The sequence below is a fragment of the Kitasatospora sp. NPDC003701 genome (assembly GCF_053587085.1).
The window spans coordinates 115,344-171,370 of record NZ_JBSFNM010000014.1; the positions used below are offsets into that span (position 1 = coordinate 115,344).

The window sequence follows — 56,027 nt, forward strand, 5'->3', positions numbered from 1 at the left end:
CCAACGCGGACGCGGTGATCCCGACCATCGACGGTGGGACGTGCACGGCGAGCGGCAGCGTCGAGTGCAACGGCACGGCCTCCAGCCGGCACGCCGTGGCCATCGGGCACCTGGCGATCTACAGCTGCAGCGGCAGCTGGGCCGGCTCGACCAAGGGTGACGACCCGTCCAACGCCGGGAGCCCGCCGCTGGCGTTCGGCGCGGACGCCAACGGCAGCGGCAACGGCAAGGCGCAGTCGCCCCGTTGCGACGCCTCGCCGGTCTCCGGCGGCGCCCCCACGACGATGTCGGGGGTGGTGAGCTGGCTCGCGACGAGCGGGCACCGGATCGCGGTCGCCGACCCGGCCTCCGCACCGTTCGGTGCGGCGGCCAAGCAGGCACTGATCCAGAACGGGTTCACCTGGGTCGCCAGCGGCGTGGGCCAGAACGTGTTCACCGGGAACGCCTGCGACAGCGCGGGCACGGCCTGCAAGGTGCGCCTGGAGTCCGGGATCAGCCAGGTCCGCGGCGCGGTGACGGCCAACGCCGGCGGGAACACCCAGCTGGGTCTCGTCGCGAAGTCGAACATCATGCACGTGAGCTGGACGTCGAGTTCGCTGAACGGCACCACGGGCAACGACCCCAACACGTGGACCGACGTCGATTCGAGCGCGTACTCCGGCTACGGGGAGATCGAGCAGTACGGCGTCGCCCTGACCGGTGGCAACGCCGGCGCGGCGGCCGCCTGGGACGACCTGTTCAACAACAAGTGGGACGTCAACAGCACCATCCAGTCGACCCTCGCCGCCTACGGCTACTAGGCACTCCGGAGCACTGGGCAACGGGCCGTCGGCCGGGCACGCACACCGCCCGCCGACGGTCCGGACCGCCGATCCCCCTCGGCGGTCCCCCGCCGGCCGGCGGACGTCCTGCCGGTCGGCGGCCACCCCGCCGAAGGTCCTCACCAACTCTTGTTCAGCAGGCCCTGAGGAGGGGCCTCACCCATGGGCAGATCATCACGTCGGCACCTCGTGCCGGACGACCACCCGGTCGCGCTCACGCGCGGTCGGTCCCGCCGGGCTCCGGCGATCGTCCTCGCGGTGGCGACCGTCGTACTGGCCGGCAGCCCGGCCTCGGCAGCCGGCGCCGACACCACCGGCTTCGCCACCGCGGTGAACCTCGACGACAACGGCCGCGGCAGCTCCGCCGTCGCGATCGGCGACCTCAACAACGACGGGACGCCCGACCTCGTGACGGCGATCCGCGCCGAGGGCCTGGGCGTGTTCCTCGGCTCGGGCGGCGGCGGCTTCGGCGCCGTGACCAAGTACGCGGCGCCGCGCACCGTGTCGAGCGTCTTCCTCGGCTCGGCGGTGATCCGCGACGTCAACGGCGACGGGCATCAGGACGTCATCAGCCAGGACGCGCGGGGCAACGTCGCCCTGGTCTGGCTCGGCGACGGCTCCGGCGCCCTCGGCACCGGAGCGAAGGTGCAGCTCAATCCGACGCCCGGGTGCGACACCACGGGCGACAACCCGTGCGTCGCGCGCTTCCCGACCGGCGTCGCCGTGGGCGACTTCGACGGGGACGGCACGCCGGACCTCGCGACCTCCGACGCGAACACCAACAACGCCTCGGTGGTGCTCGGCAACGGTGACGGCACCTTCGGCGCGGCGACGCAGTTCGCCCTGGGCGGCGCCACCAACCCGCAGGGCATCGCGGCCGCCGACCTCAACGGCGACGGCCACCCGGATCTCGTCACCGCCAACGCGTCGACCGGCACGCTCTCCGTGCTCCTGGGCGACGGAACCGGGGGCTTCGGCACCGCGTCGAGCGTACCGGCCGGTGTGACGCTGCCGTCCAGGCCCGAGCTCGCCGACGTCAACGAGGACGGCAGGCCGGACGCGATCGTCGTGGCGCCCGGCTCGCCGGGGCGCGTCGCCGTCCTGCTCGGCGACGGCACGGGCGGATTCGGCACGGCGAACGTCCTGTCCGCGGGGACGAACCTCAGCTCCGCCTCGGTGGCCGACCTCAACGGCGACGGCCACGCCGACCTGGTCGTCTCCAGCGCCGATTCGAACGAGGTCGTGGTGCTGGAGGGCGACGGCACCGGTGCGTTCGGCAGCCCGCTCGCCTTCGGGCTGGCCGGCGGTCGCAACCCGCAGGCCACCGCGGTGGCCGACCTCGACGGCGACGGGCGCCCCGACGTCGCCACGGCCAACAGCAACAGCTCGGCGACGTTCGTCAACGACGCGTCGGTGCTGTTCAACACGACGAACCGGCCGCCGACGGCCGCGAACGAGTCGTACGGCCAGGTCGGCGCGGACACCCCGCTCGTCATCGGCGCTCCCGGTGTCCTCGGCAACGACACGGACCCCGACGGCAACCCGCTGACGGCGTCGGTCGTCACCGGGCCGGCGCACGGCACCCTCACGCTCAACCCGGACGGCTCGTTCAGCTACCAGCCCGCCGGCGCCTACGTCGGCAGCGACAGCTTCACGTACCAGGCGAGCGACGGCACGGACGACTCGAACGTCGCGACCGTGACGATCGGCGTCTCGGCCGGCTGTCACGGTCTCGCCGCCACGATCGTCGGCGACGGGGTCGTGAACGGCACGAGCGGCGCCGACGTGATCGTGACCGGCAACGGGAACGACAGTGTCAGCGGGAACGGCGGCAACGACACGATCTGCACGTTCGGCGGCAATGACGCCGTGTCGGCCGGCAGCGGGGCCGACTACGTCGACGGCGGTGACGGCAACGACGCCGTCAGCGGCGGCGACGGCGACGACACCCTCCGCGGCGGGGCCGGCAACGACGCGCTCTCCGGTGGCGCCGGCAACGACGTCGTGGTCGGTGACGCCGGCAGCGACGCCCTCGCCGGCGGTAGCGGCACGGACGTCTGCGCCGGCGACGCCAACGGCGGTCCGACGCTCCCGGGCTCGGACTCGGTCGCGGTCGGCGGCTCCTGCGAGACCGTCGTCGAGGTGCCGTAGGCGGTGAGCCTCTCCGGCGGCGTCCGATGAGACGCCGCCGTACGTCGAGGGCTCGGTGATCGCGATGACGCGATCACCGAGCCCGTCCCGCTACCGCACGCGCGCCGTTGAGCACTGTCCACGGCTCCCGGGGTGTTCCGGACGCACGGGTGGGGGCTGCGGCGGCGGCGGTGTCTCGTCCGTGGTCGTTCCGGCAGCTGCCGGTCGGATGGCATCGTCGCGCGCGGGGCGGCGAGATGGTTGCCGAGGAAGGACGACCACGGGCGTGACGTCAGCCGGTGCTGACGGCCGGCCGCGTCGACTCGGCCTCGACGGTGTCGAGGAACCGGCGCGCGGCGCGGACGTGTTCCAGCCGCCAGGCGTAGATCGCGCGGGCGAGGTGGTCGCCGGCGGCGTCCTCCTTGGCGCGCAGCGACTCCTCGATCTCGTCGATGACGACCCGTTGACGCTCGACCAGGCGAGCCGGGCTGGCGTCGCGCCGCTGGAGCAGCAGCAGCTTGCACGTGAGGTCGGCGCGGACGTCGAACAATTGGGTCACGGGTTCGCCGAGCCACCGGGTGACCGTCGACTTCGCCGCGCGGGTGGCCGCGTAAATCATGCGCTGCGGCCCGCGATTGCCTTCCTCGGCGCCGACCGGCGTGATCAGTCCGCGCTCGACGAGCCGCGTGATCGACCGGTAGACCATGGGCCGTGAGATGTACCAGAACTCACCGATTTCCGCGCCCTCCGCGGTGAGGGTGGCAATGGCGAAGCCGTGGCTGGGCCCTTCGGCGATGAGTGCGAGCACGATCCACTCGGCCAGTGGCAGATCAAGTTCCTTCATGGTGACAAGGGTAAGGATCGGCGGTGGCGATGGCGACGCCCACCGGACCTGGCGCCGGAGGGGCCGGAACACCGGCCGGATCCCAGGAGAACGGACCGGTCGGCGCGGCGGGCGGCGGCTCGGGGGAACGGCCTGCGGCGCCCGTCCGGCTCGCGGCGCGGCGGGCCCGGAAGCCCCGTTGCGGATCCGCCGGCCACCGGCCCGCGCCAGCCGTCCGGCCCGCGACGCCGGTCAGGCCCGGGCGGTCACGGTCCGCGGTGGACGGTGGTGAGCGGCGCACCCGTCGCGTACGGGTCACTCAGACTCTCGTACCACTGGACGACGGGAGCGCCGACGAGGATGGCGGCGATGGCGCCGGCCGCGAGGAACACCCCGAACGGCAGGCGGGTACGGCGCGTCGCCCGCCCCGACGCGATGAGCACGACGCCCACCAGCAACCCGGCGGCGCTGCCGGCCAGCAGCGCGAGGACGAGGTGCGACGGACCGAGCCAGCCCAGCCCGGTGCCGAGCAGGCCGGCCAGGCGCACGTCGCCGAATCCGAGCCAGGCCGGCCGCGCCCAGTGCAGGGCGAAGAAGACGGCGAACCCGCCCGCCCCGCACGCCGCGGTCACGCCGAGCCGCTGCCACTGGCCGGTGGCCGTCGCGGCCGCGAGCAGGAGGGCGGCGGTCAGCCCGAGGGTCGGGTAGAGCAGCCGCTTGGGGAGCAGGAACCGCTCGGCGTCGCAGGCGGCCAGGGCCAGCAGCCCTGCGGTGAAGGCCAGTTCGGCCGGCAGCACGGCCGACCGGCCGAAGCGCAGCGCCTCGGCGAGGAAGAGGATCCCGGTGAGCGCTTCGAGGAGCGGGTAGCGCGCGGGGATCGGAACCCGGCAGGAGCGGCAGCGCCGGCCCAGCAGGAGCCAGGACACGACGGGGATGTTGTCCCGGGCCGCGATCGGCGTGGCACAGCGCGGGCAGGCGGAGCGGGGCCGAAGGACCGAGCGGCCGGCCGGCACCCGGGAGACGGCGACGTTGAGGAACGACCCCACCGCCAGTCCCAACAGACCGATCATCACAACGAAGGTGGGAGACATGGGCGCAATGGTGCCTTACCGTGCGTACCGGTCAATACCGACTCAATGCGGATGATCCGGATCAGTGAGGATGATCCGGACCAGTGCCCCAGGGCGTCCGCGACCGTCGCCGCGACCGGTCCCCCCTCGGGGCGGTTCGGGCGCACGGCGGATGCCGTCGGTGCCGGGGCCCGCCGGCCGCGGTTCGCCAGGTGGCGCCCCGGGGCCACCTGGCCGACCCGACGGCCCGACGGCCCGCCGACCGGTCACGGGCGGTGAGGACTCCCCCGCGTCAGCTGCAGGGGTTCGGCGGGCTGCCCGCGGGCGGGGTGATCGGCGCGATGGTGTACGTGGCGCCGTTCGGGCTGACGGTGTACCAGACGGACTCGGTCGACAGGAACCCGGCCTTCACCAGATCGCCCACGGTGCCGTACGCGCCACGGTTGTCACTGGCGAAGTACGCCTCCTCGGCGGTCTGGATCGTGGCCTTGTCGGTCTTGCACGCCGCGCCCTGGCCCTTGTCGTTGATGCCGCGGACGGAGAAGACGACGATGGCGGACAGGACGCCGAGGATCACGATGACCACGAGGAGTTCGATCAGCGTGAAGCCGGCCTCCGCCGTCTCGTTCGGCGCACGCAGGCGCCGGCGCGACTTGCCTTGCAGGTATGTGAACATCTTTCTCCATCTACGGCGGCCGGTACAGGTTCGAGCGATAGTTACCGCTTGATTAATCAGCGGCAGACTACTTAGCCGGACATGGACCCGCAAGGGTCGAATCCGACGAGAACCGCCATCGCCGGGGGCGCGGAAGGCACGGCGCCGTCATGTAGTATCCCGCTGACTAATCAGCGGCTGACATTACTGCGGACACCCACGCGGCGAACGTTCGGCCGTTGCTTCCGGATGCGAGAAAGGGGTGGGTTCCTTGACGAATCGCCGGCTTCTGCGGCGCCGTGCGGCGGCGACAGGCCCTGCGGGCGAGGACGGCACCCGGCCCGACGGAGCGCGGGGCGCGGCGCCGTCTCCGCTCCCGGCGGAACCGGCCCGGAAAGCGGCGTCCGGCGCAGCACAGTCGTCACCCGCGGAGCAGTCGCCCGCGGGGCGGGAGCGGCCGCGCATCGGGGACCTGCTGGTGCAGCGCGGGCTGCTCACCCCGGCACAGGTGGACGAGGCCCTCCTGCAGCAGTCGGCCTCGGGCAAGCGGCTCGGCGCCCTGCTGGTCGAACTCGGCATGGTCGACGAGCGGCCGCTGATCGAGGCGCTGTCGGTCCAACTCGGCGTCCCGGTCGCCGATCTGCGCCAGAGCGAACCCGACCCCGAGGCGGCCGCCCGGGTGCCCGAGGCACTGGCCCGCGCGTTGGGCGTCGTCGCGGTACGGCGGACCGGGGGCACGCTGCTGATCGCGGCGGGCGACCCGGAGGACCCGCGGGTGCTCGACCAGGTCGGCCGGGCCGTCGCGCCGGACCGGGTGCAGTTGGCGATAGCGGCCCCCGCGGACATCCGGCGTTCGATCGACAGCACCTACCGGGCGCTGACCGGCGTCAGCAGCCTGGTCGAGGCCTTCGAGGCCACCGAGACCGGCCGCAACGCCAACTCCGGTGCCAGGGTGGTGAGCGAGGACGCGCCGGTCGTCCACCTGGTCAACCTGATGCTGACCCAGGGCCTGCGCGACCGGGCTTCGGACATCCACGTCGAACCGCACGGCGACCGGGTCCGGGTCCGGTACCGCATCGACGGCGCGCTGCACGACGTGCTGAGCCTGCCGGAGAACATGGGCCCGTCCCTGGTCAGCCGGATCAAGATCATGGCCAACATGAACATCGTCGACCGGCGGCGTCCGCAGGACGGCCAGATCGCCACCGAGATCGACGGCCGGTCGGTCGACATCCGGGTCGCGACCACCCCCACCATCTGGGGCGAGAAGGCGGTGCTGCGGCTGCTGGACAGCAACCGCACACTGTTGCGCCTGGGCGAGCTCGGCATGCCCGCCGCGACCTACGAACGGTTCTCCACCCTGCTGCGCTCCCCGTACGGCATGGTCGCCTGCGCCGGACCGACCGGCAGCGGCAAGACGACCACCCTGTACGCCACGCTCGGCGAACTGAACCAGAGCGAGCGCAACATCACCACCATCGAGGACCCGGTGGAGTACGTGTTCCCGTCGGTCAACCAGATCCAGATCAACGACCAGGCGGGCATCACCTTCGCGACCGGGCTGCGCTCGATCCTCCGGCAGGACCCCGACGTGATCCTGGTCGGCGAGATCCGGGACGCCGAGACGGCGCGGATCGCGGTCGAGTCCGCTCTCACCGGCCACTTCGTCCTGTCCTCCATCCACGCCGCGGACGCCTGCTCCGCCCTGCACCGGTTCGCCGACATGGGCATCGAGCCGTTCCTGATCACCTCCACGGTCGCCGGGGTGGTCAGCCAGCGACTGGTCCGGCGGATCTGCGACCAGTGCCGCGAGCCCTACCGGCCGGGCGTGGACGAGCTGGCCTTCTTCGCCGAGGCCGGCGGGTCGACCGACGCCGGGTTCTGGCAGGGCCGGGGCTGCAACTTCTGCTCCCGGACCGGCTACCAGGAGCGGATCGGCGTCTTCGAACTGCTCGTGATGAGCGACGCGGTCAAGCGGCTGCTCGTCGAGAACGCGCCGGTCGACAGCCTGCGCAGGGCCGCCCGCGAGCAGCAGATGGACAGTCTCCTGGACGGAGGCGTCCGCCTGGTCGAGGAGGGGACCACCACCATCGCCGAGATCATGTCCAGCGTGTACGTGGCCTAGTGCGGGTCCCGTGCCCGGCTCGCCGGTCACCGCACCCGTTCACCGGCTCGCCGCTTCACCGACTCGCCCGTCCTCCGACTCCCCCGTTCACCGACTCGCCCGTCCCACCGGCGGTGCGAACCCCTGACACCCGAAACCAGGAGGGCACCGGCATGGCCACCTTCAAGTACGTCGCGGTCGGCCCGGACGGGAGGCGGGCCACCGGCGTGCTCAAGGGCTCCAGCGTCGACGGCGTGACCGACAGCCTGACCCGGCAGGGCTACGACGTGCGGTCGGTCAAGGCCGCGGGCCGCAGCCTGCTCCAGCTCGAACTCACCGCGCAGAAGGTCGACCTGGTCGAACTGAGCAACTTCTCCCGCCAGATGGCCGCCTTCATCAGGGCCGGGGTGCCCATCCTGGACGCCCTGGAGATCATCCGCGCCGAGACCAAGGACAAGAAGCTGGGCAGGGTGCTCGTCGACGTCATGGACTCGCTGCGATTCGGCGAAGGCTTCGCCGTCGCGATGGCCGCCCACAGCACGGCGCTTCCGCCGTTCTACGTCTCCGTCCTCCGCTCGGCGGAGGCGACCGGTGAACTCGACGTGGTGATGGCCCAGTTGGCCCGCTACATCGAGCGCGACGTGGAGGCCCGGCGCAGCATCCGCTCCGCGCTGACCTATCCGAGCCTGGTGATGGGTCTGGCGGTCGCGGTCGTCCTCGTCCTCGTCGTCTTCGTGCTCCCCCGCTTCAAGGTGTTCTTCGAGTCCTTCAACGCCGAACTGCCGCTGCCGACCCGGATCCTGCTGGGCTTCACCGACTTCGTCACGGACTGGTACGCGGTCATCCTGGGCGCGCTCGTCGCGCTCGGCGCGGCACTGGTCGCCGGGTTGCGGACCCGGCGGGGTCGGCTCCTGCGCGACCGCTTCCTGCTGGGGACGCCGGTGCTCGGCGACGTGGTCCGCTTCATGGTCATCGAGCGGTTCTGCCGGATCCTGACCTCGATGATCAAGGCCGGCGTGCCCGTACCGGAGGCGCTCGGCCTGGCCGGCGCGGGCGCCAACAACCTGGTGTACGAACGCTCGCTCGGGACGGCCCGGACGGAGATGCTCGAAGGCGGCGGCATCTCCCGGCCGATCGCCCGCACCAGGCTGTTCCCGGGGGCGGTCACCCAGATGATGCGCGTCGGGGAGGAGACCGGAACCCTCGACGACCAGCTGGAGAACGTGTCGGAGTTCTACGAGAAGGAACTGCAGCACAAACTCAAACGGCTGACCAGCCTGTTCGAGCCCACCGTGGTGGTCCTGGTCGGGGTCGTCGTGGGGTTCGTGGCCGTCGCCCTCGTCTCGGCGATCTACGGCGTCTACAGCCAGGTCGGCGTCCAGTGACCGGCCCGGCACGCCGGCCGCGGCGCCACCGCGGCGAGGAGGGCGAGACCCTGGTCGAGGCCCTCGTCACCGTGACGCTCCTGGGCGTCGCCTTCGTGGCCATCCTCGGGGGCATCGGCACCGCGATCATCAGCTCGGCCACCCAGCGGAAGGTGACCGGCGCCGACTCGATCGTCCGCAGCGCCGCCGAGAGGGTCGTCAGCAGCCCGTACGTGCCCTGCGCCCGCGGCTACGAGACCCCGGCGCCGCCGGCCGGGTACACCGTGACCGTCGAGGTCGAGTACTGGGACGGGGTGGGCGCGTTCGGCCGGCCCTGCCCGACGGCCGACACGGGTGTGCAGAAGGTGACGCTCACCGTGCACGCGACCGGCCCGCGCCCCGTCAGGGACACCGTCCTCGAAGTGATCAAGCGGGAGTCGATGCTGTCATGACGACACAACGGCCGACCGGGCGCCCGGAGTCGGGGTTCACCCTGACCGAGCTGCTGGTCACGATCGTCATCGTGGGCATCATCGCGACGCTGCTGCCGAAGGCGATCATCCTCGGACTGCGGTTCACCTCGGGCACCGAGAAGCGGGTGGCCGCCACCAGCGCGGCGGGCACGCTCAACCGGTACTTCTTCGGCGACGTGCAGAGCGCGGACCGCGTCACGACCACCCCCGCCTGCGGCGTCGCCGACGTGCTCGTCCACCTGAGCCGGACCGGCACCGACGTGGTCTACGCCTACGACCGGCCGACCGGCGCCCTCACCCGGGTGACGTGCACCGACCGAGGTGTCGTCACCACGGTGCTGGGCCGGTTCGACAACGCCGCATCGACCGATCCGGTGACTCTGAGCTGCGGTGCCGAGACCTCGTGCACCTCGCCGATGGAGGTAACGCTGACCGTGCAGAGCGACCCCACCTCGCCCCCGACGGCCCTCACCGCCGTCCGACGATCGAGCGCGTCATGACCGGCCGCCCGCACCCGCGCCGCCCGGACCCGCGCCGGCCGGATCCGTGCCACCCGGACCCGCAAGACCCGGACCGGGGCCGCCTGCGCGACGACGAACAGGGCGCGACGCTGATCCTCGCGCTGGTCTTCGTCGTCGTCTTCGGCCTGATCGCCGTGTCGGTCCTGTCCTTCGCCGGCACGTCGCTGAGAGCCGCGAGCACCTACGTCGACCAGGGCAAGCGGGCCTACAGCGCGGACGGTGCCACGCAGCTCGCGATCACGAACTTCTCGCAGGGCAACCCGTGCGCCGACTACACCGCCCCGCCGCTCAACGGCCGGCAGATGATCGTCCATTGCGACCCCCTCAACGCGTCTCCCACGACCGCGCGCGCGACCCAACCGCAGGACGCGCTGCGCAGCCTGGGCCGGGCGGCGGACGACGGCATCAATGTGACCACGCCCGGCCTGCGCGTGCAGGGGGGCGTGTTCTCCCACTCGAACATCAGCACCGGCGCCGGCGCCTCGGCGGTGGTGACGGGCGACGTGTCGGCCGTCGGGACCTGCTCCGGCGCGGTGTCGCAGACCCGGCTGCCCCCGACCCAGGCGCCGTACGTGCACGACTGCGCCGACGACACCCCGCCGGCTCCCGCCGACGAGGCCGTGGGCGGCGACCCGGACTACACCCCGCCCGCCACGGCCGTCCCGGTCCGGCGGACGGTGCCCGCCTGCCCCGCCCCCGGTTCCTGGCTGGTGCGGTTGCAGCCCGGCTCCTACGACGACGCCGGCGCCCTCACCCGCCTGACCGGTGGCGACTGCCCCGGCGTCGTCGTGTGGCTGCAACCGGGCGTCTACTACTTCGACTTCACCTTCACCGGCGGCACCGCGGTCTGGACGGTCGACGACCCCACGGTCAGCGTCGTCGGCGGCACGCGGGCGGGCTGGGATCCCGGGTCCCCCACCCGGCCCACCGTCCCCGACCCGGGCGGCTGCGACCGGACGCGGCCCGAAGGCGTCGAGGTGATGATGGGCGGCGAGAGCCGGCTCCAGGTCGACCGCGGACACGTCGAACTGTGCGCCCCGGTGACTCCGGACGGGCAGCAGGTGGCGGTGTACGGGGTCCAGCCTCCGAAGCCCTCGCACACGCTGAAGCCGACGGCGGTGGTCACCAACACCGGTTTCGCCGACCCGGTCCACGCCCTGACCGGTGGCGAGCGGCCGACCCTGCCCGGCTGTTCGCCGCCGACGGGCAGCGCGAACTGCACGGCCGACGTCGTCCTCGACCCGGCGGGGCGGCGGTCGGCCGCGATACAGCTCGCCGGTTTCACCCCGCGGGTGCCACCCGGCTCGGTCGTCACCGGCGCGACGCTGCGGGTCAGGCACGAGGAGGACGGCGACCTGACCGCCCCCGGCGCGGTGAAGGTCACCGCCGCCGTCGGCAAGGACCCCTGCCGCACCGACGACCTGCCCCGGCACACGGCGCTCGCCACGGATCCCCCGATCGACCTGCTGGGCGCGTGCGGGCTCACCGACCCGGCCCGGCTCGCCGGCCTGACGGTGACCTACGCCGCCGCCCTGGACGCCGACGGCACCAGCGCCACGGAACGCCTGGACGGCATCTGGCTGGAGGTCGCCTACCGCACGCCGACCACGTTCAAGCCCACCGCCGTGACCGCCTCCACCGGCTTCACCGCCGCCGGCACCGCTCCCGGCAACGCCCTGGAGATCGGCGAACAGCCGACACCGTCGGTGGCCCGCGCCGATCTGAGCACGGCGGCCCCGTCCGCGTCGATCACCCTGGCCGGGTTCGGCCTGCCGCCCCTGCCGGCGGGGTCGACGATCCGGTCCGCCGTGCTGCGGGTGGCCCATCAGGAGACCGGCGACGCGGCGGCGCCCGGGATCACCGTCACCCCCGCGGGCGGCGGCGGCAGCTGCACCGGGCCGCCGCTCACCGCGCGGACCGGCCTGGGCGACGACCGGTTCGACCTGACGGCCTGCGGCATCACCGACCCCGCACGGCTGACCGGCCTGACCGCGACCTACGCCGCCGGGCTGAACGCGGGCGGCACCGCGGGCGCCGCCTCCCTGGACGGCATGTGGCTCGAAGTCGTCCACGACCCGCCGCCACCCCGGCCGGCGACGCGCGCGGAGTCGACGACGTTCCTCCCCCCGGCCGCCGCCAAGTCGATCGACGGCGCCACCACGGCCCGCGCCGCACTCGGCCCGGCCACGCCCACCGCCACCATCGACCTCGGCGGTTTCGACACCCCTGCGGTGGCGCCCGGCTCGGTCCTGGACGGGGCCCTGCTGCACGTCGCGCACCGCGACGACCCCGGGGCGCCCGGAGGACCACCGCCGACCGTCGCGGTCACCCTGACCGGGCCCGGCACACCCCGCCCTTGCACCACCCCGCAGAACCTCCCCGCCCACCAGGGCGCCGTGGGCACCGACACCCTGGACCTGGTCGCCGCCTGCGGGCTGACCGACCCGGCCCAGCTGACCGGCCTGGTCGTGACCTACACCGCCACCCTCGGTACCGGCAGCACCACCGCCACCGATCAGCTCGACGGCGTCGCCCTGGAACTGGCCTGGCGACCCCCGGTCCCGGTCCGGCCCACCACCGCGGTCGGCACCGCGCCGCCCACCGCTGCGGCGTTCACCGACCCCCGGAACGCGCAGGCGATCGACACCACCACCTCGACCGCGACGCTCACCACGGCCACCCCGTCGGCGTCGATCCGGCTCGGCGGGTTCGCGATGCCGCCGCTGCCGGCGGGGGCGGTGATCGACAAGGTCGTGCTGCGCGTGTCGCACCAGGACGACGACACCACCCCGGCCCCGCCCCCGCCGACGGAGCCGCCCACGCCCACGCCCCCGCCGACGGAGCCGCCCACGGCCGGCCCCCCGCAGCCGCCGACGGCCGTGCTGACCGTCTCCGGCACCGGCACCGCCTGCGACGCGCGGCACGCCCTGACCACCCGTCAAGGGGCGCTCGGTGTCGACGTGGTCGACCTCGGCGCCTGCGGGGTGACGAAGGACGGCCAGGTCTCCGGGCTCGCCGTCGACTATGCGGCGAGCCTGGGCACGGGCAGTACCGACGCCGCCGCCCGGCTCGACGGCGTCGAGCTCGACCTGGTGTTCCGAGCCCCGTCGATCAGGCCCCTGTCCGGCTGCCTCACCACGGGCAGCCGTTGCGCGGTGCTGAAGTCGACCGACGACGCCGACACGGCCACCGAGCACAGCCGCCTGGTGATCAACGGCACCGTCTACACGCCGACCGGCGCCGTCGACCTGTCGATGGGTCAGGTCGGCTCGCTGGTCGTCACCCGCGGCATCATCGCCCGGGCCATCGCTCTGGGCATCCGCCCGGCCACCGGATACCTCCGCCCGGTGATCGGCATCCCGCCGGAGCCGGTGCAGTTCACGACCTATCCGGCCGTGATCGCGAAACCGGCGTCGGTCTCCGCGGTCACCGGCTTCACGACCCCGGCCCCCGGCGCGCCGGTCGACGTCACGGACGCCGCCGTCCCCGGCGGTGGCCGGGCGTCGCTCACGCTCGGCGGCTACACCCGGCCGGCACCGGCCACGACCGGACCGCTCGACCACGTCGCCCTGCAGGTGGCGCACCAGGAGAGCGGCGACGTGGAGTCGGTGAAGGTGTCGGTGGACTTCACCGGCAGCACCTGCACCGGCGTCGACCACGCAGTGCCCCTGCCGGTCCGGGCCGGCTCGAACGGCCCGGTGACCGACCGGATCGACCTGGCACCGTGCGGCCTCACCGAAGCCTCCCGGTTGGCCGGGCTGACCGTGACCTACACCGTCACCGCCGGGAGCGGCGGCGCGACCGAACACCTCGGCGGCACCCGGATCGACCTGCTGTCCGGCCCGCTCCTCCAGGCCGCCGTGTCCTTCGACGGCCACACCGGCACCGTCAAGCAGTGGAAGGTCCTGCCGTGAGCAAGCACACCACCTCGGAGGCGACCCTGTCCGGTCCGAGCTCCGCGATCATCGACCACCTGCTCGGTGAGCTGTGGTCGCGGGGCGGCAGCGACCTGCTGCTCACCGCCGGATCGGCGCCGTTCCTCCGCGTCGACGGCGCCCTGCGACCGGTCGAGGGGTCCTCGCTGACCGAGCCCGAGGTCGATCGCCTGGTGACCGGGGTCCTGGGCGGGGAACTCACGGACCGGTTCCGCCGGGAGAAGCAGGTCGACTTCGCGTTCGGCTGGGGGGAGCGGGCCCGGTTGCGCGGGAACGCCTTCGTGCAGCGCGGCGCGTCGGCGCTGGCGCTGCGGATGATCCCGTTCACCGTGCCGTCGGCCGAGCAGCTCGGGCTCCCCCCGGTCGTCACCGGGTGGGCGGGCATGCCGCGCGGGTTCGTGCTGGTCACCGGGCCGACCGGGTCGGGGAAGTCGACCAGCCTGGCGGCGCTCCTCGACCACGTCAACACGCACCGGTCGGCGCACATCCTCACCATCGAGGACCCGATCGAGTACCTGCACCACCACAAGCGCTCGGCGGTCAACCAGCGCGAGGTCGGCACCGACACCGACTCGTTCCCCGCCGCGCTGCGCGCGGCCCTGCGCGAGGACCCCGACGTCCTGCTCCTCGGCGAGATGCGCGACCCGGAGAGCATCGCCGCGGCCCTGACCATCGCCGAGACCGGGCACCTGGTGCTCGCCACTCTGCACACCAACGACACGGCGCAGACGCTGGACCGCATCGTCGACGTGTTCCCGGCCGGGCAACAGCCGCAGATCCGGCTGCAATTGGCGCACACCCTGGTCGGCATCCTCAACCAGACGCTCGTCCCCCGGACCGGCGGGGGCCGGGCGGCCGCCTTCGAGGTGCTGGTGGGCACGCCGGCGATCCGCAACCTGATCCGCGAGGGCAAGACCCGCCAGATCCGCAACATGATCGCGACCGGCCACCGCGACGGCATGCAGACCCTGGAGGCCGGCATCAACGCCCTCGTCGCGGCAGGTGCCGTCACCTACGAGGAGGCCGTGCGGCACACGGCCTACCCGGAGGACATCCAGCGGCCGCACGCCCCGGTCGGCCGCGCCTGACCGTTGCGACGGGCAACGCCCCGAAGGGACGGCCCGGAGCGCGGAGGCCGATCGTGGTCCGGCCCAGTAGCCACCTTTTTGTGCGTACTGGGCAACGACGTGCGGCGCGACGAGACTGGTGCCCAGCCGAACGAAGGGAGATGACAGCAGGTCAGGAGGCCGCCGGTTCGACCTGTCCGGCCCGCGCGGCCGCCATCCGGTCGAGGCGCTCGTGGCCCAGCTCGGAGACCGGGCCGAGGGCGTCGGAGAGCCGGCGGCCGAAGTCGGTCAGGGAGTAGACCGTCTTCAGCGGAAGGACGTCGTGCACCTCGCGGTGCACCAGGCCGTCGGACTCCATCTCGCGCAGGGCCTGGGTGAGCACCTTCTCGCTCAGGCCGGGCAGCCGTCGGCGGATGTCGGCGGGGCGCTGCGGGCCGGCCTCCAGCAGCCAGAGCAGGGACGTCTTCCACTTGCCGTCGATCACGGCGATCGCGGCGGTCACCCCGCACACGTTCGGGTCCGCGGCCTGACTGCGCGTCATCTCTTCCCCCCCGGGGTCGTCGTTGTCCACCACCATGTCTACAGGAGATCAAGTATGCCCACCAACCACACCCGTCCCACCGTCACCGTGCTCGGCCTGGGGCCGATGGGACGCGCCCTGGCCGGTGCCTTCGTGGACGCCGGTGTCCGCACCACGGTCTGGAACCGCACCCCGGGCCGGGACGCCGCGCTGGTCGCCCGGGGCGCGGTGAGCGCGGCCACGGCGGAGGAGGCCGTGGCGGCGAGCGAGCTGACGGTCGTCTGCGTGGTCAACTACGACGCCTCGGACGCCGTGCTGCGCCGTACGGAGGTCGAGGCCGCACTGAAGGGCCGGGCGGTGGTCAACCTGACCGCCGACTCGCCGGACCGGGCCCGGTCCACGGCCGCGTGGGCGGCGGAGCACGGCGTCGAGTACCTGGACGGCGCCATCATGACGCCCGCCCCGAGCATCGGCACGCCGGAGGCGGTCTTCATCCACAGCGGGCCGGCCGACCTCTACGAACGCCACGCGCCGGCGCTGGCGCTGCTCGGCGGTACCCACACCCACCTCGGCGAGGAGATCGGCCGGGCGGCCGGCTTCGACATCGCGCTGCTGGACATCTTCTGGACCGCGATGGCCGGGTACGTGCACGCGCTCGCGCTGGCCAGGGCGGAGGGCATCAGCGGGCGGGAGCTGGCGCCGCTCGCCCAGGGGATCGGCGCGATCCTGCCCCCGCTGTTCGCGGAGTTCGCCGAGGACTTCGACAGCGGCAGCTACTCGGGCGCGATCAACCCGCTCACCTCGGGGGTCTCCACCATGGCCCACGTCGTGCACACCGCGGAGTCGCACGGCATCGAGTCCGGGGTGATGCGCGCCGCCGAGGGTCTGGTCCGCCGGACCATCGCCCTCGGCCACGGCGAGGACGGGGTGAGCCGCCTCGCCGAGGTCCTGGGCCGCCGCTGAACCCCGGCCCACCCGCGCGAACAGCGACCGCGGTCCCCGGCCGGTCCCCGGCTCGATCGCGAGAGGACGGCGCCACGGCCGTCGACCACCTGTCGGCCCGTCAGCGAGACGGCCGCCGGCCTGGGACTCCTCCCGGCCGGCGGCCTTCCGGCATCGCCGTCGGGACGACAGGAGCCGCACCTGCGCCCCTCGAACCCCGGCCCGCACACGTCGCGAGCCGGGGTTCGACGGCACCGACGTATGGTGGACGGATGGAGATCAGGGAGTTGCAGTGGTTCGTGGCTCTGGCGGAGTCCGAGCACGTGACCGCAGCGGCCGAGCGGCTGAACATCACCCAGCCCACCCTGTCCCGTGCCGTCGCCCGGCTGGAGAAGCGGGTGGGCGTGCCGCTCTTCGACCGCCACCAGAACCGGCTGCGGCTCAACAAGTACGGCGAGGTGTTCCGGGCCCACGCGGTGCGCGCGATCAGCGAGATCGACCGGGCCGAGCAGCGGATCGCCACCCTGGTCGACCCGGACACCGGCACCATCACCCTGGGCTTCCTGCACTCCTACGGCACCTGGCTGGTCCCCGAACTCCTCGCCGGGTACCGCACGATCGCCCCGGCGACCACCTTCGAGCTGCGCGGGAGCGCGGCGGACGTGGTCGTCGACGGCGTGCGCCGGGGCCGGCTGGACCTCGGGGTGACCAGCCCGCGACCGGTCGGCGACGACCTGCGGTGGACCCCGCTGCGCGACGAGCCGCTCGGCCTGCTCGTCCCGGTCGGCCACCCGCTCGCCTCCCGCGGCCGGGTCGAGATGGTGGAGTTGGCGGCGGAGGAGTTCGTGGCCCTGCAACCCGAGTACGGGCTGCGCCAGGTGGCCGACCGGCTCTGCGAGAAGGCGGGCTTCGCACCGCGGATCGTGCTGGAGTGCACGGAACTCAGCACCCTGCGCACTCTGGTGGCGTCCGGCCTCGGGGTGGCCGTGGTGCCGAGCACGGGCGACCCGGCCGCGTACGGGGGCCGTGCCGTGCACGTGCCGCTGGCGGACCCGCAGGCGTACCGGACGATCGGCATGATCGTGCCGGCCGGGGGGCCGCGTGCTGCGGTGGTGGCCCGGTTCCACGACTACGTGCGGTCGACGGCCCGACCCCGGGGGTAGGCGGCCTCCGCTCCCCGGGTACCGGACGGGACGATGCGCCGCACGCATGGCCCCGTCGAAGAGGCGTCATTTCACACCGGGGCGACGCCGTCCGAGCATGGAGGCACGGGCGGCGACCGCATGGGGCGCCGCCCCCGGACGACCCGGAGTCGGCCCTCCCGCCGGCCCGGGCGCCGCCGGGCTCCCCCTTCCAGGAGGCATGATGGTCCTCGACCCCCGCCACGCCCGCTCGTGGCTGTTCACCCCGGCGGACCGGCCCGAGCGGTTCCCGCTCCGAAGCCGTCGCGTCGGCGTCGGACCGGATGCGGTGATCCTCGATCTGGAGGACGCCGTCGCACCCGGCCGCAAGGACCTCGCCCGGGACAACCTCCTTCGCTGCGGCGCCGACCTGCCGGCGGTCTGGGTGCGGGTCAACGACCGTACCGACGACCGCTGGCGCGCGGACCTGGACGCGGCCGGCCACCTGCCCGCGCTCGCCGGCGTGGTGCTGCCCAAGGCCGAACACCCGGAGGACGTCGCCGCCACGGCGGCCCTGCTGCCCGCCGGCACCCCGGTCGTCGCGCTGGTGGAGACCGCGCTCGGGATCGAGAACGCCTTCGCCGTCGCCCGCGAGCCCGCGGTCTTCGCGCTGGCGTTCGGCGTCGCCGACTTCCGCCGGGAGACCGGTCTGGGCGACGCTCCCGAGGCCTGGGCCTACCCGCGCACCCGGCTGGTGATCGCCAGCCGGGCGGCCGGACTGCGCGGCCCGATCGACGGCCCCGCGATGCAGCTCGACGACCTGGCAGCCGTCCGGGCGGAGGCGGCCCGCGGCCGGGCCGGCGGCTTCACCGGCAAGCTCTGCGTCCACCCCGCGCAGGTCGCTGCGGTCAACGCCGGCTTCGACCCCGACCCCGAGCAGGTCGCCTGGGCCCGCCGCGTCGTCGACCGGGCCGACGGCAGCGAGGGCGCGGCCGTGCGGGTGGACGGCGAGATGATCGACCGGCCGCGCCTCGACCTCGCGCGTGCGCTCCTGGCCGCCGCCGCACAGGGCACCGGTTCCTGAGCCCGCCGCCCTGAAGGCCCCCGCAGCCTCCTCCGGTACTCGGAGTCGCTGCGGGGGCCTTCGGTGCCCGGTGGGGTGAGTGGGGCTGGTGGGGCGAGTGTGGCCGGAGAGGCCGGATGCTCTCGTCAGGCGTCCAGGCCCGCCGCCGCTCGGGAGCGGGCGTCCCACACCGGCCGCACGGCGTCGACGGTCGGACCGTGGCCCCGGCGGTACACCAGCAGGGTCCGCTCGAAGGTGATCACGATGACGCCGTCCTGGTTGAACCCGATCGTGCGGACCTTGACGATCCCGACGTCCGGGCGGCTGCCGGAGGCACGGACGGAGAGCACCTCCGACTGCGAGTAGAGCGTGTCCCCCTCGAACACCGGGTTGGGCAGCCGCACCCGGTCCCAGCCCAGGTTCGCCATCACGTGCTGGGAGACGTCGGTGACGCTCTGCCCGGTGATCAGGGCCAGCGTGAAGGTGGAGTCGACCAGCGGCCTGCCCCACACCGTCCCGGCCGCGTAGTGCCGGTCGAAGTGCAGGGGCGCGGTGTTCTGCGTCAGCAGGGTCAGCCACGCGTTGTCGGTTTCCAGGACGGTCCGCCCCAGGGGATGCCGGTACACGTCGCCGACCACGAAGTCCTCGAAGTAACGGCCTTGCCGGCCAAGCGTTTCGTTCGTCATGCGTCCAGTGTCGGAACGCCCGGCGGGGTCTGTGAAATGACCAAATCCGCCGTTCGCCATACCTGCCGCGCATCGCGGGGCCGGGGAGGCCGGGGCCCGGGGCCCACCATGCGCCGCGTGCATGGTGACGACGCCATTTCGTCATTTCACAGCGGCCCGCGATCGGCGGACAGTGTGCCGCACCCGATCAGGAAACCCGGAGGGATCCCATGCCCGAGCCGCATCCCCCACTCACCGGCCTCGTCGTCGTCTCGCTCGAACAGGCCGTGGCGGCACCGTTCGCAACCCGCCAGCTGGCCGATCTCGGAGCCCGCGTCATCAAGATCGAAAGGCCCGGCAGCGGTGATCTCGCCCGGGGTTACGACCGCACCGTGCGCGGCATGTCCAGCCACTTCGTCTGGCTCAACCGCGGCAAGGAGAGCGTCCAGCTCGACGTCCGCTCGCCCGAGGGCAACCGGCACCTGCACGCCCTCGTGGCCCGGGCCGACGTCCTGGTGCAGAACCTCGCCCCCGGCGCCGCCGACCGCCTGGGCATCGGCCACGCCGAACTCGCCGCCGGCCACCCCCGGCTGATCACCTGTGACATCTCCGGCTACGGCAGCACCGGCGCCTACCGCGACCGCAAGGCCTACGACCTGCTGGTGCAGAGCGAAGCGGGCCTGCTCGCCATCACCGGCACCCCCGACACCCCCTCGAAGGTGGGCCTGTCCATCGCGGACATCTGCGCCGGCATGTACGCCTACACCGGCATCCTCACCGCGCTGCTCGACCGCGCCCGGACCGGCCGCGGCACCAGGCTGGAGGTCTCCATGCTGGAGGCGCTCGGCGAGTGGATGGGGTACGCCGAGTACTTCACCCGCTACGGCGGCGCCGCACCCGCCCGCACCGGGGCGAGCCACGCCACCATCGCCCCGTACGGGCCGTTCCCCACCGGCGACGGGCAGAGCGTGATGCTCGGCCTCCAGAACGACCACGAGTGGGCGGCGTTCTGCACGACCGTGCTCCGCCGGCCCGACCTGCTCGACGACGCCCGGTTCACCGGGAACGCCGACCGGGTCCGGCACCGGACGGAGCTGGACGGGATCGTGCGGGCCACCACCCTGGGCCTGACCGCCGACGACCTCCTCGCCCGGCTCGACGAGGCCAGGACCGCGCACGCGCGCCGGCGCACCGTCGAGGAGTTCAGCGACCACGTCCAGCTCCGCGACCGTGGCCGCTGGGCACCCTTCGACAGCCCGGTCGGCGAGCTGACCGGCCTGGTCCCGCCGGTCACGGTGCACGGCCGGACCACCACCCGCCTGCGGCCCGTGCCGGCGCTGGGTGAGCACACCGGATCCGTCCTCGCCTGGCTCGCCGAGCCCGCGCGGCAGTCACAGCAGGGAGCAGCGGCATGTCCACTGATCTGATCGGCGTCCTGGTCCTGGTCGCCGTGTTCGTCCTGTCCGCGCTGAGCGGCGTCAACATGGGGATCCTCGCCGTCGTCTCGGCGTTCCTCTTCGGCACGGTCTGGCTCGGCCACCCGGCGAAGGAGGTACTGGCCGGGTTCCCGGCCGACATGTTCGTGGTGCTGGTCGCCGTCACCTTCCTGTTCGGCATCGCCCGGACCAACGGCACGGTCGACTGGCTCGTGCACGCCGCCGTCCGTGCCGCCGGCAACCGCCCCGGCGTGGTGCCGTGGATCATGTTCCTGCTGGCCACGGCCCTGTGCGCGACCGGCGCGGCCTCCCCGGCCGCGGTCGCGATCCTGGCGCCGATCGGCATCACCTTCGCCGTCCGGCACCGGATCAACCCGCTCTACGTCGGACTGATGGCCGTCAACGGCGCGGCCGCCGGCAGCTTCGCACCCACCGGGATCCTCGGTGGCATCGTGAACTCCTCGCTGGAGGCCAACCACCTGCGCGTCGGCGGCGGGGCCCTGTTCGCCGGCACCTTCGCCGTCAACGCGGCCGCCGCCGTCGTCACCTGGCTGCTCTTCGGCCGTCGCGGACGCGGCGCCCCGCTCGCCACCGGGAACCGGTCGGACACCACCGCCCCGGCGACGCCCGCCCTGGGCATCGAACAGGCCACCACCCTGGTGGCGTTGGTCCTCATGGTGGCCGGCACCACCCTGCTCGGGCTGGACACCGGCCTGTTCGCGCTCACCCTGGCCGCCGTGCTCGCGGTGGTGTTCCGCAACACCGCGCAGCGGGCCTCGAAGGAGATCGCCTGGCCGGTGGTCCTGCTGGTGTGCGGCATCGTCACCTACATCGCGCTGCTCCAACACCTCGGTGTCGTCGACTCGCTGGGCGAGAGGATCGCCATGGTCGGCGCACCGCTGGTCGCCGCGCTGCTGATCTGCTACGTCGCCGGAGTCGTGTCGGCCTTCGCCTCCACCACCGGAATCCTGGGCGCGCTGATGCCGCTCGCGGCGCCGTTCCTCGCCTCAGGCTCCATCGCGACCACCGGCATGGTCGTCGCGCTGGCCGCCGCGGCCGTGGTCGTCGACGCCAGTCCCTTCTCCACCAACGGCGCCCTGGTGGTCGCCAACTCTCCGGAGGGCATCCGGGCGGAGACCTACCGAGGGCTGCTGCGGTGGGGTGCGGGGGTGTGCGCGGTCGCGCCGTTCGCCGTCTGGGCCGTCTTCGTGGCGATCTGACGCCTCCCGACGGCCCGCTCCCGGACAGCGCCGGACCCCCGTTGGCGCTGGCGCCGACGAGACCGGCCCGCACAGCCCCGCAGGGCCTGTCAGGGCCTGTCAGGGCCTGTCAGGGTCCCCGGAGTCGCGGACCGGGCCGGCGCGGCGGCCCCCACCGCAGGCGGGCTCGGGAGCCGACCGAGGACGGTCGGCCCTGCCACCAGTCCGGGGCGACGGTGCTCACCGCCGCCCCGGACAGGCCCGCTGTCCACCGCAGGCGCCCGGCATCGTGCTCTACGCCGTGACCCCTGCCAGGGTGGCTCCGGCCTGGCGCCTTCTCTCTCGCCGACGACCGGGCGGGGTTACCGGTGGTACGGGATACGACCCGCCGACGGGGAGTTCGATCACACGACAGCCGAGTCCCTCCAGTCGGCGGACGGTTGCCCCGGCCACCGCGTCGTCCAGCGCGAACACGAAGGGGCCGGGGATCAGCAGCGTGTCGATCCAGCCGTTCTCGATCTGCCGTTCGAGGCTGTCCAGCCGGGGAAGACCGTCACGGTGGCGCCGCCCGTCGTCCACGTAGCTGACCGGCTCCGGCAGTCCGAGTCGCGTCGCGAGACGTAGCAGTGCCCGGCGGTGGCATTCCATGCCGGCCTGGTCGCCCGGGTAGCACCGGAGATAGACGGCGGTCTGTCGTCGGGGGTTCCGTCGTCCGAACATGGGACTCACCTGCCAGTAGTCGGATCACGCCGGTCCTGCGGCCTGTCGGCGCCGATACCGGGAGGTATCTGCCGACCGTGTCTCCCACACTGGGCTTCGGCCGCGGCCGGTCGCATCGGTAGATCTACCTACGTGGCTACCCGAGTCGCGGCGATGCGGGGGCGGGTAGGCGTTGCTGCCCGTGGAGCTGCCCGCCCGGGCGGACCGGTTCCGACTCGCGCCGGAAGGCCTCGCACAGCGGCACGGCCGGCCCGAGCCGTTCGTGTGCCCGGGCGGCGGACACCGGTGCGGCGGCCGGCTGCCCCGGCCGGAGCGCCTCGCCCGGGACACCGCGCAGGTCGCGGCGACCCGGTGCTACGCGTGCGGTGGGTGGTCCTGGTCCGGTTCCGCGGGCCGCGCCGACCGGGGGTCGGCGGCGGCGAGGTTCTGCTCGGTGATCAGGACGGCGGCCTGGGTGCGGGAGGTGCAGCCGAGTTTGGCGAGGATGTTGGCGACATGGGTTTCGGCGGTGCGCTGGGAGATCACCAGGCGGTCGGCGATCTCCTTGTTGGACAGTCCCTCGGCCAGCAGGCCGGCGATCTGCACCTCCCTCGGGGTGAGCCGTGATTCCGGCCGGTCCGGCTCGGTGGTGGTCGGCGGCGCGGGCCGGGGCTCACCGAGGGCGTAGGCGACGGCCTCGTCCGGGGAGAGCTGCTCACCGCTCCGGAAGTCGAGGAGGAAGTCCGGCTCGCCCAGGGCCTCCTTCGCGGCCCGGAGGAGGTCGTCCCGACCGAGGTCGTCGGTCCACTCGGTCCTCCAGGGCAGGTTGTCGACGTCGATGTAGCTGTCGAGGCCGAGTCCGAGCGGCCGCAGGAACACCGTGCTGGCTCCGAACAGGCGCGCGCCGCGTTCGTGGTCGCCGGATGTCACCGCGCACCAGGCGAGGAGATCCGTCGTGCAACCGAGGCCCAGCAGGTCGCGGAACGGGTGCTTGAGCCGGACGGCGTCCTTGAGCTGGGCTTCGGCGTCCCCGTCGGGCCCCTGGAGCAGCGCGAAGAGCCCCAGCGCGTAGAGCAGCCACGACTGGATCCACTGGTCCCCGTGGTCGCGGCAGGCGGTGAGGCAGTCCCCGCCGACGGTGCGGACCACGTCCGCGAGGTTTCCCAGGGTCGCCGCGGCGGTGAGCAGGAGCTGGGCGTGGCGCAGGTACGGGTTGGCCTCGCCCAGGGCGTGCTCCAGTGCGCTGCCCTCGGCGAGGAGCTGGAAACCCTGGGCCGGATCGTCGCCGAAGAGCCGGGCGTACCCCGACAGGTAGGTGGCGTGGGCGAGGCGCGCCGGATCGTCCAGGTCGGCGGAGAGCCGGCGGGAGTCGTCCAGCATGCCGATGGCCTCGTGCGCCGTCCTCGCGCTCGGGTTTCCGTCGTAGATCTTGAGCACGCCGGCGGCCCAGAGGCCGTCGGCCCGCTGCGGGCCGGGCTCCGGGCAGGCGGCCAGGGCCCGGTCGAGCCAGAGCATGCCCTCTCCGGGTAAGCCCGCCACGGTCCAGTAGCTCCACAGGGCGGCGGCCATGTGCAGGGCGGCCCGCGCCTCGCCGGGTTCGGTGAGGCCGTACTCCAGGGCGGCGCGCAGGTTGGCGTGCTCCGCGCGGGTGGCGGCGAACAGGGCGACCTGCCCGGGGCCGAACCACCGCTCCTCGACGTGTTCGGCCAGCCGCAGGTAGTGATCGCGGTGGCGGCGGCGCAGGGCGTCCTCCTCACCGGCGCGGCGCAGCTGTTCGCGGCCGTACTGGCGGAGGGTTTCGAGCATCCGGTAGCGCGTCCGTCCGTGGTCGTCCTCGTGGGTGAGGACGGACTTGTCGACCAGGCCGGTGAGGGTGTCGAGCACGGCCTCGCGGGTGAGGTCCCCATCGGTGCAGACGCTTTGGGCGGCGGCGAGGTCACAGCCGCCGGCGAAGACCGAGAGGCGTGCCCACAGGAGCCGTTCCTCGGCCGAGCAGAGTTCGAAGCTCCAGTCGACGGTGGCGCGCAGCGAGTGGTGGCGGGAGGCGCCGCGGCGTTGGCGGCGGGTGAGGAGTTGGTAGTGCTCGCTCTGCCGTTTGAGGAGCTCTTCGACGGACAGGGCGCGGACGCGGACGGCGGCGAGTTCGATGGCCAGTGGCAGGCCGTCGAGGTGCCGGCACAGGGCGGCGACGGCCTCCGCGTTCTCGGGTGTGACGGTGAAGCCGGGAGCGGCGGCCGCCGCCCGGTCGGCGAACAGGACCACGGAGTCCGCGCAGGTCCCGCCGGGGTGCTCCTCGGGGACGGGCACGGGCAGTGGTGCGACGGCGAAGACGCGCTCGCCCGCGATGTCGAGCACCTCGCGGCTGGTCACCAGCACCCGGACACCGGGGCAGGCCGCCAGCAGGTCGGCGGCCAGCTGTGCGCACACCTCGACCAGGTGCTCGCAGTTGTCCAGCACCAGCAGCAGGCGCTTGTCCCGCAGGTAGTCGGTCAGCAACGTGGTGGTGTCGGGCCCCACCGTGCGCAGGCCCATGGTGTTGATCACGGTCTGACCGACCTGGTCCGGTTCGCCGACCTCCGCCAGCGGTACCCAGACCGCCCCGTCGTGGAAGGCCCGCCGCACCTCGCGGGAGACCTGTAGCGCCAGGCGCGTCTTGCCCACGCCGCCGGTGCCGGTCAGTGTCACCAGACGTGAGTCGGCCAGCACGCGCTTCAGCTCGGCGAGCTCCGAACGGCGCCCCACCAGGCTCGTCACGTCGGCGGGGAACCCGCCGTCCGTCAAGGCGCCCATACCAGCGAGCCTAGTCCAGCCCCGGCGTCCGCGCGCTCGCCGTGGGAGTCTCCAGGTGCCCAGGCGTCCCGGTGCCCTCCCCCGGGAGGACACCGGGGCAGCTGCGGGTCGACGAGCGCGGCGACGAGGTGGGTCAGGACCTCTCCGGCCGTTGCTCCCGTGCCGCGATCCCGGAAGTCCGGCGGCGGGGGTCCGGCGCCGGGGTGGACGGCCTGCGGTCCCTCCTGGGCGCGATCAGAGGGGGTGGTTCTGCTCGTAACGCCGACGCGCGAGATGGACGGTGATGTCGGCGTCCACCGCGACCGTGTCGGGCAGGACCCGCAGGATCCGGCCGAACACCTCCTCCCGCTCCGCGGCCGGCAGGACGAGATAGGCCGAGACGGTCGAGAGATGGCCGACGAAGTCGCCGGCACTCATCGTCAACTGCCTTACCAAAACAGCCTGTTGAACATCGGTGAACTCCTCGGACCGTTGCAGCTCCGTGCCCGGCCACTGCATCTCCTGCTCCGGAGGCGTCCCGTCCGGGGACGGGACCTCGTCGCTCTCCAGGAACGGCGCCCGCGCCGCCCGCACGGCCTCCCTCACCGCCGGGTCGGCCAGCTGGACCGGCCCGCCGAAGCAGGCGAACACACCACCGGGCTCCAGCAGGGCGGCCACGCGCGGCCACCGGCCCTCCGGGTTCGTCCAGTGCAGCGCCGCCGCCGCATAGACCAGCCCGTACCGCTCCCCCGGCCGCACGTCCTCGAACGCGGCCTGCACCGCCGTGACGTTCGCCGGCACGTGCTTGCGCAGCTCGGCGAGCATGGCTGCGTCGGGCTCGGTCGCGGCGACCGCGACCCCCCGTCGAGCGAACAGACGGGTTGCCTTGCCCGTCCCGGCACCGATCTCCAGAGCGGTTCGGACCGGACGGCCCGCGTACGCCGTCACCAGGTCGAAAAGCTCTGCGGGATACCCCGGCCGGAACCGTTCGTATGCTTCCGCCCTCACTCCGAAGCTCAGCGCGCGACCAGACATGCCGAGCATCCTGACACGGGGCGTGCCATCGGCGCCCGGTCATTTCGCGCGGGCCCCGGGCGGCCCGGTGCACTCACGTCCGCGGAAGCCGCGCGTCGCCACGCGCCCGACCTCGGGTGTCGTCGCCGCGCAGCGCCGCCCTGGTCGTCCTCACCTTGCGCAGCACCGCCGCGACATGGTGCGCGGCGAGCACCGCCCGGCAGCTGGCTCACGCGACGGCCCGCCCCGACCCGGCCTTTCGGCTCCTAGGGCGCACGGGGACGGCGGCGGCACCCGCATCCCGTCCCTCCACCCCGGCAACCAGGTCCACGCCCGGCAGCGGGCTCCGTACCCGCCCCGGTCAGGGGCGCGGTCGACGGTGACCGCCGCGCAGCACCAGGACAGGGGTCCCGTCGTCGTAGGCGCCGCAGGCGGTGGCCGACCACGGCGACCACTGTTGCGGGACGGCGTAGTACGGCACCAGCACCGGACCGCCACCCCGGCGCCGGGCGCCGGCCGGCAGCAGGGCGGGCAGCACGTCCGGACTCTGCCCCGCCAGGATCGCGTTGCGGCAGGCCGCGCAGGCCGGCCGCCGCTCGGCAGCCGCCTCCCGGGCGCCGACGGTGGGGCGACGGCGGGCCTTGCGGCCGGCCTCGGCCGACTTCGGCGGGCGGACGGCGTCGCCGTGCAGCGGGTTGTAGAAGCAGCGGACCGCGAACGGGCGGGGCCGCCCGCCCGCATGCGCGGTGTGCGCGGCGGCCAGCCGCTCGACCGCCTGTTCGGCGAGGACCACGGCGGCGGCCAGGTCCGGCAGGTCGACGGCCTCGTCCAGCAGCCGCCCGGCCGCGTCGTACGCCTCCAGCGCCCAGAGGTAGTTCCGGCGGGCACCGATCTCCTCCGGCGGGAGTTGCAACTCGGCCGCCCGCAGGACGTCACCGGCCGCCGTGACCCGTTCGGCGGCGATCTCCGCCAAGCGGTCGCGGAGCACCTGCCACTCGCGCAGCACGATCTCCCGGGCCTGCTTCGCCTCCCGACGGCCCGGCGGGCGCGGGCCCTGCTCCTCGGGCCGGACCAGACTCAGGAACCACCAACGGCGAAACACCTGACCCCCTCTGCGGTCCCGGTGAACGGACCGGACGCAGCCTAGCCACAGCGGGCCCGAGGTGGCCAGGCTCCACAACGGGCAGCCGAGCAAGGACCCGTCGACCCGGGCGGGCCACCCCCGAGCCCCTACCGCCCGACCCCTCCCCGCCTGCCGCCGTGAGCCTCGGACGTCGCCGAACACGTCCAGTGATCGAACCGGGACACCGGCCGCTTGCCAACCGGACCGTCGGTCCGTATGTTCGAAGCCATACGGACCGCTAGTCCGTTTACGCCCCGGCCGTCCCGTCCCGTTCTCTGCGGCACGGGCCCGACCGGCCGGGAGCACCGCGCCTTCGAACAGAACGGAAGCCTTGACCATGACCGAGCCGATGACGCCCGCGGAGCTGTACCGCCACGGGCTGCGCCTGCTGCTGGCGAAGGACATCCCCGCCTGGGTGGACCTGTGGGACGAGGGCGGCGTCCTCGAATTCCCCTTCGCGCCCGAGGGATGGCCCAAGCGGCTGGAGGGCAGGACCGCGGTCGGGGACTACATGCGCCACTACCCCGACCACATCGACCTCCACGACTTCCCCGAGGTGACGATCCACCAGACCACCGCCGCCGCCACGATCGTGGTGGAGATGCGCGGGGTCGGCCGGCTGGTGGAGACGGACAGCCCCTTCGACATGACCTACATCGCCGTGGTCACCGTCGAGAAGGGTCTGATCACCTCCTACCGCGACTACTGGAACCCGCTCGCCGTCCAGCAGGCCGGCACCGACTTCGCAGGAGCGAACCGATGAACACCCCCGGCACCACCCTGGTCATCGGTGCCACCGGCACCACCGGCCGACGGGTCACCGCCGGCCTGATCGCCGAGGGCCGCCGCGTCAAGGCCGCCGGCCGAAGCGCCACTCCGGTCGCGGGGGCACCGGCCGTCCGCTTCGACTGGGACGAGCCCGCGACCTGGGACGAGGCCGTCGTGGGCGTCGACCGGGTCTACCTCGTCCCGCCGATCGGCTCCTCCGACCCGGCGACGGCCATGCTGCCCTTCCTCCGCCGGGCCCGCGCGGCGGGCGTGGACCGTGCGGTGCTGCTCAGCTCCTCCGCGATCCCGGCCGGCGGGCCGGCGGTGGGTCAGGTCCACCAGGCCCTGCCCGGCCTGTTCGACCAGTGGGCGGTGCTCCGGCCCTCCTGGTTCATGCAGAACTTCACCGGCTCCACCCCCCATGCGCGCAGCATCCGCGAGGCCGGTGCCCTCCTGACGGCCTCGGGCGAAGGCCGGGTGGGGTTCGTCGACGCCGGGGACATCGCCGCAGTGGCCGTGCGCGCCCTGGTCGACGAGCGGACCCCCAACACCGATCTGGTCCTCACCGGGCCGCAGGCACTGAGCTACGGCGACGTCGCCGCGATCCTCACCGAGGTCACCGGCCGGCCCGTGGAGCACCGGCAGCTGACGTTCGAGCAGTTGCGCGACCGCTGGGCGGCCGAGATACCGCTGGAGTTCGCCACCATGCTCGCCGGCCTGGACCGCGCCATCGCCGACGGCGCGGAGGACCGCACCACGGACACCGTCCAGCGCCTCACCGGCCGCCCGCCGGGCACGCTCCGGGCCTTCGCCGAACGCGAGTTGGCGTGAGTCATCCGGTTCACCGCGACGGACCGACGGACCGGCGGACCGGATCGGAGGCCGAGGCGGGCACCCCCGGGCACGCTCCGATCCGGCGGCCGCGAAGCCGCCGGATAGCATGAACCGTTCCGGACGCCCCGGACGGACCGATGAGAGGGAGGACCCCGTGGCCCAGCGGGCAGAGCGCACGGAGCGCGCCGACGCCCAGCGCAACCGGGAGGCCGTGCTGGCGGCCGCCGACGCGCTCTTCGCCACCAGCGGCAGCCCCCACAGCGTGTCGATGGACGACATCGCCGCGGCCGCGGGCGTGGGCAAGGGGACACTCTTCCGCCGCTTCGGCGACCGGGCCGGCCTGATCGGCGCCGTGATCGCCTCCCGTCTGGAACCGCTGCAGCACACGGTGCGGGAGGCCCAGGACGCGGTCGGGTCCGATCCGCGGCAGCGGGTGCTCGACCTGCTCGACGCCTCACTGCGGTTCAAGATCGAGAACCGGCACCTGATGTCGGCCGCGGAGGAGGCCGGCCTCAACAGCCCCTACCAGGCGGAGCACTACGGCTGGTGGCACGACATCCTTCGGGCGGCACTGGAGCAGGTGCCCGGCATCCACGCCGCGGACTTCACCGCGCACGCCCTGCTGGCCGCCATCCGCGCCGATCTCGTGGCGCACCTGATCGACGACCGGAGGATGACGCCCGAGGACCTGCAGGCGGCGCTCGCGGCCCACCTCGACAACGTCCTCGGGACCAGATCCGGCTGAGGCTCGGCCGCTGATCGCCCCTACTCGGTCGGCTTCCGGTGGATCTCCATGCCGGACGGAGGGCGAGGTGGGCCCGATCGCACGGGGTCCCGATATCGTCCGGCCGAGCATGCCGGAGGGCCGGGGCCGCAGGGGGCGGGTTCCGGCGAATGTCAAGCGCACCCGAACCAGCGCACGCCGGGGGCCCGCAGTGAACGTCGCGGGCTGCCGACCCGGCCCGACCATCAGAGCCCGGCCGGCGACCCCGCACGAGCTGCGCGCCGTACAGGTCCCCTCGACCCGGGGCCGACCGGAGCGGGCGGGCACGGGGATTCCGGATTCCCTCCCGCACGCCGGTCGCCGTCCGTACGATCGGCTCGGTCTGAGCCTGCCCGAGCCGATGCAGGCCGACGGGACCGGGGAGGGATCGATGGGACCTGCGGGCTGGATTCTGGTGGTCGTGCTGGCGGTCGCCGGTACGGCGCTCTGGCTGATGCTGCGCTACCCCGGAGGATGGCGGTACGCCTTCGGCGCGGAGTACGCGGAGCAGCGCCGTGACCTGGATGCCGCCCGCGGCAGGCTTCGCACCCTGCAGCACGAGGCCCGCCGCGAGCGCGCCGCGGCCCGCTCCGACGTCAAAGCGGTCGAGCGTGCGCACCAGAACCGGGTCGGCCGGGCTCGGGCGCACCTGGCCGGGCTCCAGTCCCCCGGCCGGGGCACCCTGCGCTCCTCGCTCGGGGACAGCCTGCGGCTGTACGACAACGCGCTGGAGGTGACGGCGGACGGCAGCACCGTCGAGCACCCGCTGCACGAGGTCTCGCTCCGCGACGAGTACGCGCGCGAGGCCGGCCGGATCTACGTGGCGCTCCCGAGCGGCCGCCAGCAGATGGTGACGGTGTCCCTGGAGGAGACGCCCGAGGCCGAGGTTCGGACCTTCGTCGTGGAGGTGTTCAACGCCGCCGCCGACGCCAAGGTGTCCAAGGCCGAGCGTCAGGCGCTCGTACCGCAGGCCGAGGCCGAGCTGCGCGACGCGATCGCCGACACCGCCGCCCAGGAGCAGGCCCGGCTCCGGCTGACCGAGGTGGTGGCCCGGCAGAAGTCGGATCCGCGCGTTCCACGGGCACGCGGTGAGCTGGACGCGGCGCGTGACCAGTGGCAGCAGCTGACGGGCCGCCGACCGAAGTAGCACGGGCCGCCACGGCACCGGGCCGCCCGGGACGACGGCCGAGGGCCCCGAGCGCACGTGGTTCTCAGGAGGGTGGCGCGGGCAGGGCGGGGAGCGGCAACTGCCGGTCGGGCGCGTCGGTGTGCGCGCAGCCGGTCGGGACGCCGCCCCCCGCCCCGCACGGATCGGGGCTCAGTGGTCCGTGCCGGTGATCACGTCGCTCAGGGCGCGGGCCGTGGTGCCGCCGGGGCCGGTCCCGTGGGCCTCCAGCCGCTCGAAGCCGGCGAACTCGGCGCTGCGGGGGAACATGGCCCGCTCGTACTCGGCGAGCGCGGCCTCGACGTCGTCGGGGTGCGCGGCGAGGGCCTTGCCGAGTTCGGCGCCGTCGAGCATGGCCAGATTGGCGCCTTCGCCGTTCGGGGCCACGAGATGGGCGGCGTCGCCGAGCAGGGTCACCCCCGGGACCCGGTCCCACCGGTGCCCGGTGGGCAGGGTGTAGTGGGGGCGCAGGACCGGCGCGGTGTCGCCGTCGGTGATCAGCGCGGTGAGTTCCGGCGCCCACCCGTCGAACTCCTGCGCGATCCGCGCGGTCGCCACGGCGGGGTCGGTGAAGTCGATCGCGGCGAACCAGTCCGGTGTCCTGGTCAGTACCACGTAGGTGTGCAGGGTGTCGCCGCTCTCCCGGTGGGCGAAGATCTCCGCGCCCGGCGAGGGCGCCATCATCGACCCGCCCCCGACCGCCCGCGCCGCGGCCGGGTGGCGGGTGTCGGCGTCGAACAGGTAGGTCTCGACGAACGACGTGCCGGCGTACTCGGGCGTGAGGCCGGACAGCAGCGGCCGCACCCGTGACCACGCGCCGTCCGCGCCGACCAGCAGGCTCGTGACGATCGTGGCGCCGTCGGCGAACGCCACCTCGTGGCGGCCCCCGCCGAGGGCGCGGGCGCCGGTGACCTTGTGGCCCCACCGGACGGTTCCGGCGGGCAGCGAGTCGAGCAGGATCTGTCGCAGGTCGCCGCGCTGCACCTCGGGGCGCCCACCGGTGCCGTCGTCGGCCTCGTCGAACAGGAGGGTGCCGTCCGGGTCGACGACCCGCATCGCCTGGCGGCCTTCCAGGACGATGGCACGGAACTCGTTCATCAGACCGGCGGCCTCGACGGCGAGTTGCCCGTTGTAGTCGTGGATGTCGAGCATCCCGCCCTGCGTGCGCGCCGACGGCGAGGGTTCGGCCTCGTAGACCGTGACCGGGATTCCGTGGACGTGCAGGACGCGGGCCAGCGTGAGTCCGCCGAGTCCGGCGCCGATGATCGTGACGTGGGTGTCCATGATGACTCCTCGGGATCGAGCCGTCCGGTGGGCTCCGGCCGGCCGTCTCCGAAAAGGTCGCAGACCCCACCCACAGACGACCGGCACCCGACCGGCAGTCGTCCTTCATCCGACCGACACCGCAGATCAGCCCTGCTCCGGCGAAATCCGACCCTGCCCGTCCCGGAGGTCCCGAGGAGCCCGGGCGCGAGGCGAACAAGCAGGAGCGGCCCTCCGGTTGACGACCCGGAGCTCGGGTTCCTGCTGCGCGGGCGCCGACCCTGACCGGAAGGCAGGGCTACGCCAGGCGCGCCACGGCCAGGCCCAGCGCGCGGTCGAGCGCCGCCTCGGCATCGCACGGCACATCGGGCCGGACGCCGGTGCCCTCCCAGTTGGTGCCCGAGACCGGGTTGACCGCGCGGGCCACGGGCACGCTGAGCTCCAGGTTCGGGTGCACCGTCCAGCCCTCGCGCGGGTGCGCGCCACCCCGGGTGGCCTCACCGACGACCTCCGCGCGCCCGAGCTGCTGCAGGTCGTAGGCGAGCTCCTCGCCCGCGGAGAAGGTGGTTCCGCTCGTCAGCACGTAGAGCGGCTTGCTGCCGCCGAAGCGGGCACCCGGTACGAACGGGGGCGTCCAGGACTGCGCGGCCACCTCCCCCTGCCGCGAGACCATGGTGTTGAGGTGCGTGCGGCCGTCGAGCAGGTAGCCGCAGATGAAGGCGACGGTGTTCGGATCGCCACCGGCGTTGCGGCGCAGGTCCAGGATGAGGGCGCGGGCGGGGGCCACCAGGGAGAGCGCCGCGGCCAGCGGCTGCGCCGCCCAGTCCAGCGGGAACGTCTTGGGTCCGATCTCCAGGACCGCGACGCCGCCGTCGAGGAGCTCCACGCGCGGAACACCGCCCAGCGAGGTGTCGAATTCCCTCCGCATCGCGGCGAGTACCGCCGCGCCCTGCTCGGGCGGCACCGGCACGGCGTGGTGCTTGAGGGCCAGGTGCAGGTCGCCGTTGACGGACCGCAGGTCCGCGGTGACCGCGTCGGCCAACTCCTCGGCGGATTCGGACCGGTAGGAGCCCTCGGCACTCCGGCGCCGCAGCAGCTCCGCCAGTTGCCGGGCCTCATCGGGGAAGACGTAGTTCTCGCGGACCAGGTCGGCGATCGTCTCGACGACGGCGAGGGCGTCCAACGCGGGTGGCGATGTGGTGGAATTCATGGGAGGGAGTAGATCAGTGGCTTGCCAAAGCGTCAACTGTCCTTAACGCTTGATCTGGTGACCCACCAACCAGACGAGGGCGTCCAGCGGATCAGCACGCCTCAGCAGCACGCCGCACTCGCCCACCCCCTGCGCCAGCGCCTGCTCTTCGCCCTGAGCGGCCGGCCGTCGACGATCAGCCGGCTCGCCGCCCAGCTGGGAGCGAACAAGGGCAGCGTCTCCCACCACCTCAGGGTGCTGTCCGAGGCAGGGCTGGTCCAGGACGCGGGAACGCGACGGGTGCGCGGCGGCACCGAGAAGTACTACCGGCGGACCGCCCAACGACTCCTCGTCGCCGAACCGCAGGCCGAGGGCACGGCCGCGCTGCTCGGCGCCGTCGCCCAGGAGTTGGACCGCTCACCCGCCGACCCGCTCCTGACACTGCGCCACCTCCGACTCGGCCCGGCCAAGGCGGCGCGGCTCGCCGAGGCGCTGGCCGCACTGGTCGACGAGACGGAGGAGGATGCGGAGGGCGAGCCGGTGCATGGCCTCCTGGTGACGCTCTACCAGCAGGCCGGGGCGTAGGACACACCGGAACGTCCGGACCCGTCGATGCCGCTTCGGCCCCGTCCGGCCGGGAGCCCGCCCTCCGGACCGCATCGCCGGGCGGGCATCCCGTCGGCCGATGGCCCGTCAAGCACGGTGTCAGGAGCGCGAACTGACGTCGTTACAGGAATCCGACCGCCATCTGTGAAAGCCTCTTCGATGATCGATCCGGTAGTGAGAGGCTTCCGCAGGGCGGACGTCCGCTCACGGCGGCCGGCCCGAACCCCGCAGACCTCATGGATCAGCACACCGGCGGCCCGGTTTCCGACCGGCCAGCGACGCAGCGATGAGTCTCTCCGCCCCGGAGAGTCTCACCCTCGTCGTCCGACAACAGTGGAGGAACACGTGGCTCAACTAGTGAGAGTCCAGAACTTCAACGTATCGAGCGACGGCATCGCCGCCGGCGAGGACCAGAGCCTGGAACGGCCGTTCGGCTTCGACCATCCCGAGAGGCTGTTCTCCTGGGCCGGTGCGACGGCGAGCTGGCCCATGCGCACCGACCCCGGGGGGAGCCGGGGCCTGGACGACTACCTCACCCGTGATTTCGCCCGCAACATCGGGGCCGAGATCATGGGCCGCAACAAGTTCGGTCCCCAGCGCGGGCCCTGGCAGGACCACGAGTGGCGCGGCTGGTGGGGGGACGAACCCCCGTTCCGCACCCCGGTGTTCGTCATGACCCACCACGAGCGTCCGTCGTTCACCCTCTCCGACACCACGTTCCACTTCGTCGACGGCGACCCGGCCACGGTCCTCGAACAGGCGCGGGAGGCGGCGCAGGGCAAGGACGTCCGGCTCGGCGGCGGGGTCACCACCATCCGGCAGTTCCTCGACGCCGACCTGGTCGACACCATGCACGTGGCGGTCTCGCCGCTGAAGCTCGGGTCCGGTCTGCAACTCTGGGAGTCCCCCGATGAGCTGCTCGACCGGTTCCACCTGGACGTCGTGCCCAGTCCGAGCGGCGTGACCCACCACCTGTTCTGGCGGAAGTGACCGACCCTCGGGGCAGCCCCGGCCGGCCGTCGTTCCTCCCGGGGTTGCCCCGAGGTCGGCCGTCGGGTCGCACCGGCTCCCCCGCCGGGGTCACACGTGGGTTGCCGAACAGCCGCGTCGACTTCAACGGGCGACGTGCTCGGCCAGGTACTCCTCCCAGGTCCCCCGGCCCACCGCCCGGTCGGGTGCGGTCAGGGCGCCGGAACGGAAGCCCGCCCCCGTCTTCCCCGGGATGCGGACCGGCAGGACGCGCCGGCGCTTGCCCGCCGCTCGCAGCCAGTCCTCGGCCAGCCGGTCGGCCGGGTAGACCCTGGGGCCGGCGAAGTCCGGCACCCTCCCCCAGCCTCCGGCCGCGAGACCTCCCTCGCCCGGCTCGCCCACGGCCAGCTCGACCAGCCGCTCCGCCACATCGCCCGGGTGCACGGGCTGGCAATCGGTACCGGCCGGCACGATGACCACCGGCAGCTTCGACAGGACCCCGAACGCCGTGTTCAGCAGTTCGGGGAACTGGGTGGCCCGCAGATTGGTCCAGCCGATCCCCGAGGCCGCCAGCAGTCGCTCACCCGCCAGCTTGATCCGGTAGTAGGGGTACGGGATGCGGTCGACGCCGACGATGGAGATGTTGACGACATGCCCGACCCCGGCGCGCCTCGAAGCCTCCAGCAGGTGCTTCAAGGCCGGGATGTCGTTCTTGGAGTGCCGGATGTCGCTCGCGCAGTGGATGACCGTGCGGACCCCGGCGAACGCCTCGGCCAGGCCGGCGCCGGTCGCCAGGTCACCGGTGAACCAGTCCACCCCCGGGTCGTCCGGCAGCGCGGCCCGGCGGGTGAGGGCCCGTACCGGCTGCCCGGTGCGGCGCACCCGGTCCAGCACCTCGCGGCCGAGCACACCCGTCGCACCGGTCACCATGATCGCGTCGTTCTTCATGAGCCACAGCCCTTCTCGTGTTGCCGTCACCCAGGAAGAACCGACGACTCACGCGTTCTGTGACAGCCTCGGCAACTGATGCGCCAGAAAGGCCAGTTTGTCCGGGTTCCGGACGAGCCTGACGCCGGTGATCCCGGCCTCGCCGACCTCCAACGCACCGAACGAGGTCAGCTCACCGCCCTCGAAGCCGAGCACCACCGGACCGCCGTTCGCCTCGACGATCTCGATCCGCACCCCGCTCACCCAGCGGGCGAACAGGCCCGCCAGGAACCGTGCCACCGGCTCCCGTCCGACGACCGGCCGCCGCGCCGCACCCGCCTTGCCGCCGCCGTCCGACCACGCGACCACCTGGTCGGCGAGCAGTTCCTCCAACTGTGCCATCGCCCCCTCCGCCGCCGCCTGCAGGAACCGGGCCAACAGTTCGCCGCCCGGCTTCTGCGCGGAGACGAACCTCGGCCGGTCGTCCGTCAGATGCTGCTTGGCCCTGCGATACAGCTGGCGCGCGTTCGCCTCCGAGCAGTCGAGCACGCCCGCGATGTCCCGATGGCTGTACTCGAAGGCGTCGCGGAGCACCACGGCCGCCCGCTCGGGCGGCGTCAGCCGCTCCATCATCACCAGCACCGCCAACGAGACCGCGTCCCGCTGCTCGGCCGTCTCCATGGGCCCGAGCGCCCCGCCGCCGGTCAGCACGGGCTCCGGCAGCCACGGCCCGACGTACTCCTCGCGCCGGACCCGCGCCGAGGTCAGCCGGTTCAGACACAGATTGGTGAGCACCTTCGCCAGCCACGGCGCCGGCGCCACGACCTGGTGCGGCTCGGCCCCGTGCCACCGCAGGTAGGCATCCTGCACGGCGTCCTCCGCCTCCGTCGCCGACCCGAGCATCCGGTACGCCAGCGAGAACAGCCGGGGCCGATGCGCCTCGAACTCCTGTGCCTTGTCCATTCCATGATCATCGCAGCCGAGCCCGGCCTCGGGCGAGAGGAAGTGCGAGGCCCGCTGCGAGCCCAGGGGGGCCGCCACCTCGCGGCGGCGGCCCCCCTGGGCTCGCAGCGGCGGCATTCCGTCAGGCAGGCCGCCGGGCGGAGGTCAGGAACGGGAAGGGCGGGACCGGCGGGCGAGGAGCTCGGCGAGCCGCACGGCACCGAAGGCGATCACGAAGCCGAAGGCGTAGAGCACGGTCACCCGCTCCAGGAGCGACACCTGCATGGGGCCGCCGCCGACCAGCCCGTAGGTGAGCAGGAGCGGCGCCGACAGGAGGGCGGTGGACAGTGCCGCGCGGCCGACGGTACGGGCGGCGCAGGCGATCGCGGCGCCGGTGGCGACCGGTGCGAGGAGGTCGAACCCGGTGAGGGCGTTGTTCTCCCCGAACGGGACCGCGAGGGTGATGACGGCGGTCGCGGCCACGACCAGGGCGGCGACCACCCAGGGCCCGGTGGAGCGCGGGTGCGTACGGTCCGGCGGCGCGAGCAGCAGCAGGGCGGCGTTGAGGACGAGCAGCGCGAGGTCGGCGTGGCTCAGGTAGAAGGAGGCCTGGATGTCGGCCGACATGCCGAGCAGGTCGGGGCGGCCGAGGTAGTGGATCAGCGGTGTCGCCAGCACGGTGACCAGGGCGAGCCTCCGCGCGGCGGACCAGCGGCCGATCAGCACCGCACCCGCCATCAGCACCGGCCCGGCGACCAGCGCGGCCATCGCCACCAGCGGACCGTCCTTCTGGGCTCCGGCATCGGCGAGCGCGAAGAAGTCGGGATCGGTGGCCGTCCGGACGGACTGCCACGCGAGGCGCAGCGCGGTGGTCCCGGCCAGCACCGCGGCGAGCGGGGCCGCGATGGCGAGCGCCCGGCCCAGGGCGCGGTGGGACGTCAGACCGAACCGGACGCGGGCTCCGTGGCCGGCCACACCGGCCACCTCGTGCAGTCCGGCGAGCCGGCCCGCGCGGGCGATGTGGCGTTCGGCGTGGTCGGCGACCTCGGCCCGCGCGCCGGCCCCGTACGAGGCGGGGTAGAGGGCGAGGGCCCACCGCAGCAGTCGGTCGTTCAGCGGGTGCCGGTCGTTCATGCCACGCCTCCTGCGGGACGGGTCCGGGCGACGGCCAGGCGGCGGTCCGCCTCGCTCAGCGCGGCGCGCATGCGCTCGCTCTCGGCCCTGAGCGCATCGGTGCCGCCGGGAGTGAGGGCGAACACCCGCCGGGGGCGTCCGTCCACCGTCTCCTCCCGTTCGACGCGGATCAGACCCTCGGCCAGAAGGCGGTCGAGGGTGCCGTACAGGGACCCGGCGCCGAGCCGGACACGGCCGCCGGAGATCTCGGCGACCTCCTCACCGAGTGCGTAGCCGTGTCGGGGCTGGTCGGCAAGTGCGGTGAGGAGAAGGAAGGTTGGCTCCTGCATGGAGCGTTTGTTCTTCACGTCCCCCACCATAGTACGGTCACCGTAGGGTTGGGCAAGGAGTTGCTGAACATTCGTCAGCTGAACTCCCGTCAGCCCCGGCCGACATCGTCGAGGCAGGGCCGGCCGGGAGGCGGTGAAGTCGACGCCCGGGGCGCCCGGACCGTCCTCCGGCTGCGCAGGGGTGCGGGCACCGATGACCGGTGCCGTTCGCGCCGGGGTCTGCGGGGGGCGCAGGCGCCCAACAGGCGGTCGGAACTGCGGGAGACCGCGGGCTTCCTGGCTCGGCAGTGCTGTGACCGGGATGATTCACCGCGGTCGGGGGACGGCTCACGGGCGAGCGCGGTCCGCAAGGCGAGTGGTATTACTGGTGCATGCAGGAAGAGACCGCGCAGTCCGCGATCGACACGTTCATCTCCGCGTTCAACGCCTCGGACGACAACTATGTGACTGCTCTGCTCTCCCAGGCCCTGACCTCGGACGTGGTCCTCTGGGGGCCGTTGGGTCGCACGGAGGGGATCGAGGCGGTCGAGCGGTTCGTGCTGGACATCCGGCGCCACCCCGCGGGGACCGGCACGATGGTGCGCTGTTCGGCGGTGGACATGCCGGACGAGTGGGCCCGGTACCGGTGGGTCTTCACGACACCGGACGGAGGCCCCCGCCTGGCCGGAACGGACGTCGTCCATCTGCGGCGGAACCTCATCGACCAGGTCATCGTCTTCGCGGGGGAGATCGAGCCGTCCGGCACCTGAGTCCTTCTCCTGCGGCGCCGTCCTTCTCCTGAACCGGCCCCGTTCGGGGCTCCGGGTCGGCCCGGCCGACTTCTTGCGACGGTCGACGCCCCACGACATGCCGTCGCCGACCGCGTAGCAGCCGTGGAAGTACCGGGCTCCATGGGCGCGGTGGTAGCCGGCCGGCACCCTGCGCCGGCGCCGCGCCGGCCTGGCGCGTCACCACAGGGCGAACACCCCTGCCAGGGCACGCGGGCGGCTCCGTCGGAACCGCGAAGCGCGCCGGCGCGTCCATCGTGGGCACGAGCGAGGACACCACAGGACGGATCACCGGGATGACCCCGAAGGCCAGGGCCCGCACCGGTCGCCTTCTCGCCGGCCTCGGCGCGACGACCGGAGCACTCGTCTGGGCGCCGCGGGCCGCCTTCGGCATCGACGGCGGGTTCGAGGGCCACGCCCGCGATCTGAGCCTGCTCTTCGTCGATCTCCCGCTCATCGTCCTGGGCGGCGCCCTGGTCCCGCTCGTCACCTGGACGCTGACCACGAGGTGGGTACGGCACCGCCCCTGGCTCGCGGCACTCGCGGCCGCGGCCGCGCTCGGACTCGCGGTGTGGGGGCTCACCGAGTGGTGGACCCCTCGCCGGCAACCGGATCCCGGCTACGGACCCGGGATCTGACCGCCACCGGCCGACGGGCCGCCACGGCACCGACAGCGACACGACCGGCCGACCGGTCCCCTGGTGACGACCGGACCCGCCGCCCCGAACCGCCCCGCCACCCGGGCCTTCGAGAGCGCGTGACGGACCGGCACCCCCGTCGTTGATCGAGAGACACGTTCCGACCGCCGGGCCGGAGCCACCCCTCAGGGACAGGAGAGCACCGTGATCGTGCGCATCATGGGCGAGGGCCAGGTGAAGCTGGCCGACTCGCACTTCACCGAGCTCAACCGGCACGACGACGAGCTGCTGGCGGAGCTGGAGGCCGGTGACGAGGAAGGCTTCAGGAGGACCCTGGGCGAGCTCCTGGACACCGTGCGCCGGCTGGGCACGCCCCTGCCCGACGACGCCCTGGAGCCCTCCGAACTGATCCTGCCCGCGCCCGACGCCTCCATGGACGAGGTCCGCGCGATGCTCAGCGACGACGGCCTCATCCCCGGCTGACCCCGGCCGCCCGCCCGCCGCTCGACCGGCGGGCGGGCGGGCGGCCGCCAGGGGCGGTCCCTGCTGCTGCCGGTCAGCGTCGCGGGCCGGGTGCAGCCGCCGGCTCGGTCGACCCGCGCTCCCCCGATGAGCGGCGTTGCGGCGACCGGGCCACCTCCGGTGTCACCCGGAGGTGCACTGCGGCGAGCAGGAGGCAGAACGCGGCCATCGCGGACCACAGCGCGGTCGTCCCCGCGTGGGAGAGCAGCTGGGTGCCGAGGACGGGTGCGAGCGTCGCGGCGATCCCCCAGCTGGTACCGAAGACGGCCAGGTAGCGGCCGCTCGCGCCGGGGGGCGCGAGGTCGGTGACGAGCGCGTAGATGCGGCCCATGACCAGGAGATCACCGAGGCTCTTCACGGCGGCCGAGGCGAGCAGTGCCGGCAGGGTGCGGGTGAGGGCGTAGCCCATCAGCCCCGCGGCCAGGAGGAGATGGGCGAGGGCGAGGGCGACGGGTGTGGTGAGCCTGGTCACGCGGGGCAGGCTGATCAGTGGCTGGGCGAGCACGGTGGTGGCCGCAGCCGCGGTGAACAGCAGGCCGGCGTCGCCGGCGGGCAGGCCCTGCCGTACGAGTGCGAGGGGCAGGGTGATCACGGCCTGTTGGTTGATCAGGGCGTAGGCGGTCCCGGTGGCCAGGACGTTCAGCAGGGCCCGGTCGCGCAGCGGTCGTACGGCGGTGCCGTCCCGGTCCGCGCCGGGAGGTTCGGGACGGTCCTGGGGCAGCGCCAGGTGGATCAGCAGTGCGCAGGCCAGGCAGGTGGCGGCGCCCGCACGGCTGACCGAGTTCCCCGGGGCCACGCACGCCTTCGTCAGCATGCCGGCCGTGGTGCCGCAGGCCGAGGCGGCACGGGCGGAGATCACCGGGTTCCTCCGCGACGCCCTCGGCCGCCCTGAGGGCCGCTGACCGAACCAATCCGCCGGACTGACCGGGCCCGCCCGGCCGGCGTCCGTGGCGGAGCGGGCGCGCCCGGTCCGCCACGGACGCCGTGCCCGGGGCTACTCGGCGGTGATCGTGACGAGGACGACCTCGCCGGGCTCCTGGCCCGCCTGCGCGACCAGGGCACCGTCCGGGCCCCAGGCACCGGAGCCGCCGGAGGTGGCCGGGTACTCGCCGCTCGGGCCCGCCACGGTCGACACGAGCCCCCAGACGCCGTGCCTGACCGCCGCTTCGCGCAGCTGGCTGTCCCGGCGGGCCAGCGCCACCTCGCCGTCCGCGAACAACGCGCTCGCCAGGTAGGCGTCGATGCCCAGCGCCGCCGTGTCGGCCGCGTGCTGGGGAACGGAGGCGTCGGCGCAGATCGCCAGGCCGATCCGGTACCCGTCCAGCTCCAGCACGCTCGGCTTCGCACCCGGGGTGAAGCGGTCGACCTCCGCGCCGTGCAGGTGCATCTTCCGGTGCACCACACGGGTGTCGTCTCCGGTGACCGCCAGCAGGGCGATCGACTCGCCGTCCTGCTCCTGCAGGACGAGGCAGAGCAGTGCGGTCGCGCCGGTTTCCCGGCAGGCCTCGGTGATCGGTGCCAGCCGGTCGTCGCCGAGCGCGACGGCGGGGGCGGTGAGGTCGTAACCGGTCAGCGAGAGCTCGGGAAAGACCACCAACCGGGCGTTCGCCGCCCGGACCACCTCGGCATGGCCGAGCGCGTTGGCGGCGATGTCCAGCGGAACGCAGGCGGGCTGAGCAAGGGCAACGGTCAACTGCGTGCTCACGCGAATTCTCCACGGTGAACAGCGGACGGCATGGGTGGCGCCGACCGCGTGTGCGTACGGATTCGATCTCGAACCTATCGGGGCCGCGACGGTGCGGGCAACAGGCGCCGCCCCGCCCCGGACCGGTGGCGACCACGCGACGGCCTGCGCGTTCCGGGCCGGAGCGGCCTCGGCCGGGAGTCCGACCAGGACCACCCGGGTGCCGGGGGGCCGTGTCGGTGGGGCCGGTCGGGCGTCTCGGAATGGTGCGCGCGCCGGCTCGCGCTCACGGTGTCGCGTGGATCGCGGGGCACTCGTGCTGATCGAACGGCGGTCCCACGACGTTGAGGACCGGGCCCTCTCCGTCCAGGATCTCGAAGACGAAGACGACACCGGAGGACGTGGCCTCGATGGCGCATTGGCTGCCGAAGGTGAGGGACGGGTAGGGCTGCCAGGCGCAACCGGCGCGGTCGAGGGAAGCGATCACGTCGGCGTACCCGGGTTGACCGGGGAACTTCGCCCTGCCGACCAGGCCCACCGGGAGGCCGATGACGTCGCGCCAGGTCTGGAGGCAGATCAGGATGAGCTTCCGGCAGCGGCAGACACTGAGTTCAAGGTCGCCGTAGGCGAACAGGCGTGGCCATGACCGCCGTTCCCCGACGGCCACTTCCCAGGGCTCACCGAGCGCCGCGGTGACCTGGTCCCAGGCCGCGCCGTTCTCCACCGGCCCGAGGCGTCCCGACCGGGCGAGTTCCGCGAGGACGTCCAGCAGTTCCATGCGGCGGAGCCTGTCATCTGCGGCGATGGACTGTCCACCGGCTTCGGGCAGGCGTTCACCCTCCTTCGGCAGCCGTCGACCTCCTGCGCACGGATGCCGTGGCGGAGAACGGCCGGACGGTCGGCGGTGTTCGCGAGGACATCGAGCTTCAGGAAGGGGAGACGGTGCTCGACGTGCCCATCGACGTCCTCCCAGCTCGCGTCCGAGGCCACTGGGCGAGGCAGGTGCGAGGTGCGGTGGGGGCGAATCGGTCCGCCCCCACCGCACGGCCTGCCCGTCGCCGCCACACTCCCCGCCCCGAGCGCGGTCAGCGGGGTGTCAGCGGCGGCTCCCGGTCAGTCGTCGTCGCCGTCGCCGTGGTGGCCGGTGGTGCGGGCGAAGACCTGGTAGTCGGTGTTCTCCGGACCGCCGGCGCCGGCGAGGTTGCCGCTGGTCGAGCCGAACACCACCGTGTCGCCGTCGGCGTCCACGACCGGGTCGATCGAGGAGCCGTTGCCGAGCGAGCCGTCCGGCGCGGTGGCGATCCGCTCGTCACGGCCGGTGCGCAGGTCGTGGCGGTAGACGTCCCAGCCCGGGTGCTGCGGGCCCGCCACCAGGTTGTCGGCGGCGGAGGCGAAGTAGACCCAGCGGTTGTCGGCGGTGATCCGGGCGTGGTCGGACGAGCCGACCGAGGCGGTGCCGGGCAGGCCCCCGCTGATCTTCGTGACGGTGCCCTTCCTGAGGTCCCGGACGTACAGCACGGTGTGGTAGCGGTGGCCGTTGGTCGACCCGCCGGGCTCGGGCAGGGCGTAGACCGCGCGCCGCCCGTCGGGGCTGATCGTCGCGTCGAAACTCGCGTAGCCGAGGTTGCCGTCGAGGTCGAGGCTCGCGGCGGAGATGCGGCCGGACTCCACGTCGTACGTGTAGTAGGCGCCGGTCGTCGGCCGGGACAGGTTCGGCTGGGCCTGGTTCTCCCGGGCGCCGCGGGGCAGGGCCGGGGGGATGCCCGGGGCCGTCTCCACGTCGGCGGTGGCGGCGCCCTCGGCGGCCGGGGCGGTGAGGGCGGGGGTCTGCCCGGCGGGCAGCAGGTTGCCGGCCAGGGAGGTGAAGCCGATGGTGCGGCCGTCCGCGCTGATCGTCGGGTTGAGGGACATGCTGTCGCCCGGCTTGCCGTCGACGCCGCGGGTCACCAGACGGGTCGTGCCCGTCCGGCGGTCGGTGACGTAGATGTTGTAGTCCCAGGTGTAGGGCCTGGCCAGTGAGGGACCGCCGCCCTGGAGGTCCGGGACGAGGTCGGTCCGGCTGGAGACGAAGGCCACGTAGCGGCCGTTCGCGCTGACCGAGGGCGCGTACGAGGCGTGGAACCGGTCGGTGTCGGTGCTGGTGGGTCCGCCGCTGATCAGCTCGGTGCGGCCGGTCTTCCGGTCGCGGAGGTACACCTCGTCGCGCCCCTGGACCTGCGTACCGGGCACCACGTTGACGGCGTCGCTCTCAAAGGCGACGTAGCGGCCGTCGGCGTTGATCGCGACGTAGTCGGTGAAGCCGTCCAGCACGCTGCCGTCGTCGGCGAGGTTGATCCGCTCGGTGCGGCCGGTCCTCAGGTCGCGGACGTAGGCGTCGCGTCCGCTCTTCGCGGGCTGGGACACCAGGTTCGTGGCCCACGAGGTGAACAGGGCGTAGCGGCCGTCGGCGCTGATCCCCTTGCTGAACGACTGGTTGTCCGGGGCGGCACCGTTCACCCCGACGCTGATCTGGACGGTGCCGCGCGGTGCCGGGTGGGCCTGAGCGGGGGCGGCGGTCGTGGCGAGTACGGCGACCGCCGCGAGAATGCCGGCGCCGCCGACCAGCCGGCGGTTGCCGGTGGTACGGGTGCTGCGTGCCATGAGGTCTGTCCTTCCCCTGATGATCGCCCGGCCGGGCTCCCTCCCGGCGACGGGCCTCAGGAGAGCCAATCGTCGGGAGGCACGGCGGTCAACGGTCCCGGGTGATCCCGACGGAAGATACGCCAACGGGCGTATGCCGCTCGGGGGTCACAGGCGGTACGGGACCACCTCCGCGGCGCCGTCGGTGTCGCCGGGTGACCGAGGTGCGCGTTCGGCCGGGGCGGCCAGGTCCGGTGGCACCTTGACGACCCAGGTAATTAGCTGCCATATTATCTACATGACGAGGGACGAGGTCGACGCCGAGGCACCCACGCTGGACCAGGCCCGGCAGCAGCTGCGGCACTACGACCTGGAGGTCGATCCGCAGGCGGTGCTGGTCGCGGTACGACTGATCTCGGCGGGTGCGCGGGTCGGCCGGGCGGCCGAGGCGCACTTCGCCAGGTTCGGCCTGTCGACCGGGCGCTACCGCCTGCTCGCCGACCTCGAAGCCCACGGCGGGGAGAAGTCCCCTTCCCGCCTTGCCGCAGACCTGGACGTCTCCAGGGCCACGGTGACCGGCCTGCTGGACGGCCTTGAACGCGAGGGCCTGATCGCCCGGCGCCCGTCCGCGGAGGACGGGCGGGGCACGGTGGCCGTCCTGACGGCACGCGGTGCGCAGCGCCTGCGCGACATGGCGCCCGAGCACTTCGGGCGACTGGAGGCGATGGTGGGCGGACTCAGCGTCGAGGAGCGCGCGGTGTTCCTGGATCTGCTCGCCCGCGTGGTGCGCGGCAGTGCGGCACTGGCCGCCGACTGACCCGACCCCTGGCCGACCTGGCCCCGCCTTCCGGGCAGGGCCTTTTTCACGGCCCAATAGTTAGCCACCTAATCATCTTGGTGGAGTTGACCACCGGCTGCCCTGCGGCAACCCCTCCGCCTTCCTCATGCCGACGAGAAAGAGGCTCACATGCCCGCAATCAAGGACCCCGCGACCACGAACAGGGCCGGCCGAGGCCGGGCCGCGTCCCGTCCGTTCATCCTGTGGCGTGAGGTACTGACCGCCTACGCCGCCCCCGCGCTGATGGCCGGCACGGCCGGGATCGTCACCGGGCAGCGGGACCTGACAGTGGCGGCGTGCACCTCCATCGCCGGGACCTCGGCGGTGGTGGCGTTCCTGGTCGGCGCCTGGCTGCGGCACGGCGGGCAGCCGCGGCGGTGGACCACCGCCGTACCGCGCGTCGCCCTGACCGCCCTGCTCCTCGTCATCGCGGTCGGCGCGGCGGCCGGGCTGGGGTGGTTCGCCGCCCAGTGGCTGCCCGCCCACACCCCGATCCCCACCCGCCCCTGGCTGGACCGCCTGCGCATCGACCTGCCCGTCTCCGCAGCCCTCGCCACCACCATCGTCACCCTGCGCTGGCGCAGCACCACCACCGCATCCCGGCCGTAGCCCACCCCGGCACCGGCTCCGGCCACCCACGAGCCCGACCCACGAGCCCGTCCCACGGGCCCGACCCACGAACCCGACCCACGAGCCAGGGCCCGATCGGGCCCGCCCCGGCGGCACCCGCCGCCAGGAAACCCAGCAGGAAATGAGGACACCCGATGATCGTTGTCATGGGAGCGACCGGAGCGACCGGGAACGCCCTGCTCCAGAGCCTCCTCGCACTCGGCAAGCCCGTTCGCGCGCTGACCCGTACCCCGCAGCGGCCGCTGCCCGGTCTTGCCGAAGCACACCGTTCGCGCGTCGAGGTCCAGTACGCCGATGCCGCCGACCCCGACTCGCTGCGCACCGCCTTCAAGGGCGCGAGCGGGCTCTTCCTCGCCATGGCCAACAGCCCCGCCCAGGTCGAACTCGAAACCCGGGTCATCGACATCGCCGCCGACAGCGGCATCGGGCACATCGTCAAGATCTCCGCGCCCGCCGCCGAACCCGACTCCCCCGTCGCCATATCCCGCGGACACCACGCCATCGAGGGCCACCTGCGCGCCTCGGGAGTCGCCCACACCGTCCTGCGCCCCTACGCGTTCATGCAGAACCTCCTGCGACTGGCCCCCACCGTGGCCCAGGGCGTCATCCTCGGCGCGATGGGCGACGCGCCCTGCAACTACATCGACTGCCGCGACATCGGCGACATCGCCGCCGCCGCGCTCACCAGGCCCGACATCGCCGGCGGCACCTACTCCCTCACCGGTCCGGAAGCCGTCTCCTACCCCGAACTCGCGTCACGGCTGACCGCCCTGACCGGCAGGGAGATCCGCTACGTCAACCTCACCCCGGACGAACTGCGCGACAACCTCGTCCACCGCGCCCAGATGCCCACCTGGCTCGCCGACCACGTGACGGAGATCCAGCAACTCGCCATCGCCCGGCCCGAGAGCCCCACCGGTACCGTCGCCGACATCCTCGGCCGCGCGCCCCGCACCCTGGACGTCTTCCTGCACGAAAACGCCGACCGGTTCCGCCAGTAGCACCGATCGCCGGCCGACAACACACACGGCCGGAGGGCACGCACAGACGGAGGCGGGGCGCACGCGGCTTGCGTGCGCCCCGCCTCCGGGTCGGATCCTGCGGTACGAGTCCTACCAGCGGTACCAGTGATGGCGTCGGCCCGACGAGTGTGTGCCGCGGGCCACGAAGCCCACCAGCCACACCACCAGCACGATGATGGCCAGCCACCACAGGGCCTTCAGTGCGAATCCGGCGCCGAACAGGAGCAGTGCCAACAGGAGAACGAGAATCAGGGGAACCATCAGGACCTCCGTAGTCGGTGTCGAGCAACCGACTGCCCCGGGATCGCGCACCTATTCACATCAGTCCTCCCCGGCACGACAGGGGCACGGCAGGGCACGGCAGGGCAGGCGCCCTCCCGTCAGCGAGGAGACGAGTGAGGCGGGAAGCGCTGAACGCCGGAACGAGCCATGGGTCCCGACCGGATCGGTCGGGACCCATGCACGCAACCGAGCGGCCGAAAACGCGTCGGCCGAAAGCACGTCGGCCGACGGCTGCCACGGTGCCGGCGGGCGCCCGGCAAGGGACCCCGGCGCCTGACAGCGCGGCAGACGGCGGTCGGGTCAGGTGTCGGCGGCCGGCTGACCGTGCCCGGCTCGGCGGAGCTGCTCGTTGAGGCGCAGGGCGTCCTCAAGTTGGTCTTCGAGAATGATGATCCGGCAGGCGGCCTCGACGGGGGTGCCCTGGCCGACGAGGTCACGTGCACGCATGGCGATGCGCAGTTGATAACGGGAGTAGCGGCGGTGGCCGCCGTCCGAGCGCAGCGGGGTGATCAGGCGGTGTTCGCCGAGGGCTCGGAGGAAGCCGGGGGTGGTACCGGTCATCTCGGCGGCACGACCCATGGTGTAGGCAGGGTAATCGTCGTCGTCGAGCTTGTCGGGCGGGCTGGAGCCGGTCGTTGTAGTCACTGCACCTCTCTGGTTCTCGGGAGAACGCGTCGAGGGGCCCCGGCGCCGTGGCGGCTCCGGGGCCCCGAAGGGGAACAACACCATCTACCGGCCTGGGCCGGTCCTCTTCTTCCGCACTGCCCCGGGGGAGGGGAGATACGGGGATCGCGTATGCGTGACCGGAAACCACCGTCCTTGCCTTGGGGTCTGCGGTGTCCGCCCGGGCGGGTGTTCACCGGCCGGGCGATCCTGATGGCGCCTGCGCCCTCCATTCATCCTCGGTACTGACCTGTCACTGTCGTCCTGCTGGTGCTGCTGCACTGCTGGTGCCTGTGCTGGGACTAGCTGTACTGCTGGTACTCGTGCTGGAGATTGCCGCACTGCTGGTACTGCGACTTCTGGTCGGTGGCCGTGACGGCCCACCTGGTCCGGCAGCCAGCCCCGTCGCCCGTCGTACACCTGCGCCGGCTTGGAACCCCACTGCCCGGACTTCTCAGCACGCGCACCCGCAGCCTGGGCGCCTTTGCTGAGGCCTTACCTGTCTCGCGACTGCCGGTACTGCGCCTGCTGAACCGCGTACTGCCGGTTACCGCTGGTGGCGGCCCCTGATACCTGCGGGCCGCCCGGCCCGGCCGTCAGTCCCGTCACCGTCCTGCACCTGCTGGCTTCGGAACTCCACTGCCGGACCCAACCGCGAACTTCGTCCGACAACCCCGGCCGACTCGTGTCCGGCCGGTATCGCCGACTGCTGCCTACGGGAGAAACGCTAGCCACGCCCTCGTGCAATGTCTACTACGGCGCGCATAGATTTTGGGGTCGCGGCGTGCGAGGTAGTCTCCCGCCAGATCGAGGACACCGCCCCGGGTCCACGTCACCAGGGCTCTCGATGTTCACGTACAGGCGCAGCGGCGCCCCGTCTCCGTGCCTCGGGCCGATGCAGGGGATGGCCCCCGACCCGGAGCTGAGCCGTTCCGCAGCCCGCGTGCAGCGCCGTTGCCGGTGCCGGCACGGTGGCGCCGATGGTCGGGGCCGGTGGGCGGCCGAGTGAGCGGCCGAGTGAGCGGCTGCCGGTCCTACGGCCGTGTTCCAGGCCGTGCCGGTGCGGCGATCACCGGACCGGGGCCGGGCGGGACCGGATCGCGGCTCTCGGCTACAGGAGGACGAGCAGCTTGGTGCCCGAGACCAACTTCCGGTTGACGGAGGTCGATTGGACGAACACGGTGTACGCCGGGTTGTCGCCGGGCTTCACCGCGACCTCCGACCCCGGCAGGCCGAGGAGCTGGCGGGCCGCCGGGCCCGAGAACACCCTGCCCGTCATCCGCCCGGTGGCCGGGTCCTTCTCCGCCACGGCGAGCTGCTTGTTGCCCTGGATCTTCTCCCGCTTGGACAACTCGTAGAAGGCGCAGCCGGTCTTGTAGGTGTGCCCGGCGCTGGTGACGAAGTCGCGGATCGGCATCTGCTGGTCGACCGGGATCAGGATGTACTTGCCGGTGTCCAGGGCGTCGAGATTGGCCTTGACCTCGGCGCTGCTCAGGTCCTGGCCCATGGCGAACAGGTTCCGGGTACCGCGCACGCCCTGCTCGCGACCCCGCAGGAAGCTCGTGGCGGCCGTCTTGACGGTGCCGATGGCCTCCTCGACGCCCTTGCTGGAGTCCGCGTCCCAGATCGCGATGTTGCCCGCCGGGAAGCCGTACTCCTGGGCGGTGCGCTTGGCCAGCGAGTTCGGGACCAGGATCGCCGAGGTCCAGTGGTCGGGGAGGTCGTCCATCGCCTTCTGGATGCGGCCCAGCCACGTGCTCAGGACCGTATTGCCCTGACCGCCGTTCAGCCGGGTGTGCATCCGGCCGCTCTGCGAGAACCCGGAGGCGTTCTCCTCACCGTCGGTGACGACGACCTGGAGGAAGGAGTGCTCGCCGTACCCCTCCCAGATGTTCTTCAGGTCGTCGATGGACTTCACGGCCGCCTCGATCAGCGCCGTCGCACCGTTGTTGACCTTGTACAGGCCGCGCAGCGACGGCAGGTGCTTGACGTCCATGTCCCAGACCAGGTTGTTCACCTCGTGGTCGAAGGCGTAGAGACTGATGCGGGTCTCGTGACCGAGCCGGTCGGACTCCTCCTGAAGGCCCTTCACGAATTCGTCCACCACACGAACAAGCTGCGCCTCGTGCTGGCGCATCGACCCGGAATTGTCGACCACGAGCGAGACGTGGTTGACCTTGTGCTTGATCCTGTTCGCAGACATGGTTCTCCCCAATTTCCAACGCCTCTTCCGACGCCTTTTCCGGCGCCCCCTTCGACGTTGGTTCCACCCTACGAGAGGGCACTGACAGTGCCCTCTGACCTGGGGTTATGGTCGACGCCGACCACCCGTCGAATCCGCCCCCGGGAAATGCGTACTGACGGTCAGCCAAAAGGTGCCGCCCGGACGATCGCCCGCTCCCTCGGGCTTCCCGCGAGGGCGACACATGCGTCATCTGCACGTCCAAGCCGAGTTCGATGATCGCAGTGCGCTGCCGCATTACCCGCCCGCCGGACGGAAACTCCGCACGGCCGACAACTGGGGGGCAAACAATCGACCGAACCGTGTCGCACTCACCAGCACTCCCACGACAGAACGCGGAACCCGGCACCTGCGCGCGACCCCGTGGACGGAGTCGCGCCCCGACACCTGCCGCCGCCCACCGCGCTGCGCCCGTCCGTGCCTACACGTCCCCGGCTCCGGGCCGGAACAGCGCCTGCACGGCGCCGAGCAGTTCGTCGACACGTGGGAAGGCGGACACCAGCCCGGTCGTCCCGGCGGCCTGAAGCCGCCTGAGGTACAGCGAAGCGGAGAAGACCTCGATCACGACGTCCGCCCACTGCCCCTCGCTCGGCGTACTGCTCCCGAGTCGGGAGAACGGGGACACACCGTCACACGAGACCGGGCGCCACACAGCCAGGACCCGACGTGCTCGGCGCACGTCCTGCGCTGTCGCTCCGGCCGGCGGGCGCAGCGGCAGGGCGATCTTGGTGACCTGATCCCAGTCCTGCCACCGCGCGGGGTCGGCCAGCTCCCGCCACCGCCGTCGGGCCAGGACAGCGAGCTCGTCCGGATCCTGCGGCAGGCTCGTCCGCCCGTCCCGCGACGACGCCGTCCAGTGCTTGCACTCCACCGCGACCAGCCCCCCGTCGCCGAGCCGCAGCCAGGCGTCCAGATCGCGCACCCCAGGAACCGGCAGAGCCGGCAGAGCCGGCACGGCGAAGGCCTCACCGTCCCTGCGAGGACGTTCGTCCAGCAGCTCGACCGGGCCGGCGGGAGCCAGCGCGTGGGCGAGGACGTCCAGCAGCAACTCCTCACCGACCAGCGAGGACAGACGCCCTGTCAGCGCACCCTGGTCCGCGGTGAACGTGTCGAACCGTGCCAGCAGCGCGGCAATGTCATAGACGGCCATCCAGCCAGCATTCCGCACCCCGTGCGGACGGCTGCGCGGTGGTGGGACCACGACACACAGCGGGCACGACGGCGTCCGCCGGCAGTGCGGCACCCGGGGTGAGCGGGTGCCGCCAACAGCTGGACGGCGGGTGGGGACATTCGGGTGTGGCCGCGGGTCAGCTCGGGGAACCGGACCAGATGACGTTCTTGCGCTGCCCGTTGGAGCCGTAGGTGAAATCGACGCTGAACCGCTCGGCGGCGCCGTCCGGCAGGGCGTACGCGGTCAGGCCGGTGGCCTCCTGGCCGGGAGCGAGAGAACCACTGAGGAGCTTCATCCGTCCGCTTCCGTCGGTCAGGATGTAGACGAGGTTGCCCTTGGCGTCCCTGACGAGGGGCATCCCCGACCCGTACAGCGAGATGTCCGCGGACCCGGTGTTCACGACGGTGATCTTCACCTGGATGATCGCGGCGTTCTTGGGCGTCTCGAGTACGGTTCCGCGCGGGACGTACGGCTCCGGCTTGGCCATCGTGACCTTCAGCCCGTCCGCGTACGTGTAGGACTGGCCGAACGACAGGCGCCTGGCCCTCTCGTCGGCGGCCTCCTTCTCCCGCTCGGCCTCGCGCCGCTTCTGCTCGGCCTCGATCCGCTCCTTCTCCTTCGCCTCCCGCTCCTTGGCGGCCTCGATCGCGGCCTCGGTGCGAGCACGCGCGGCGTCCTCCTCCGCCTGCCGCTCCTCGGTGACCGCATGCACCCGGGCCACGACGAACACCCCGGCGCCGACCGAGACCAGCAGGCCGCCGATGCCCAGGATCACGCCGGCGAGCGCCATCGCCCGGTTGGTCGCCAGACCCTTGCGCACGTAGCGCAGCCCGATGACACCGAAGACCACGGCAAGCACGGCCGGCAGCCAGGCCAGCCAGAACAGGATGACGGCCAGACTGAGGACGGCGCCGACGATCCCGAGCACCATGGCCGCGGTGCCCAGGCCGTTGCGAGGCTGCGCCGGCACCGAATACGGCGGCCAGTACGGCACGCCCGGGGCGGGGGCAGGAACACCCGGAGCGGGCGCACCCGGAGCAGGTGCAGGGGCCTCACCCTGGCCCGGAGCCTCGCCCCGAACCTGGCCCTGAGCCTGGCCCTGACCCGCGCCCTGGGCCTGTCCCTGACCCGCGCCCTGAGCGGGGCCCCGACCCGGGCTCGGCGGTGCCCACGGGTTGGCGTCGGCCGGTGCCTCGGCGGGCTGCGGGCTGTCGGGCGGGGCAGGAGTGGTCATACGAAATCCTTCAAACACGTTGAGACGACGAGCGGGTGTTCAGCCCCGACGCCGAAGTCTGTCCCGATCCCCCGGCGACAGCGACCCGATTTCCGCAGGCGGTCATCGCCCAGGCCGGACCCGCACGTCAAACGCCCTGGGAGGGGAAACCGACAAGATCGGCGGATGATTAACATACAGGTGTCCGGTAGCAGCCCCGACGCCACGGTCCGGGCGGCCCGCTCCCCGCTCCCCGAGCCGTCGTTCGCCGGCGACCGACCTCGACCGGCCCGGTCCCGTGCCCCGGGTCGACCGTGAGCCTCACCGGAGCGGTCCGGCCCGAGACGGGCCGCCCCACCAGCACCCCACGCCGAGCTCAGCGGCCCACCGCACGCCACGGGGACGGGGCCGCCCTCCTCGCCGCCGCGCACGCGGGACGCCCGGCCCGCCACCGCCGCGACAAGAGCCGGGGTGGCGGGGAACTCCTCGACGAGCCGCTTCCACTCCACCACGGACGACGTTGCGCAGTCCGCCACCGCCGGGCCGCGCCGCACCCCGGATCCCCGCACGGGCATATGGGGGTTCGCCGACCGGAAAATACGTGCTCATCACCCATGGCCGCTCGTCCCCGCGGCGGCAGGATCGGCGTGCGGTCGGACGCCGACCGGCTCCGGCAGTCTCCAGGGAACGAAGGAAGAACGATGACAGACGGGTACACGGCGGGCGGGGACTCGACAGATCCGTACGCCACGTTCTTCCCCGACCTGGTCGAGACGGTGCTCCGCAGGCAGGGCGCACAGGGCTGGTCCGTCACCCCCGAGGACTTCTGGTGCCACGTCTCTCCGCACGACGCCGGCGCGGGCCGCCGACAGGGCTGGAAGCTGCACGTGTCGGCCACCCCGCTCTCCGCGCCGATGGTGCTGACCCGTGCCGCCGAGGTGCTCGTCGCCGCCCGGGCCCCGTTCAAGTTCGCCGGCACCCCCGCCCGTCTGACGGAGCTCGTCTCCGACCGCTACGACCGGGGAAGCGGCGGGAAGTTCATCACCGTCTACCCGCAGGACGACGACCAGTTCCGGCAGCTGGCCGAGGAGTTGGACCGGGCCACCGCGCCGCTGCCGGGGCCGGGGATCCTCTCCGACCGCCGGTTCCGGCCGGGGAGCCTGGTGCACTACCGCTACGGCGCCTTCCGGGGCTTCCCCCGGCTCACCAACGACGGCTCGGTCGAGCCCATGCTGCAGGCGCCCGACGGGAGCTTCGTCCGTGACCGGCGGCCGGCCGGTTTCAGCCCGCCCGCCTGGGCCGTCTCCCCGCTGCCGCAGCCCGCGGAGCCGCCGCCCGCGCCCGGGACGAGCGTCCTGCTGAACGACCGCTACGTCGTGCGCAAGGCCATCCGGCACGCCTACAAGGGCGGTGTCTTCCTCGGCACCGACCAGCGGACCGGGCAGGAGGTCGTCATCAAGGAGGCCCGCCGGCATGTCGGGTCCACCCTCAGGGGCACCGACGCGGGCGACCGGCTCGACCACGAGGCGCAGATGCACGCCCTGCTCGCGCCACTCGGCCTGTGTCCGAAGGTGCTGGGCGTCTTCGGCCAGGGCGGCAACCGCTATCTCGCGGAGGAGCGCATCGCCGGGCAGACGCTGCGCTCCTGGGTGACCGAACGGCTCCGCCCCGACCGGGCCCCGGTGCTGGAGCTGGCCGCACAGCTGGTGACCACCGTCGGAGCCGTCCACGAACTCGGCCTGGTCCTGGGGGACTTCAGCCCCAACAACGTGATGGTCACGCCGGGCGGCGAGATTCGCCTGATCGACCTGGAGGCTGTCGGCCGCCCTGGCGAGCCCGTCCCGCGCGTCCGCACTCCGGGCTTCTGCGCCCCCGAGGTGGTCGACGGCGCCCCGGACGGCCCGGCCCCCGCCCCGGAGTCCGACCTCTACAGCCTCGGTGCCGTGCTGTTCCACCTGCTCACCGGCGCCGAACCCGGACTGGCCCCCGACCGGGGGGCGGCGCGCAGCGGTCGGGACCGCCACGCCGCGCTGCTGGCCGCCGCCCTGGCCGACCGACCGGAGCTCACCGCCTTCCAGCCGCTCGTGCTGGGGCTCATGGCGGAGCGCCGGAGCGACCGGTGGAGCCTGGACACGGTCCGCGAGACGCTCGCCGAGCTGCTCGCCACCGCCACCGCGGACCCGCCCCCCGCCACCGTCGGCGCCCCGGGCGCCCCGGGCAGCGGGAGCGCCGGGAACGTCCTGGACGACCGGACCGCGGAGCGAGTGCTCTCCGACGGGTTGACACACCTGATGGACACCATGACCCCGCTGGACCCGGTACGGCTCTGGCCCGCCGGCCCCAGCGCCGAGCGGACCGATCCGCTGAACGTGCAGCACGGTGCGGCCGGCGTCCTGTCCGTCCTCACCGCGGCCGCCGCGCACCGGACGGACCCCCGGCTGCGGGCGACGGTCGCCGAGGCCGCGCAGTGGATCGCCGCCCGGGCCCGCGTCGACGGGCAGCAGCTGCCCGGGTTGCACTTCGGGCGATCCGGCACCGCCTGGGCCCTGCTGGACGCCGCCCGGCTGCTCGACGACGACGGCCTCGCCGCCCACGCGGCCCGGCTGGCCCGCGAGGTGCCGGTGCGCTGGCCCAACCCGGACGTGTGCCACGGCGTGGCCGGCGCCGGTCTGACCCAGCTCCACTTCTGGCGGGCCACCGGTGAGAAGGAGTTCCGGGAGCGCGCGACGGCCGCCGCCGAACACCTGCTGAGCAGCGCCGCGAAGGGCCGGTCCGGTGTGGTGTGGCCCGTCCCGGCCGACTTCGACTCCGAGCTCGCCGGAATCTCCCATCTCGGCTTCGCCCACGGCGTCGCCGGCGTCGGCACCTTCCTGCTGCTCGCCGGGCTCGCCGCGGAGCGGGAGGACTTCGTCCATGCCGCGCGGGCGGCCGCCGAGACCCTGCTCGCCACCGCACGCGTCCGGGACGGCGGCGCGGGCTGGCCCGTCGAGGACCGCACCGCCGACGCCCCCGTCCACGCGCCCCACTGGTGCAGCGGTGCCTCCGGCATCGGCACCTTCCTGATCCGCCTCTGGCAGGCCACCGGGGATCCCCGCTACCGCGAGACCGCCGAACAGGCCGCGACCGAGGTGTACCGCTGGCGGTGGCTGAGTTCGTCGGCCGCCTGCCACGGCCTGGCCGGCAACGCCGAGTACCTGCTCGACCTCGCCCAGGCCCTGAACGAACCCCACCACCGGCGCCGCGCCGAGGAACTCCTCGCCTGCGCCCACGCGCGGCACGTCGTCCACGACGGGCTGCTCCTGATCCCCGACGACACCCTGACCAGGGTGGGCG

The 56,027-nt window shown here is 73.1% G+C and carries 50 protein-coding genes (2 of these 50 cut by a window edge); 26 read left to right on the plus strand and 24 right to left on the minus strand.

Annotated features, from left to right (window positions below; genetic code table 11):
* Both ACWDRR_RS16025 and ACWDRR_RS16030 read left to right on the plus strand, forming a co-directional pair.
* Positions 1-800, plus strand: the 3' portion of a protein-coding gene (locus ACWDRR_RS16025; protein ID WP_449772791.1) for a molybdate ABC transporter substrate-binding protein. It extends 430 nt beyond the left edge of the window; 800 of the gene's 1,230 nt are visible here — the last part of the coding sequence; its start codon lies beyond the left edge, outside the window; the stop codon is at positions 798-800.
* Positions 801-983: 183 nt separating this feature from the next.
* Positions 984-2,972, plus strand: coding sequence for an FG-GAP-like repeat-containing protein (locus tag ACWDRR_RS16030; RefSeq protein WP_449772792.1), 1,989 nt, complete (start codon positions 984-986; stop codon positions 2,970-2,972).
* 271 nt (positions 2,973-3,243) lie between these two features.
* Here ACWDRR_RS16030 and ACWDRR_RS16035 read toward each other — a convergent pair whose 3' ends face one another.
* The 3 genes from ACWDRR_RS16035 to ACWDRR_RS16045 all read right to left on the minus strand — a co-directional run bounded on the left by ACWDRR_RS16035 (position 3,244) and on the right by ACWDRR_RS16045 (position 5,520).
* The gene (locus ACWDRR_RS16035; RefSeq protein WP_449772793.1) at positions 3,244-3,795 is read right to left on the minus strand and encodes a PadR family transcriptional regulator; all 552 of its coding nucleotides are present in this window, start codon (positions 3,793-3,795) and stop codon (positions 3,244-3,246) included.
* 245 nt (positions 3,796-4,040) lie between these two features.
* Entirely contained in the window at positions 4,041-4,865 is an 825-nt protein-coding gene (locus tag ACWDRR_RS16040; RefSeq protein WP_449772794.1) for a prepilin peptidase, read from the minus strand.
* A gap of 271 nt (positions 4,866-5,136) precedes the next feature.
* The gene (locus ACWDRR_RS16045; RefSeq protein ID WP_449772795.1) at positions 5,137-5,520 is read right to left on the minus strand and encodes a competence type IV pilus major pilin ComGC; all 384 of its coding nucleotides are present in this window, start codon (positions 5,518-5,520) and stop codon (positions 5,137-5,139) included.
* Positions 5,521-5,977: 457 nt separating this feature from the next.
* Between ACWDRR_RS16045 and ACWDRR_RS16050 the strand changes: the two genes are divergently transcribed.
* The 6 genes from ACWDRR_RS16050 to ACWDRR_RS16075 all read left to right on the plus strand — a co-directional run bounded on the left by ACWDRR_RS16050 (position 5,978) and on the right by ACWDRR_RS16075 (position 14,984).
* Entirely contained in the window at positions 5,978-7,624 is a 1,647-nt protein-coding gene (locus tag ACWDRR_RS16050) for a GspE/PulE family protein (protein WP_449772796.1), read from the plus strand.
* 152 nt (positions 7,625-7,776) lie between these two features.
* Positions 7,777-8,988, plus strand: a complete 1,212-nt coding sequence (locus ACWDRR_RS16055) for a type II secretion system F family protein (protein WP_449772797.1) — start codon at positions 7,777-7,779, stop codon at positions 8,986-8,988.
* Positions 8,985-9,419 carry a type IV pilus modification PilV family protein gene (locus ACWDRR_RS16060; protein WP_449772798.1) on the plus strand — a complete coding sequence of 145 codons (435 nt, stop codon included), beginning with the start codon at positions 8,985-8,987 and terminating at the stop codon, positions 9,417-9,419. The genes ACWDRR_RS16055 and ACWDRR_RS16060 overlap by 4 nt, the downstream gene beginning before the upstream one ends.
* Positions 9,416-9,940 carry a type II secretion system protein gene (locus tag ACWDRR_RS16065; RefSeq protein WP_449772799.1) on the plus strand — a complete coding sequence of 175 codons (525 nt, stop codon included), beginning with the start codon at positions 9,416-9,418 and terminating at the stop codon, positions 9,938-9,940. The genes ACWDRR_RS16060 and ACWDRR_RS16065 overlap by 4 nt, the downstream gene beginning before the upstream one ends.
* Positions 9,937-13,875: a hypothetical protein gene (locus ACWDRR_RS16070; RefSeq protein ID WP_449772800.1), complete on the plus strand. Its 3,939-nt coding sequence runs from the start codon at positions 9,937-9,939 to the stop codon at positions 13,873-13,875. The genes ACWDRR_RS16065 and ACWDRR_RS16070 overlap by 4 nt, the downstream gene beginning before the upstream one ends.
* Positions 13,872-14,984, plus strand: a complete 1,113-nt coding sequence (locus ACWDRR_RS16075) for a type IV pilus twitching motility protein PilT (protein ID WP_449772801.1) — start codon at positions 13,872-13,874, stop codon at positions 14,982-14,984. The genes ACWDRR_RS16070 and ACWDRR_RS16075 overlap by 4 nt, the downstream gene beginning before the upstream one ends.
* A gap of 151 nt (positions 14,985-15,135) precedes the next feature.
* Here the strand turns inward: ACWDRR_RS16075 and ACWDRR_RS16080 are convergent, their stop codons facing one another.
* Positions 15,136-15,504: a winged helix-turn-helix transcriptional regulator gene (locus ACWDRR_RS16080; protein ID WP_449772802.1), complete on the minus strand. Its 369-nt coding sequence runs from the start codon at positions 15,502-15,504 to the stop codon at positions 15,136-15,138.
* A gap of 54 nt (positions 15,505-15,558) precedes the next feature.
* Between ACWDRR_RS16080 and ACWDRR_RS16085 the strand changes: the two genes are divergently transcribed.
* The 3 genes from ACWDRR_RS16085 (at position 15,559) to ACWDRR_RS16095 (ending at position 18,630) form a co-directional block, all read left to right on the plus strand.
* Positions 15,559-16,446, plus strand: a complete 888-nt coding sequence (locus ACWDRR_RS16085) for an NAD(P)-dependent oxidoreductase (protein ID WP_449772803.1) — start codon at positions 15,559-15,561, stop codon at positions 16,444-16,446.
* Between the two features lie 251 nt (positions 16,447-16,697).
* Positions 16,698-17,588, plus strand: coding sequence for a LysR family transcriptional regulator (locus ACWDRR_RS16090; RefSeq protein ID WP_449772804.1), 891 nt, complete (start codon positions 16,698-16,700; stop codon positions 17,586-17,588).
* 202 nt (positions 17,589-17,790) lie between these two features.
* Positions 17,791-18,630: an HpcH/HpaI aldolase/citrate lyase family protein gene (locus tag ACWDRR_RS16095; RefSeq protein ID WP_449772805.1), complete on the plus strand. Its 840-nt coding sequence runs from the start codon at positions 17,791-17,793 to the stop codon at positions 18,628-18,630.
* 125 nt (positions 18,631-18,755) lie between these two features.
* On the opposite strand, the gene ACWDRR_RS16100 is transcribed toward ACWDRR_RS16095, so the two are convergent.
* Positions 18,756-19,295, minus strand: coding sequence for a MaoC family dehydratase (locus ACWDRR_RS16100; RefSeq protein WP_449772806.1), 540 nt, complete (start codon positions 19,293-19,295; stop codon positions 18,756-18,758).
* Between the two features lie 209 nt (positions 19,296-19,504).
* Between ACWDRR_RS16100 and ACWDRR_RS16105 the strand changes: the two genes are divergently transcribed.
* Both ACWDRR_RS16105 and ACWDRR_RS16110 read left to right on the plus strand, forming a co-directional pair.
* Complete coding sequence (locus ACWDRR_RS16105) at positions 19,505-20,701, plus strand: CaiB/BaiF CoA transferase family protein (protein WP_449772807.1); 1,197 nt, start codon at positions 19,505-19,507, stop codon at positions 20,699-20,701.
* Positions 20,686-21,930: an SLC13 family permease gene (locus ACWDRR_RS16110; protein WP_449772808.1), complete on the plus strand. Its 1,245-nt coding sequence runs from the start codon at positions 20,686-20,688 to the stop codon at positions 21,928-21,930. The genes ACWDRR_RS16105 and ACWDRR_RS16110 overlap by 16 nt, the downstream gene beginning before the upstream one ends.
* Before the next feature lie 273 nt (positions 21,931-22,203).
* Here the strand turns inward: ACWDRR_RS16110 and ACWDRR_RS16115 are convergent, their stop codons facing one another.
* The 4 genes from ACWDRR_RS16115 to ACWDRR_RS16130 all read right to left on the minus strand — a co-directional run bounded on the left by ACWDRR_RS16115 (position 22,204) and on the right by ACWDRR_RS16130 (position 27,493).
* On the minus strand, positions 22,204-22,629 hold the full coding sequence (locus tag ACWDRR_RS16115) for a hypothetical protein (protein ID WP_449772809.1): 426 nt from the start codon (positions 22,627-22,629) through the stop codon (positions 22,204-22,206).
* A 354-nt stretch (positions 22,630-22,983) separates the two neighbouring features.
* The gene (locus ACWDRR_RS16120) at positions 22,984-25,398 is read right to left on the minus strand and encodes an ATP-binding protein (protein ID WP_449772810.1); all 2,415 of its coding nucleotides are present in this window, start codon (positions 25,396-25,398) and stop codon (positions 22,984-22,986) included.
* A 234-nt stretch (positions 25,399-25,632) separates the two neighbouring features.
* A complete protein-coding gene (locus ACWDRR_RS16125) occupies positions 25,633-26,412 on the minus strand; it encodes a class I SAM-dependent methyltransferase (RefSeq protein ID WP_449772811.1) in 780 nt (259 codons plus the stop codon).
* 340 nt (positions 26,413-26,752) lie between these two features.
* Entirely contained in the window at positions 26,753-27,493 is a 741-nt protein-coding gene (locus ACWDRR_RS16130) for a hypothetical protein (protein ID WP_449772812.1), read from the minus strand.
* 358 nt (positions 27,494-27,851) lie between these two features.
* Here ACWDRR_RS16130 and ACWDRR_RS16135 point away from each other — a divergent pair, with 358 nt between their 5' ends.
* The 4 genes from ACWDRR_RS16135 to ACWDRR_RS16150 all read left to right on the plus strand — a co-directional run bounded on the left by ACWDRR_RS16135 (position 27,852) and on the right by ACWDRR_RS16150 (position 31,026).
* Positions 27,852-28,277 (plus strand): nuclear transport factor 2 family protein, encoded by a 426-nt coding sequence (locus ACWDRR_RS16135; RefSeq protein ID WP_449772813.1) that lies wholly within the window; start codon positions 27,852-27,854, stop codon positions 28,275-28,277.
* Positions 28,274-29,113, plus strand: a complete 840-nt coding sequence (locus tag ACWDRR_RS16140) for an NmrA family NAD(P)-binding protein (RefSeq protein WP_449772814.1) — start codon at positions 28,274-28,276, stop codon at positions 29,111-29,113. Before ACWDRR_RS16135 ends, ACWDRR_RS16140 begins: the two co-directional genes overlap by 4 nt.
* Positions 29,114-29,270: 157 nt before the next feature.
* Entirely contained in the window at positions 29,271-29,861 is a 591-nt protein-coding gene (locus tag ACWDRR_RS16145; RefSeq protein ID WP_449772815.1) for a TetR/AcrR family transcriptional regulator, read from the plus strand.
* Between the two features lie 409 nt (positions 29,862-30,270).
* The gene (locus ACWDRR_RS16150; protein WP_449772816.1) at positions 30,271-31,026 is read left to right on the plus strand and encodes a hypothetical protein; all 756 of its coding nucleotides are present in this window, start codon (positions 30,271-30,273) and stop codon (positions 31,024-31,026) included.
* A 171-nt stretch (positions 31,027-31,197) separates the two neighbouring features.
* Here the strand turns inward: ACWDRR_RS16150 and ACWDRR_RS16155 are convergent, their stop codons facing one another.
* Together ACWDRR_RS16155 and ACWDRR_RS16160 are read right to left on the minus strand one after the other, a co-directional pair.
* Positions 31,198-32,328 (minus strand): FAD-dependent oxidoreductase, encoded by a 1,131-nt coding sequence (locus ACWDRR_RS16155; protein ID WP_449772817.1) that lies wholly within the window; start codon positions 32,326-32,328, stop codon positions 31,198-31,200.
* 277 nt (positions 32,329-32,605) lie between these two features.
* On the minus strand, positions 32,606-33,517 hold the full coding sequence (locus tag ACWDRR_RS16160) for a S41 family peptidase (protein WP_449772818.1): 912 nt from the start codon (positions 33,515-33,517) through the stop codon (positions 32,606-32,608).
* A 57-nt stretch (positions 33,518-33,574) separates the two neighbouring features.
* Here ACWDRR_RS16160 and ACWDRR_RS16165 point away from each other — a divergent pair, with 57 nt between their 5' ends.
* Positions 33,575-34,081 carry an ArsR/SmtB family transcription factor gene (locus ACWDRR_RS16165; RefSeq protein ID WP_449772819.1) on the plus strand — a complete coding sequence of 169 codons (507 nt, stop codon included), beginning with the start codon at positions 33,575-33,577 and terminating at the stop codon, positions 34,079-34,081.
* Positions 34,082-34,447: 366 nt separating this feature from the next.
* Complete coding sequence (locus ACWDRR_RS16170; RefSeq protein WP_449772820.1) at positions 34,448-35,092, plus strand: dihydrofolate reductase family protein; 645 nt, start codon at positions 34,448-34,450, stop codon at positions 35,090-35,092.
* A gap of 123 nt (positions 35,093-35,215) precedes the next feature.
* Here ACWDRR_RS16170 and ACWDRR_RS16175 read toward each other — a convergent pair whose 3' ends face one another.
* The 4 genes from ACWDRR_RS16175 to ACWDRR_RS16190 form a co-directional block, all read right to left on the minus strand.
* A complete protein-coding gene (locus ACWDRR_RS16175) occupies positions 35,216-36,019 on the minus strand; it encodes an SDR family oxidoreductase (RefSeq protein WP_449772821.1) in 804 nt (267 codons plus the stop codon).
* 48 nt (positions 36,020-36,067) lie between these two features.
* Complete coding sequence (locus ACWDRR_RS16180) at positions 36,068-36,961, minus strand: RNA polymerase sigma-70 factor (RefSeq protein WP_449772822.1); 894 nt, start codon at positions 36,959-36,961, stop codon at positions 36,068-36,070.
* Positions 36,962-37,105: 144 nt separating this feature from the next.
* Complete coding sequence (locus ACWDRR_RS16185; protein WP_449772823.1) at positions 37,106-38,074, minus strand: hypothetical protein; 969 nt, start codon at positions 38,072-38,074, stop codon at positions 37,106-37,108.
* A complete protein-coding gene (locus ACWDRR_RS16190) occupies positions 38,071-38,403 on the minus strand; it encodes a PadR family transcriptional regulator (RefSeq protein WP_449772824.1) in 333 nt (110 codons plus the stop codon). The genes ACWDRR_RS16185 and ACWDRR_RS16190 overlap by 4 nt, the downstream gene beginning before the upstream one ends.
* A 371-nt stretch (positions 38,404-38,774) precedes the next feature.
* On the opposite strand from ACWDRR_RS16190, the gene ACWDRR_RS16195 reads away from it, so the two are divergent.
* The 3 genes from ACWDRR_RS16195 (at position 38,775) to pspAA (ending at position 40,291) form a co-directional block, all read left to right on the plus strand.
* The gene (locus ACWDRR_RS16195; protein ID WP_449772825.1) at positions 38,775-39,152 is read left to right on the plus strand and encodes a nuclear transport factor 2 family protein; all 378 of its coding nucleotides are present in this window, start codon (positions 38,775-38,777) and stop codon (positions 39,150-39,152) included.
* Between the two features lie 314 nt (positions 39,153-39,466).
* The gene (locus ACWDRR_RS16200; protein ID WP_449772826.1) at positions 39,467-39,808 is read left to right on the plus strand and encodes a hypothetical protein; all 342 of its coding nucleotides are present in this window, start codon (positions 39,467-39,469) and stop codon (positions 39,806-39,808) included.
* 204 nt (positions 39,809-40,012) lie between these two features.
* Positions 40,013-40,291 carry a PspA-associated protein PspAA gene (gene pspAA / locus ACWDRR_RS16205; RefSeq protein ID WP_449772827.1) on the plus strand — a complete coding sequence of 93 codons (279 nt, stop codon included), beginning with the start codon at positions 40,013-40,015 and terminating at the stop codon, positions 40,289-40,291.
* Positions 40,292-40,364: 73 nt separating this feature from the next.
* Here pspAA and ACWDRR_RS16210 read toward each other — a convergent pair whose 3' ends face one another.
* The 4 genes from ACWDRR_RS16210 to ACWDRR_RS16225 all read right to left on the minus strand — a co-directional run bounded on the left by ACWDRR_RS16210 (position 40,365) and on the right by ACWDRR_RS16225 (position 44,654).
* Entirely contained in the window at positions 40,365-41,189 is an 825-nt protein-coding gene (locus ACWDRR_RS16210; protein WP_449772828.1) for an MFS transporter, read from the minus strand.
* A gap of 135 nt (positions 41,190-41,324) precedes the next feature.
* Positions 41,325-42,035 carry a carbon-nitrogen hydrolase family protein gene (locus ACWDRR_RS16215; RefSeq protein ID WP_449772829.1) on the minus strand — a complete coding sequence of 237 codons (711 nt, stop codon included), beginning with the start codon at positions 42,033-42,035 and terminating at the stop codon, positions 41,325-41,327.
* A gap of 265 nt (positions 42,036-42,300) precedes the next feature.
* The gene (locus ACWDRR_RS16220; protein ID WP_449772830.1) at positions 42,301-42,792 is read right to left on the minus strand and encodes a hypothetical protein; all 492 of its coding nucleotides are present in this window, start codon (positions 42,790-42,792) and stop codon (positions 42,301-42,303) included.
* A gap of 335 nt (positions 42,793-43,127) precedes the next feature.
* Entirely contained in the window at positions 43,128-44,654 is a 1,527-nt protein-coding gene (locus tag ACWDRR_RS16225) for a TolB family protein (RefSeq protein WP_449772831.1), read from the minus strand.
* 277 nt (positions 44,655-44,931) lie between these two features.
* Between ACWDRR_RS16225 and ACWDRR_RS16230 the strand changes: the two genes are divergently transcribed.
* The 3 genes from ACWDRR_RS16230 (at position 44,932) to ACWDRR_RS16240 (ending at position 47,102) form a co-directional block, all read left to right on the plus strand.
* Positions 44,932-45,450 carry a MarR family winged helix-turn-helix transcriptional regulator gene (locus ACWDRR_RS16230; protein ID WP_449772832.1) on the plus strand — a complete coding sequence of 173 codons (519 nt, stop codon included), beginning with the start codon at positions 44,932-44,934 and terminating at the stop codon, positions 45,448-45,450.
* A 150-nt stretch (positions 45,451-45,600) separates the two neighbouring features.
* The gene (locus tag ACWDRR_RS16235) at positions 45,601-46,080 is read left to right on the plus strand and encodes a hypothetical protein (RefSeq protein WP_449772833.1); all 480 of its coding nucleotides are present in this window, start codon (positions 45,601-45,603) and stop codon (positions 46,078-46,080) included.
* 167 nt (positions 46,081-46,247) lie between these two features.
* Positions 46,248-47,102 carry an NmrA family NAD(P)-binding protein gene (locus tag ACWDRR_RS16240; protein WP_449772834.1) on the plus strand — a complete coding sequence of 285 codons (855 nt, stop codon included), beginning with the start codon at positions 46,248-46,250 and terminating at the stop codon, positions 47,100-47,102.
* A gap of 111 nt (positions 47,103-47,213) precedes the next feature.
* Here the strand turns inward: ACWDRR_RS16240 and ACWDRR_RS16245 are convergent, their stop codons facing one another.
* The 5 genes from ACWDRR_RS16245 to ACWDRR_RS16265 form a co-directional block, all read right to left on the minus strand.
* The gene (locus ACWDRR_RS16245) at positions 47,214-47,384 is read right to left on the minus strand and encodes a hydrophobic protein (protein WP_449772835.1); all 171 of its coding nucleotides are present in this window, start codon (positions 47,382-47,384) and stop codon (positions 47,214-47,216) included.
* Between the two features lie 321 nt (positions 47,385-47,705).
* Positions 47,706-47,984 (minus strand): helix-turn-helix domain-containing protein, encoded by a 279-nt coding sequence (locus ACWDRR_RS16250; protein WP_449772857.1) that lies wholly within the window; start codon positions 47,982-47,984, stop codon positions 47,706-47,708.
* Positions 47,985-49,179: 1,195 nt separating this feature from the next.
* Positions 49,180-50,271, minus strand: coding sequence for a VWA domain-containing protein (locus ACWDRR_RS16255; protein WP_449772836.1), 1,092 nt, complete (start codon positions 50,269-50,271; stop codon positions 49,180-49,182).
* A 460-nt stretch (positions 50,272-50,731) separates the two neighbouring features.
* On the minus strand, positions 50,732-51,460 hold the full coding sequence (locus ACWDRR_RS16260; RefSeq protein ID WP_449772837.1) for a hypothetical protein: 729 nt from the start codon (positions 51,458-51,460) through the stop codon (positions 50,732-50,734).
* Between the two features lie 157 nt (positions 51,461-51,617).
* Positions 51,618-52,451, minus strand: coding sequence for a DUF4190 domain-containing protein (locus tag ACWDRR_RS16265; protein ID WP_449772838.1), 834 nt, complete (start codon positions 52,449-52,451; stop codon positions 51,618-51,620).
* Between the two features lie 944 nt (positions 52,452-53,395).
* Between ACWDRR_RS16265 and lanL the strand changes: the two genes are divergently transcribed.
* Positions 53,396-56,027, plus strand: partial view of a class IV lanthionine synthetase LanL gene (lanL, locus tag ACWDRR_RS16270; RefSeq protein ID WP_449772839.1) — the 5' portion only. The gene runs 107 nt beyond the window's last position; the window shows 2,632 of its 2,739 coding nt (coding positions 1-2,632); the start codon lies at positions 53,396-53,398; its stop codon lies off the right edge, out of view.

Bases quoted from the DNA above. Each gene is read 5' to 3' on its own strand.
- ACWDRR_RS16030 (WP_449772792.1), top strand. From the start codon at position 984: ATGGGCAGATCATCACGTCGGCACCTCGTGCCGGACGACCACCCGGTC.
- ACWDRR_RS16035 (WP_449772793.1), bottom strand. From the start codon at position 3,795: ATGAAGGAACTTGATCTGCCACTGGCCGAGTGGATCGTGCTCGCACTC.
- ACWDRR_RS16040 (WP_449772794.1), bottom strand. From the start codon at position 4,865: ATGTCTCCCACCTTCGTTGTGATGATCGGTCTGTTGGGACTGGCGGTG.
- ACWDRR_RS16045 (WP_449772795.1), bottom strand. From the start codon at position 5,520: ATGTTCACATACCTGCAAGGCAAGTCGCGCCGGCGCCTGCGTGCGCCG.
- ACWDRR_RS16055 (WP_449772797.1), top strand. From the start codon at position 7,777: ATGGCCACCTTCAAGTACGTCGCGGTCGGCCCGGACGGGAGGCGGGCC.
- ACWDRR_RS16065 (WP_449772799.1), top strand. From the start codon at position 9,416: ATGACGACACAACGGCCGACCGGGCGCCCGGAGTCGGGGTTCACCCTG.
- ACWDRR_RS16070 (WP_449772800.1), top strand. From the start codon at position 9,937: ATGACCGGCCGCCCGCACCCGCGCCGCCCGGACCCGCGCCGGCCGGAT.
- ACWDRR_RS16080 (WP_449772802.1), bottom strand. From the start codon at position 15,504: ATGACGCGCAGTCAGGCCGCGGACCCGAACGTGTGCGGGGTGACCGCC.
- ACWDRR_RS16085 (WP_449772803.1), top strand. From the start codon at position 15,559: ATGCCCACCAACCACACCCGTCCCACCGTCACCGTGCTCGGCCTGGGG.
- ACWDRR_RS16090 (WP_449772804.1), top strand. From the start codon at position 16,698: ATGGAGATCAGGGAGTTGCAGTGGTTCGTGGCTCTGGCGGAGTCCGAG.
- ACWDRR_RS16095 (WP_449772805.1), top strand. From the start codon at position 17,791: ATGGTCCTCGACCCCCGCCACGCCCGCTCGTGGCTGTTCACCCCGGCG.
- ACWDRR_RS16100 (WP_449772806.1), bottom strand. From the start codon at position 19,295: ATGACGAACGAAACGCTTGGCCGGCAAGGCCGTTACTTCGAGGACTTC.
- ACWDRR_RS16105 (WP_449772807.1), top strand. From the start codon at position 19,505: ATGCCCGAGCCGCATCCCCCACTCACCGGCCTCGTCGTCGTCTCGCTC.
- ACWDRR_RS16110 (WP_449772808.1), top strand. From the start codon at position 20,686: ATGTCCACTGATCTGATCGGCGTCCTGGTCCTGGTCGCCGTGTTCGTC.
- ACWDRR_RS16115 (WP_449772809.1), bottom strand. From the start codon at position 22,629: ATGTTCGGACGACGGAACCCCCGACGACAGACCGCCGTCTATCTCCGG.
- ACWDRR_RS16120 (WP_449772810.1), bottom strand. From the start codon at position 25,398: ATGGGCGCCTTGACGGACGGCGGGTTCCCCGCCGACGTGACGAGCCTG.
- ACWDRR_RS16125 (WP_449772811.1), bottom strand. From the start codon at position 26,412: ATGTCTGGTCGCGCGCTGAGCTTCGGAGTGAGGGCGGAAGCATACGAA.
- ACWDRR_RS16135 (WP_449772813.1), top strand. From the start codon at position 27,852: ATGACCGAGCCGATGACGCCCGCGGAGCTGTACCGCCACGGGCTGCGC.
- ACWDRR_RS16140 (WP_449772814.1), top strand. From the start codon at position 28,274: ATGAACACCCCCGGCACCACCCTGGTCATCGGTGCCACCGGCACCACC.
- ACWDRR_RS16150 (WP_449772816.1), top strand. From the start codon at position 30,271: ATGGGACCTGCGGGCTGGATTCTGGTGGTCGTGCTGGCGGTCGCCGGT.
- ACWDRR_RS16155 (WP_449772817.1), bottom strand. From the start codon at position 32,328: ATGGACACCCACGTCACGATCATCGGCGCCGGACTCGGCGGACTCACG.
- ACWDRR_RS16160 (WP_449772818.1), bottom strand. From the start codon at position 33,517: ATGAATTCCACCACATCGCCACCCGCGTTGGACGCCCTCGCCGTCGTC.
- ACWDRR_RS16175 (WP_449772821.1), bottom strand. From the start codon at position 36,019: ATGAAGAACGACGCGATCATGGTGACCGGTGCGACGGGTGTGCTCGGC.
- ACWDRR_RS16180 (WP_449772822.1), bottom strand. From the start codon at position 36,961: ATGGACAAGGCACAGGAGTTCGAGGCGCATCGGCCCCGGCTGTTCTCG.
- ACWDRR_RS16185 (WP_449772823.1), bottom strand. From the start codon at position 38,074: ATGAACGACCGGCACCCGCTGAACGACCGACTGCTGCGGTGGGCCCTC.
- ACWDRR_RS16190 (WP_449772824.1), bottom strand. From the start codon at position 38,403: ATGCAGGAGCCAACCTTCCTTCTCCTCACCGCACTTGCCGACCAGCCC.
- ACWDRR_RS16195 (WP_449772825.1), top strand. From the start codon at position 38,775: ATGCAGGAAGAGACCGCGCAGTCCGCGATCGACACGTTCATCTCCGCG.
- ACWDRR_RS16200 (WP_449772826.1), top strand. From the start codon at position 39,467: ATGACCCCGAAGGCCAGGGCCCGCACCGGTCGCCTTCTCGCCGGCCTC.
- ACWDRR_RS16220 (WP_449772830.1), bottom strand. From the start codon at position 42,792: ATGGAACTGCTGGACGTCCTCGCGGAACTCGCCCGGTCGGGACGCCTC.
- ACWDRR_RS16225 (WP_449772831.1), bottom strand. From the start codon at position 44,654: ATGGCACGCAGCACCCGTACCACCGGCAACCGCCGGCTGGTCGGCGGC.
- ACWDRR_RS16230 (WP_449772832.1), top strand. From the start codon at position 44,932: ATGACGAGGGACGAGGTCGACGCCGAGGCACCCACGCTGGACCAGGCC.
- ACWDRR_RS16235 (WP_449772833.1), top strand. From the start codon at position 45,601: ATGCCCGCAATCAAGGACCCCGCGACCACGAACAGGGCCGGCCGAGGC.
- ACWDRR_RS16240 (WP_449772834.1), top strand. From the start codon at position 46,248: ATGGGAGCGACCGGAGCGACCGGGAACGCCCTGCTCCAGAGCCTCCTC.
- ACWDRR_RS16245 (WP_449772835.1), bottom strand. From the start codon at position 47,384: ATGGTTCCCCTGATTCTCGTTCTCCTGTTGGCACTGCTCCTGTTCGGC.
- ACWDRR_RS16250 (WP_449772857.1), bottom strand. From the start codon at position 47,984: ATGGGTCGTGCCGCCGAGATGACCGGTACCACCCCCGGCTTCCTCCGA.
- ACWDRR_RS16255 (WP_449772836.1), bottom strand. From the start codon at position 50,271: ATGTCTGCGAACAGGATCAAGCACAAGGTCAACCACGTCTCGCTCGTG.
- ACWDRR_RS16260 (WP_449772837.1), bottom strand. From the start codon at position 51,460: ATGGCCGTCTATGACATTGCCGCGCTGCTGGCACGGTTCGACACGTTC.